We start from the raw sequence: 54,563 nt of genomic DNA, 5'->3' as shown, positions 1-54,563 counted from the left end.
GAGCGACGCGATCTTCATCGCCAAGAACGCCAAGGGCCGACTGGCGATCGGCGACAAGAAGGAGATCGACCGCGCCGCCTGGCAGAAGCCGCGGGGCCTTCGCCTGACGCCGACCTCCCGCTACATCCGCGACCGGCTGTTTCCGAGCAAGCAGCGCCGCCGGAGATAGGCGGCGGGACCATCGCTGCTTGAATGCGCCGCGCTTCCACCCCAAAGAAACGGCCCCAGCGAGGGGGCACAAGCTGGGGCCGCGAGTTTACCTTGATCGTCCAGACACTGCCGGCAGGGACAGCACCGAACGTGTGACAATCATGCTCCGCCGCGTCGGTTCCTGGACGGCGCGCCTGGACGCGATCCCGGAAGGATGGGCCGTGAGCCTCACGCAGCGACAGCTCACGGCTGAGCACATCTCGATGCTCAACATGATGCTTGGCGAAGCGCGGCGACATGAGTTGTCCTGATTCCCCGCGGCGAATGTCCTGATGGGGGCGGCACCCTCTCCGGTGCGCCATCATTGATCGTCGGATACACATCCGCAGACCAAGAGTTCCACCGCAGGAACACCGTACTGATCCGGATTTCCGGAGAGATAGGACGGTCGTAATACCAACCCTGCCGGCGTTGCCGTTCTTTGCAGAGCATTTTTTCACGACTGAGTTTTTTGCAGACCTATTATGACCGGCAGAAAAGGGCCGCCGATGCGACGGCCCTTTTCGATTCAGTGCCCCATGTCATTCGCGCGGCAATGATCCCGGTAACGTACCCAACTCGGTACCAGGCAAAGAATGAGGACGCCAACCGGCGGCCTCCATGTTGAGTGGCCCCAGCAACCTATGGGGGCCTGGGAGGGCAGGCGCTGGGGCCGTCTACCGGCCCGGTTGGCGCGGTCGGGCCAGGTGAGCTTCCATCAAATGAACAGAGCAACGGCAACCATTGCGATTGGGCAAAGTCCCAATACGACGATGCCCGCTCGAACAATCACTTCGGACATGACATGCGCCCTTCAATGGGGCGGTCAAAATACGCCGCGGCGGAAGCCGCGCAAAGTGCAGTTTGTGCCAGTTTTTCCGCGTCCCTCAATCATGCGTCACGGCGGGAAAGTACGCGCCAAGGCGGAGTCGTTGAGACAGCAAAACTCACGCGCGAACCTCCCGGAGGTCGCCGAAGAGTGAGGCCTCAGGCGGTAGATTTCGGCCCTGGAGTTTGGCGGCTGCGCCGGCACACCGTGCTGATTTCTTCAGCTTCGCATACCGCCGACGCGTGCTAGGAATGACGTGATCCGCTGCGTATCGGACCACGACATGAGCCAGAACTCGTCAGAATGACCTTCCCCTCCAACCGCCAGAGGCGGCTGTTCAGACTGGTCTCCGCGCGCTGGCAGCGCCGCGCCCTGTTCTTGCTGGGCGGCATTGCGGTCGGCGCGGCGGCCGTCGCGCTGGCACAGCTCGCCGATCTGGCGCAGATCGCGTTCGGCGCGGTGGTATCCCGTTTCCATTATGCCTCGCTGGTGCTGACGCCGGCCGGGTTCGCGCTGTCGGTGTTTCTGACCAACCGCTTCTTTCAGAACGCGCAAGGCAGCGGGATCCCGCAGGCGATCGCCGCACGCCATCTGACCGATCAGACCGCGCGCGAAAGCCTGGTTTCGCTGCGCGTTGCGGCCGGCAAGATCCTGCTCACCCTGTTCGGCCTGTTGTGTGGCGCGTCGGTCGGGCGCGAGGGACCGACGGTGCAGATCGGCGCCTCGATCATGTTTGCGCTCGGCCGCTTCTCGCCGCGGCGCCAACCCGGCCTGATCCTTGCCGGCGCGGCCGCAGGTGTCGCGGCCGCTTTCAACACCCCGCTGGCCGGGATCGTGTTCGGCATCGAGGAAATGAGCCGTGCCTTCGAGACGAGAACCAGCAGCCTGATCATCGGCGCGGTGATCGCTGCCGGCCTGACCTCGCTCGCTCTGATGGGCAACTATACGTATTTCGGCACCAGCGCGACGGCCCTGCGCAACGGCACCGACTGGCTCGCGGTCCCGCTCTGCGGCATTGCCGGAGGTCTTGCGGGCGGCCTGTTCAGTCGCATCCTGATCACAATGGCACGCGGGTTTGCCAATCCAGTCGGAAGCGCGATCAAGCGTTATCCAGTCGGTTTTGCCGCAGTCTGCGGATTAGCGGCTGCGATTTGCGGGATTGCGTCCGACGGCGCGATCTATGGCACGGGATATCAGCAGGTCAAATCCGCGCTCGAAGCCGGAGCACAATTGCCGGCGAGCTTCAGCGTCTGGAAATTCCTCGCGACCACGTTCGCCTCGATCAGCGGCATGCCGGGCGGCATCTTCGCGCCCTCGCTCGCGGTCGGTGCCGGGCTCGGCTCCAACATCGCGCCGCTGTTTCACGGCGCGCCGCTGTCGGCCATCATGCTGCTCGGCATGGTCTCCTATTTCGCCGGCGTGGTTCAGGCGCCGATCACCGCCTTCGTGATCGTCACCGAGATGACCGACAATCACGCGATGGTCGTGCCCTTGATGGCCGCGGCCCTGATTGCGCACGCGAGCTCGCGCCTGATCTGCAAGGAAGGCGTCTATCACGCCCTCGCCAAGGGCTTCGTCGAGCGCGCTGCGCCGGCGCAGAAGATCACCTCGATCTGAACTCCCGGCACCACGGGAAAACGGCCCCGGCATCTCGCGTTGCCGGGGCCGTCCTATTCCCATGCTCACGCCGAACCGCCAGTGCCGATAATCAGGCGGACCCTCTGGGCCTTTGAAAATTTCCTTAATGAAAAAGCCCGCCCAGCATCCGAAGATTCGCGCGATCCGGCGTTTCGGAAAATAACGCGTGTGAATCCAGCTTGAATAAATTTCGTCTGGAACAAACGGAATGTTTCAGTGACTCTTCATGCGTGAACGCCAGTTCCGGGTTCCTCGGGGAGCGGACTTGTCGCGGCGACGTTGGTCTATGGGCAATCCCTGAGAAAGGGGGAAGCACCATGGTCGAGAACGTCATGACCAACGCCGGCTATTGGCGGGATCGAGCCGCCAAGACACGTGCCAAGGCGGAGTTGTTCAGATACCAAAACTCACGTGCGAATCTTCTGAAGATCGCCGAAGAGTACGATCGTCTGGCCAACTATGCCGAGCAGCAATTACTGCGCGCACCGAGAGTAAACCTGTCCGGCCAATCTCCTTAACGGCAGGAGCCTTTGGACATTGGGCCGTCTCAGCCGGTGCGTGCGCCGCACGTCACGCTGCTTTGGCCAATCGAGCCTCAGCCCCGATAGGCAAACAGCTCGATCGGCTCGCTGAAACCGCGCACCGAATGCTCGCCGACATGCTCGAGCGCGAAATCGTGCGAGACCAGATCGGCGAAGGCGCGCGACAGCAGCACGTTTCGTCCCAACTGCTTGGTCAGAGCCTCGAGCCGCGAGGCCATGTTCACCGCGGGGCCGATCACCGTGAAGTCGAGCCGGCTGCGCGATCCGATATTGCCGTACATGACGTCGCCGACATGGACGCCGATGCCGTAATTCATTGGGGCGCGGCCCATCATGCTGTTCTTTTCGCTGAGCGCCGCCATCGCTTGCCGCGCCTCGGACACCGCGTGCAGCAGGTTGGCGCAGGCCCTGGGATCGCTGAGCGGGAAAATCGCAAGCAGACCATCGCCGATGAATTTCAGGATTTCCCCGCCGTGCCGCGCAATCGGCTCCGACATCGCGTCGAAATAGTCGTTGAGGAGATCGATGACGTCGTCGCGCGGCCAGGAATCCGAGATCCGGGTGAAGTCCCTGAGATCGCAGATCATGATCGCGGCGCGGACCGTGGTGCCGCTGCCCCGCCGCGTCGCGCCTGCCAGGATCATCTCACCAGCATGGGTGCCGACATAGGTCTCGAGCAGCGTCCGCGCCAGGCGGTTCTTCATCCGGATTTCGCTGACCAGCGCCAGCACCGGCAGCACCTTGCGCAGCTCGGCGATGTCAGCGTCATCGAAACCGCCGGACCGGTCGGTCGCGAAGGTCACGACATGCCGCTTGCCGAGCGTATGCAGCAGCGGCCACGCCACATAGTCGGTCAGGCCTTGCGCGCGCATCTCGTCAAAGAGCGCATGCGTGCGGCCAGGCGCCCGTTCGAGCCGCTCGCGCACTTCGCCGGCGCCCTGGTGGATTTCGTAGACCGGGCTGCCGATATATTCCGAGCGCTCCCTGACCTCGTAGTCGACCCGCGTGATCTCGGCCTCGCGCTTGCCGTCGCCCCAGATGATCCGGGCGCCGAGCCATTGCGGATGCTGTATCAGCAGATTCATCGTCGCCCGCTTGAGCGGAATACCCGTTTGCTGCAACCGGATGCACAGCTCGGCGAAGATATTGTCGATGAAGCGCTCGTCGCGGGTCTCGTTGGTCAGCCAGGCCACAACGTCGCCGCCAGACTGCGGCGTGACGGACTCGATGTTGGGGGCGTTCATGGCTTGCTCCGGAGCGGCGGGTGGGATCAGGAACCGATATGTCGTGCTTCTGCCCGGCAACGTCAACGCCACCAGCGGTAACGTGATCGGGCGTGTCGGTGGTCGGCCGCCCTGCCCGGCAACCTTCACATCCGCTTCCGCACGCTATCGCGCCCGGCACGGACTCAACTGGTTAGAGCATTTTCCACATGATGTGGATCATCTGGTGTATCCAGCATGCCTAAAGTAGTTGGCACACATCTGCGGCGCAAACGACTTGACGAGTTTGCCGATGAGTTTGAGCAGGGCTTGGACCGTGCGGGTGGCGCCTTTGCGCAGCGCAGCTTTCAACCGGGAGAAGGCCTGTTCGATTGGATTGAGGTCGGGCGAGTAGGCCGGCAGATAACGCACGCGGGCGCCGACAGCCTCGATCGCCTCGCGGACACCGGCGATCTTGTGAGTGCGCAAGTTGTCCATGAAGACGATGTCGCCCTTGCGCAAGGTCGGCGCCAGGACTTGCTTGACATAAGCCAGGAACGAGGGCCCATCCATTGCACCGTCGATGACATAGGGCGCCGTGAGGCCATCGATGCGCAGCGCGGCGACAAGCGTCAGCGTCTTCCAGTGACCATGGGGCACGCCAGAGACGAGGCGCTCACCGCGAGGAGAGCGCCCATAGTGCCGGACCATCTTCGTCGTGACCGCAGTCTCGTCGATAAAGATGAGGCGCGGTGCACGCAGCTTGGGCTGCTCGGCTTTCAGCGCGGCACGCTCGGCAGCGACGTCAGGTCGATCCTGCTCGGCGGCGTGCAGTGTTTTTTTTGAAGGTGATGCTGTGACGGTCGAAGAAACGCCAGATCGAACCGATGCCGGCCTTTTGCTTTCTCTGAGAGCGCAGACGCGCGCGGATCTCCTCGAGCGTCAGGTCCGGCTCCGCGGCGATCAGCTCGATCAGCCACTGCTTGTGCTGCTCCAACGGCGAGCGGCTGTGCCCGGTGCCGGGCTTGGCCTCAACGTTTCCGGTCTTCCTCCAACGATCCATCCATCGGATCGTAGTCGAAGCGCCGAGATTGAGAATGCGCGCAGCCTCACGTGCGCTTTCGCCGGACTCAACAAGCTCAACCGCACGCACCCTGAGGTCCTTGGAGTATCCCTTCGCCATCGCATGCCCCGCATGTTGTCGCGGGCAACACCGAATCTGATTTGCGTGCCCGTGGGAATCCCCTTTGACTGTTCCGATTCACCTCAACTGGAAACCGCTCTAGCGATCGATTAATTGCAGCGCGCGGACGTTGCATCGCGGGCACACTGCTTCCTGTTTCGCTTGGGGAACGCCAAGCTTCATTTGTTTGCTCACAGTGAGTCACATACCGTGCCGCCCATCCGCTGCCGGCGAATGTTTGCCGGAATGCAACCTGTCGGGCAGCGGCAAGAACAAGGGGCTGAGCGCCATGCGCGAATGCATCGGGGCTGCGACAATCGCACGACACGTTGGTGACACCACACTCAATCCACGCCGGACTGCATCGCAATCCCGCACCCGCGCGGACTTCCAGCGCCTGCTGCTGCTGAGCGCCTCGGTCGCCACGCTCGCGGCGCTGATGCCGGGCTCGGCGGCGGCGCAGACCTGGACCGGCGCCACCAGCAACGACTGGACGGTGGGCTCGAACTGGAACACCGGAGCGGCTCCGGCCGGCGGTGCTACGGTGGTTATTACGCCGGGCTCAAACGTCGTTCTCGGCGTGACCCCTGGGGCGATCGGCACCGCCGGCAGTTTCAATGTTCAGAGCGCGGCTGGCGGAACGACCCACCTCACAATTCAAAACGGCAGCACGCTGACAAGCGGCACGTCCGGGATTTCCAATACCACAGGCGGTACGGCGACCGTCACAGTAACGGGAGCCGGATCGCAGTGGAACGCCACTACGATCACCGTCAGCCTTTCCGGTACGGGCACCCTCAACGTCACCGACGGCGCGACCGTCAACTTTACAAGCCGAATCATACTCGGCACCGCGGTTGGGGGCGGCACTGGCACGCTCAATGTCAGCAATGCCACACTGATAAATCACGGCTTCGGCATCAGCGTCGGCAACGCGAACGGCCGGGTGAATTTTGACAACGCCACGTTCCGCGCGGCCATCAACACCCCCATTGTCTCCAGCGGAACGGCTGCCCAGAACAACCTCGCCGCGGGCGGACTGACCATCGATAGCAATGGGTTCACCGTCCTCCAGGCCAATGGCTTCAGCGGCGTCGGCGGCTTGACCAAGACCGGCGCCGGGATCTTCAACTTCACCGGCGTCGGCAACAGCTACACCGGCGACACGGTGATCCAGCAAGGCACGTTCCGGCTGTCTGGCGCCGCCGGCTCCGGTAATGCCGTCGCCACCTCGAGCCGGGTGGTCGATAACGCCGACTTCGATATTTCGGTCATCTCGGACCCCAACGCGCACATCAAGAGCCTCGCCGGCAGCAGCGCCGGCAGCGTCACGCTGGGCGCCAAGGACCTGATCATTACCAATGCGAACGATACGTTTGCCGGCGCGATCAGCGGCATCGGCGGGCTGCAAGTGAGCGGCGGCACGCAGGCTCTATCAGGCGTGCAGGCCTATAGCGGCGCGACAACGATCGCGGGCGGCACGCTGGCGCTGACCGGCGGCGGCGACATCGCCGCTTCCAGCCAGGTGATCGCGAACGGCACGTTCAGCATCGCCGGCCTTTCCGGCGCAGGCACCAGCATCCAGCGGCTGTCGGGGTCAGGCAGCGTCGACCTCGGCGCCAAGACGCTGACGCTGACCGCCGCGAACGACACGTTCGCCGGCGTGATCGGCGGCAGCGGTGCCCTGACGCTTGCTGGCGGCACCGAGACACTGTCCGGCGCCAACACCTATAGCGGCGTGACCACGATCTCCGCGGGCACGCTGGCGCTGACGGGCGCAGGATCGATCAGCAATTCCAGCCATGTGGTGGCGAATTCGGCGTTCGACATCTCCGGCCTCACAAGCGCCGGCACCAGCATCCAGAGCCTCGCCGGCAGCGGCAATGTCGCGCTCGGTACCAAGACGCTGACCATCACCAATGCCAGCGACACGTTCTCCGGAGCCATCGGCGGCACCGGCGGGCTTGCGCTGACCGGCGGCACGCAGATCCTGTCCGGCGTCAACACCTATAGCGGCGCGACCACGGTAACCGGCGGCACGCTGCAAGCCGGCGCGGTCAATGCGTTCAGCGCGGCGTCTGCCATCACCGCTGGCGCCGGCGCCACGATCGACCTCAACGGCCTCAACCAGACCATCGGCGGATTCAGCAACGCCGGCGCGTTGCGGTTCGGCGCGGCGCCCGGCACGACGCTGACGGTCGCCGGCAATTATGCCGGCAATGGCGGCACGCTGCTGTTCAACACCGTGCTCGGCGGCGACGGTTCGGCGACCGACCGCCTGGTCGCGGCAAGCACGTCGGGTACTTCGACGGTGCGGATCAACAATGCCGGCGGCGGCGGCGCGCAGACCGCCGACGGCATCAAGCTGATCGACGTCACCGGCGCCTCCAACGGCGTCTTCGCGCTGGCGGGCAATTATTCGTTGCAGGGTCAGCAGGCGATCGTCGCCGGCGCCTATGCCTATACGCTGCAGAAGAACGGCATCGCGACGCCGGCGGATGGCGACTGGTATCTGCGCTCCAGCCTGGTACCGTCGAGCGATCCAACCGCGCCGACGCCGCGGGGCGCGCCCGCGGGTCCGCTGTACCAGCCCGGCGTGCCGCTTTACGAGAACTACGCCCAGGTGCTGCTCGGCATGAACGCGCTGCCTTCGCTGCAGGAGCGCGTCGGCAACCGCTATTGGGGCGGCAATAGCGGCCCGAGCGAAGCGATGGCGCGGATGGGCGTCACGCCGGCGGCAACGGCCGACAGCTCATGGACGCAATCGGCGTTCTGGGGGCGCATCGAGGGCGGTCAAACCAGCCTGCGGCCGTCGAACACCACGGGCTCGACCTTGAGCAGCGATGACTTCAAGGCGCAGGCCGGACTCGACGGCCTCGCGCTCGAGAACAATTACGGCCGCCTGATCGTCGGCCTCACGCTGCAATACGGCCTGACGACGGCATACGTGAATTCGTTCTTCGGCAACGGCCGCATCCGCGCCGAGGGCACCGGCGTCGGCGCCACCGCGACCTGGTACGGCGACAACGGCGTCTACATCGACGGCCAGATGCAGACCATGTTCTATCGCGGCGATCTCACCTCCGATCTCGTCGGCAGCATGACTCACGGCGATGAAGGCCTCGGTTACGCGTTCAGCGTCGAGGGCGGCAAGCGGTTCACTATCGGCAACGGGTTTTCGCTGACACCGCAGGCGCAGCTCGCCTATTCGAAGGTCGATTTCGACGGCTTCACCGACCGCTTCGGCGCGCTGGTCTCGCTCGGCAATGCCGACAGCCTGCTCGGCCGCGTCGGGTTGTCGCTCAATCACCGGAAGAGCTGGAGCGACGGCGCCCGCTCCGACCTCTACGCGATCGGCAACCTGCACTACGAATTCCTCGACGGCACCAACGTCGACGTCGCGGGCACCGGCTTCGCCAGCGCCAACGACCGGCTCTGGGGCTCGATCGGCGGTGGCGGCAGCTACAGCTGGGCGGGCGGCCGCTACACCGTGTTCGGCGAAGCGACCTACCGCGCCAGCCTGCAGGACGCCGGTGACAACCACAGCTACAAGGGCACCGCCGGCCTCCGCGTGGTGTGGTGAGGCCGCTTCACCTCGCCCCGCGTGCGGGGTCGAGACGAGCGAAGCTGCATGATTTCTGTATAATGGAATAATGCCGCTGATTTGCCCGACGCGTCAAGCTGTCGTGTTCGCCGGCAGGCGCCCGCTACTTTGCATGGGGTTGTTTTCGATATTTTGGCCGTGCGCCCCTGCGGCGGCAGGCTAGCGTACCCTACCCGCCCAACCTATCCACCTCGGCCTTGCCGGCCTTCATCACCAGCGGGATTTGCTCGCCCTGGCCGAGCAGGCATGTCACGTCGCGCAGCGGGTTACCCTCGACCACCAGCAGATCGGCAAACGCCTCCGGCGCGATGCGGCCGAGCTTGCCTTCCATGCCGAGCACCTCGGCGCCGACAATGGTCGCGCTGGCGATCACCGCCTGCGGGCCGAGCAGCTCGGCCCGGATCCGGAATTCGTCGCTCTGCAGGCGCTGCGATGGTCCGAGCAGATCGGTGCCAAATCCCATCTTGACCCCGGCCTCGCGGTAGATCGCGAGCGAGCGCAGCCCGGCGTCGCGCACGTCGGCGATCTTGGCGACGCTCGCCGCAGGCAGGCCGTATTTCGCGCCTTCGTTTGCCAATGCTTCGTAGGTGACCAGGGTCGGGACCACATAAGCGCCCTGCTCCGCCATCAGGCGCGCGGTCGGAAGATCGACCAGGTTGCCATGCTCGATGGTGCGCACGCCGCAGCGTATCGCCCGCTCGATCGCCTCCGCCGTGTAGGCGTGGGCCAGCACATAGGTGTGCCGCGCCCTCGCCTCGGCGACGATGGCGCGGATCTCGTCCTCGGAATAGCCGTAGGCGCCGATCGGATCGGTCGGCGACGCAACGCCGCCGGACGCCATGATCTTGATCTGGTCGGCGCCCATCTGCAGTTCCTCGCGCACCGCCTTGCGCACCGCGTCGACGCCGTCGACGACGCGCGCGATGGCGCCGACCCGCACGCAGCAGGAGCAGGTCGGGTCGGCCAGATAGTCCGAGCGGGCGCGCCCGTCGCCGTGGCCGCCGGTCTGGCTGAGCGCGCGGCCGGAGACGAACAGCCGCGGACCGTCGGTGAGGCCGGTGTCGATCGCCTGCTTCAGCGCATAGCCGGCGCCGCCGGCATCGCGCACGGTGGTGAAGCCGCGCTTCAGCATGCTGCGCGACAGCATGGTCGAACGCAGCGTCACCAGCACGTTGGCCATCCGCGCCTGCTGCGACAAATCGAGTTCGACCGCAACCGCATGCACATGCAGGTCGATCAAGCCGGGCATCAGGGTCTTGCCCTTGAGGTCGACGACCCGATCGGCGGAAGCCTCGATCGGCCGATCCGACACTTCCTTGATCAGGCGGTCCTCGACCAGCACGTGGTGGCCCTCGAGCAGATCGGGCCGCAGCGGATCGAGCAGCGCGGCATTCTTGAAGAGGGTCGTAGCCATGATGATCTCCCAGGCGCCGCGATCACGCGGCTTCGCTTGCGATGTCTTCCAGCGACCGGCCGCGCGTCGGCACGCCCATCAGCACCACGGTCAGCGCGCCAATCAGGAGGACGGACGTGGTGACGCCGAACACGCCGGCAAAGCCGAAATTCGGGTAGAGGTAGCCGACCAGGATCGGCGCCACGATCGCGCCGATGCGGCCGATCGCGGAGGCAAGCCCGGCACCCGTGGTCCGGATCGATGTCGGAAACACTTCGGCCGTGTAGGCATAGACGCCCGCATAGGTGCCGTTCATGAAGAACGACAGCAGCAGGCCGGCCGTCATGATCTCCGCATCGCTCTTGGCAAAGGCGAGCCCGAGCGCGCTGACGCCGCCGAGCAGCATATAGGTCGCAATCGTCGCCTGCCGTCCGATCCGCTCATTGAAAAAGGCGGCGGTGAAATAGCCCGGTACCTGCGCGCAATACATCGCGAGCGAATAGCCGAAACTCTTGGTGATGCTCATGCCGTTCTGCACCAAGAGGCCGGGAATCCAGACGAAGAAGGAATAGTAGCTGAAGGTGATCGACAGCCACATGATCCAGGTCATGGTGGTGATGCGCGCCTGCCGGCCGGCGAGCAGCGCGGCAAAATTGCTCGACAGCGTTCCCGACGAGGCGACTGGCGTGGCCGGCTCGGCGACCGCAGGCGGCAGCGCACGGCCCTCTCGCGCGAAGCTCGCCTCGATCCGGTCGAGCACTGCTTCGGCTTCCTTCGCCCTGCCCCGGCTTTCCAGCCAGCGCGGCGATTCCGGCAGCGATCTCCGCCACCACAGCAGCATCACGACAGGCACGGCCGTGATGACCAGCACGATGCGCCAGCCGTTCTCGTAGGCGGGCACGATGAAATAGCCGAGCAAGGCGGCGGCGACGAAGCCGAACGAGAAGAAGCCCGCCAGCGCGCCGGTGAAGGCACCGCGGTAACGTCGCGCCACGAACTACGCGAGGTACGGTGCGATGATCGCGCTCTCCGCGCCGGTGCCCATGCCGGCGACGACGCGGGCGGCAAAGAACGCCGGCCAGCTGTCCACCGCCGCGCTGACCAGCGAGGCCGCGCTGTAGAGCGCGAGCGCCGACATCATCACCGCGCGGCGGCCGATCAGATCGCCCAGCGTGCCCGCGAGCAGCGCGCCGAACAGATAACCGACGAAGGTGCTGCTGCCGAGCACGCCGGTCTCGACATTGGTCAGCCCCCAGGCGGTGCGCAGCACCGGCAGGATGAACGCCAGCACGGCGGCATCCATCGCGTCAAAGAGATAGCCGAGGCCGCCCATCAGCAGCAGGTGCACATGGAACCGCGCGAACGGCAGGCGCTCGATGCGCGCCGAGATCATCGACATGAAAGTCCCCCTCGCCCCGCAGCGGCACGCGCCACAGGGGCAGCCGGGGAATGATAGACAAAGCAATATTATCCGAATAATTTATAATCGTTATCTAGCACATCACCCCCGTGAATATTGCTCGTGTCCTTCCGCACGCTCGACCTCAACCTGCTGAAAGTCTTCGAGGCGCTGATGACCGAGGGCAGCGTCACGCGCGCCGCCAGCGCGCTGACCATGACGCAGCCCGCGGTCAGCAACGCGCTCGCGCGGCTGCGCGACGCGCTGGGCGATCCCTTGTTCGTGCGCACCGCGAGCGGGATCCGCCCGACGCAGCGCGCCGTGGCGCTGTGGCAGCCGATTGGCGATGCTCTCGAACATGTCCGCCACGCGCTCGACGAGGACGCCTTCGATCCGCGACAGACCCAGGCCGAATTCATCCTGTCGATGTCGGACTACGTATCTTCGCTGGTGATGCCGCGGCTGCTCAACCGCTTCAGCGAAGTAGCGCCGTCCGCGCGCATCCACACCGTGCCCAACACCATCCTGGAGATCGGCGACCGGCTCGAGGACAACCGCGTCGATTGCGTGCTCAGCGTCTATGTCAACGAGGCGCAGCAGCCGCCGGCCGTGATCCGCTCACGCTCGCTGTGGACCGTCGAATATGCCTGCATGATGCGGCGGGACCATCCGCTGGCCAGGCAGAAGCGGCTCAACACCCGGAGCTTCCTTGCCGCCAAGCATGTCGATGTCAGCCTCGCCGGCAAGACGCTGCCGACCTACGACCAGTTTCTCGCCTCGCGCGGGCTGTCGCGCAATCTGGTCGCGACCGTCAACCACTACAATGCCGCCTACGAGATCGTGCGCCAGTCCGACCTGATCGCCGTGCTGCCGCGCGATCTCAGCGCCCAGTCCCGCCACGCGCCCCATCTGCACGCCATGCCGGTGCCGCTGCCGGCGCCGCCGCGCATCGTCAGCCTGTTCTGGCACCAGCGCAACGACACCGTCCCCGCGCAACGCTGGCTGCGCGAGACGCTGGTGGAGATGTTCGCAAGGATGGAGTGACGCGGTGGGATTGGGGCATGCGGACGAACCCGGCTCCCGGACACCGGTGATCCCCGTAGCGGCACGGGGATGCTGATTAACGCTCCCACAACCCGGGTTTCGTTTCCGATTGACGCCATCGGGGACCGGGGTGGTAGGCTGTCGCCATTTCACGTGGCCATTTGAATGCGCGAGTTATTGGAACAATATCAGCTTTTGCTGGCGCCCCTGATCTTCGTGCCGTTCGAGCAACTCTTTGCAGCGAGGCAGCAGAAGATCTTCAGGCGTGGTCTTTCGACCGATATGGCCTTCCTGTTTCTCAACGGCTGGCTGGTGTTCATCGGCGTGACCGCGATCATCGCACTGGCGACGCTGGTCAATCAATCGATCCTGCCCTCGGCCGTCAAGCAGGCGGTCAGCGATCTCCCGTATTGGGCTCAGGCGCCGATCGCGATCGTGATCGGGGACCTCGGCATCTACTGGACCCACCGCATCCTGCATGTCGTGCCCGCCATGTGGCGCATCCATGCCGTTCATCACGCCGTCGAAGAGCTGGACTGGCTCGCCGCGATCCACCAGCACCCGCTTGACGTGACCTTCATGAAGGTTGGTTCGCTGTTCCCGCTGTTCGCGCTCGGTTTCTCCGCGGAGGCGATCGGGACCTATCTTGCGATCTACTACTGGCAATCCTGGCTTGCGCACGCCAACGTGCGCCTGGGCTACGGCCCGCTACGCCATGTCCTGGTGTCGCCGGAGTTTCATCACTGGCACCACAGCAGCGAGCGGGAAGCCAGGGACAAGAACTACGCCGGGCTGTTCTCGTTCTACGATGTGCTGTTCGGCAGCCTCTATCTTCCGGAAGCGCAGAAGCCGACGGCATTCGGCGTCGATCATCCGATGCCCACGAGGTACCTGGCGCTTTTGGCCTATCCATTTTTCGCCTGGGCCTCGATGCTCAAGCGCGACGATCCGTCGGGCACCAGGCACCCGGTTGGCGCGGAGGCTGTGCCCGGCACGGCAACGCCGCCAGCGCAGCAGGACGGCTGATCCTAATGATCTTCGCGACTGTTCGCGATCGGAACACTAGCCTCCGACGGTCGCGGATTTTTGCAACTCCTCGCCTGTAGCTGTCTCGCCGGCCTCTTGCCGGTATCTCATCCAGATCAGCGCGATCACGGTTGCGCACATCATGGGGCCGAGAGGCGTGCGCACGAACGGGAAAGCGTATCCCAATACGAAGACGACGCTGACAGCGATCCGGAAGGCGCTTCGACCCGAACGCGACGCGAGGCGGCCCGCGCTGGCGTTCATGAGAAAGAGCAACGCGACCACCAGGATCGGCATATCGTAGATCGCGAAGTAAGGAGAAATCAGCGGCGTTGCCGCCAGGAGGCTCGCGGCCTTTACGGCGAAGCTGACATGGCCGCGCCACAGGATCAGCACTCCAATCGCAACCACGGATGCGATGGCGACGTGGACCGCCATCGCCAAACCGTAGCCGAGGCCGGCGTCTCTCAAGAGCCCATAGATACTCTGCAGTTTGTACCATGGCAGCGCGCCACTGAGGTGGAATTGCGTCGTGGCGAAGGTGGCGGCGGCGCGGAATCCATCGAAGGTATCCCAACCGAAGATCAGCCCGGCGAGCAGCAGGAGGACCGGAATCACCAGAGCGGCGGTGATGACGACGCGCCAACGTCCGGTGGCGATCAGCACGAAGGGAAGCAGCACGCCATACTGAGGTTTGAAGATGAGCAGCGCGATCAGGATTCCACTGAGAAGCGGACGCCTGTCCAATGTCAGCAGGATGCCGCCGAGCAGCGATGCGGCGAGCAGTGCGCTTTGGCCGGAAATGAAGTCGTAGAATACTGGCGGAGCAGCGAGTGCCAGCAGCAGCGCGGCGGAGCGTGGCCGGATGGCATGAGCGACAAGCAGCCAGCAAGACAGCTTTGCCGCGCTCCAGACCCAGAACGCAACCGGAAACGGCAGCAGCGCCAGCGGCGCCAGAACCAGGAAAAACACCGGCGGATAAAAGAACGGAACCGGCACCTGATCGTAAGGATACGGAGCGTGATTGAGGGATTGCACCCGGAGAACAAGTTGCTGATGCAGCTGCTCCCAATCGTAGGCCGCCGCCGCATGGCCTTCGAGCGCCATCGCGCCCGCGCCCCAGAAACATGAAAAATCGATTCCGGCCTGGCCGCCACCACCGACAAATGCCGGTATCGAAACCAGGATCGAGACCCCGAGCAAGATGACGCAGGCAACCATCAGCGCCGGGTCATCTCCTGCAGAAGCGTCCCAGTGCAAAATTTTCTTCATATCCTCTGAAACGGCTCAATCATGAAATGGCGCAATCTACCATTGCACTCGCGGGCCGAGCAACGGAACGCCGGCGGCGGCTGGAGCTGTTTGCGCGGATAGGGTGAAGAAGCGGGTGTCGAATGGATGAGCGGGCTGTGGCCTAGCTTCGCTCACGTCGCTACGATGGAGTTTTCCGGGCTTGCCGAGCCGTGGGTCGCGAAGCGCCTCATGCCTCGCCGATACAGCCCGCCGTCGCCCTTCGGGCTATGGCGTGGCAGCCTTCACTCACTTCGCTACGATGGAGTTTTCCCGGCCTGCCGAGCCGTAGCTCGCGAAGCGAGCGAAGGCTGGTGGGGGAGGCAGGACTCGAACCTGCGAAGCCATGAGGCGGCTGATTTACAGTCAGCTCCCTTTGCCACTCGGGACACTCCCCCGTCCAACAGCATCAGACCGGCCGCGCGAGTGGCGGCGGACCGGTCATCGAAATGACGCTGATAACCGGCCGACCCGAAGCGGGTGCGCGGTCGGGCGCGTTTATGGGGGAAGGCGGTCCCCAAAGTCAACCAAGCCAGCCATCTAATTGGGATACTTTTGCAGGCTCGGGCGATCTCTGTTCCAAAGTAGTGAGTCTTGCGGCTAGATTCTTGTTTTGTCGCGTTTTCTTCACGCGAACCGGACCCCACTTCGCTCGAAAACGCTGTGTAAAATTGCCAATATTCAGGAGCCGTGACACAAGCCTCACATGAGCGATCGCGACCGCAAACCCAATTTCCGAGGCAAGGGCGGTAAACCCTTCCAAAAAGGGCCGAAATTCGGCCGCCCGCCGGCCCGGCGGGAACGCGAATCCGGTTCCGACGGGCCGGTGATTCTGTACGGCTGGCACACCGTGTCGGCGGCGCTTGCCAACCCCGACCGCCATATCCGCAAGCTTTACCTCACCGAGAACGCGGCCAAGCGCCTCGCCGACGAAGACATCGCGACCCGCGTCACCCCCGAGATCGTCCGGCCCAGCGAGATCGACCGGCGCCTCACCCCCGATGCGGTGCATCAGGGCCTCCTGGCGGAGGCCGATCCCCTGGCCTCGCCCGGCATCGACACGCTGGCGCTGGAGGGCATCGTGCTGGTGCTCGACCAGATCACCGATCCGCACAATGTCGGCGCCATCCTGCGCTCGGCCGCGGCGTTCGCGGTGAAGGCGATCGTCACCACCGCCCGTCACAGCCCGGAGGCGACCGGCGTGCTGGCGAAGTCCGCCTCCGGCGCGCTCGAGTTGGTGCCTGTTGTCACCGTGCAGAACCTGGCGCGCGCGCTGAACGAGTTGAACGAGCGCGGCTTCCAGACCGTCGGCCTCGACAGCGAGGGCACCGAGGATCTCGGCAAGGCCGCGCTGCAAGCGCCGCTCGCGCTGGTGCTCGGCGCCGAAGGCAAGGGCTTGCGGCAATTGACGCGCGAGACCTGCCGCCTCGTCGCCCGCCTCGACATGCCCGGCGAGATCAAGAGCCTCAACGTGTCGAACGCCTGTGTGCTCGCGCTCTATATCGGCGCCAGCCGGCTCGGGCTGATGTGAATCGGGATAGGGGGGAGCCTCGCAGCCCCTCCCCTCCCACACCACCGTACATACGGGTCCGTATACGGCGGTTCGCTGGATTAAGCGGCAAGAGTTGTTCTGTTGCCGCCGTAGTTTGGGTGTCAGCAATCGTCGCGCCAGCTTCGACTCCTCTGATCAGCGTCAGTCAGGGTTTCACCCCTTCCCGCCGTTCCGAGGCCAGTTGCCCGGAATTCAGTCGCATGGCCGATGCGATATCGCTGCATCTACTCGTCACTTCCAGCGTTCAGGCCTTCGGCGAAACTCGTTCCGCCTACTATGCCCTCTGCTGACTTCTGCACTGCGGTCAGATCGCCTTACGACGACCTCAGTCTCGTTGCCGAGACGCAGCGCAGATCTCCCGAGGTAAGATCGACCGCCTTCGCCGCACGCCCGCCGGATTTACCACCCCGGCCCTTGATGACCGTGGACTTCGCGATCACGTGCTCGCTCGTCCGGCCGGGTAGGCCTCGTTATCCGGTTTTTGTCCATCGGGCCGCGGCTTTGCTCCACGCTTCCTTCAGACCCCACCTCGCGATGACGCCCTTGCGCTTCGCTAATCCTTCACCGTCATCAGGCTGGATAGAGGACTTCCACCTCCAAGCTGCCGGTCATGCTCGGCACACACGACAAACGCCCGCTCGCGTGACGCGAACGGGCGCTGATGTCTCGAACTGACGATCGGATCAATAGTAGCGGCGCAGCACCGGATGGCCGTAGCGGCCGTAGCGATAGCCGTAGTGCGAACGATAGCCGTAGTGATGGCGGTAGCCGTAGTGACGGTAACCATAGCGGCGATAGCCGTAATACGGGCGACCATAGCCTTCGCGGTAGTACGGACGCGGTGCCCAGTTGCCCGGACCGGTGTAGGTCGGTCCCTGGTTGACGTAATAGTATTGCTGCGCCGCGCTGGGATAAGCGGCATCCGGGTCGGGCAGACGTTCGACGGCGCCGTAACCGTAACCGTAGCCATAGCCACCGCAACCACCGCAGCCGTAATTCACGACGGGCGCGGAATAGCCGCAAGGGTTGAAACCGCACGCCATTGCGGGCGCGGCCACCATGACGGCCACCGCCGCAATCAGTCCTTTGATCATTTGACGCATTACTCTCTCCTGTAGGTCTCTCTGTTCGTCGTCGCGTAGCTCTTGATGGCTATTCAGGATCCCCGTTTCGCGGGGCTCTTGATTTCGGGCAGTCGATTTCAGAATCCTCGGGGTCGCGGTGGCCGCGGGAACGGGCGCGGCAGCGGCCGCGGCCCGTTGAACTCCGGCGCGTAGATCACCGGCGGCGGATCGACCGGCACGTTGGACTGTGCCGGCAGCGGAGCCGATTCCGCGCCCCACGATTGATGGTAGCTCTCGGCCGGCTTGGGCAGGCGGCGGTTGGCCGGCGGCTCGATCTCGAGGCGGCCGTAACCCGGCATGCGGCCGAGGCTCGGATAATAGTGGCCGACATTCGGCTGGGGATCGATCGGGCGGCCGCCATAGACGGTCGGCACCATCGACTCGTTGCGAGCGAGCCCCATCGCGCTTTCGACCACGGCGTAGGAGGCGTCGACGCCGTTAATGATGATCGGCACGCCGGGCCGCACCGGCACGACAATGTCGAAGCCGCCGCCGGCCAGCGCCGTCGAGCTCATCGCAGCCAATATCGCCAGCGCAAGACTTGCGCGCATGTTCACCCAGCGTCCCGAATTGTTCCACCACAAACTAATCCAACGGCTTGGCGGAAGGGTTAAGGACGCCGGCCAAACTGCCGGTAAGCCTAACGCGTAAGCATCGGCATCCGGTCAATGCGGCCGTGCGGAATCAGAAATCGTTAACGGGCGCCCGGGAGCATGAGCCGGAAAAGTGCGAAGCGGATTTCCCTCGCGACAAACGCGGGACGCGTTTGCGCGGAGATCATGCTCAAACAAAGAGCCGCCTACCCGTCAGGTGAAGGCGTTCTCGACGATCGCGTGGACGCCGATCGCGATCGTGACCGCGCCGACCGCCATTTGCAGGCCGCGATTGGCCCAGGTCAGCCAGCGCGCCGAAGCTGCCAGCGGCACCGCGATCACGCTGGACAGCACGCCCATGCCGATCATGGAGCCGATGCCGAACAGCGCGACATAGCCGAGCCCGATCACCGGACTTGGGGCCTGCGACACCGTCAGCACCAGGAGCGCCGCCGAGCCGGCCATGCCGTGCATCAGGCCGACCAGGAGCGTGCGCCAGCGGAAGCCGTGCGCATGGCTGTGCGCGGCGCGGACGTGCGGCACGGTGGACGCACGCGCCACGGTGGACGCAAGCGCCACGGTGGATGCGGCTTCACCGGCATGGCTGTGGGCGTGGAAGTGCGTCGTGCCGTCGCCGTGCGAATGGGTGTGGAAGTGCACGCGGTCGCGCCACAGCCGCCACCACACATGCGCGCCGAGGCCGACCAGCATGATACCGACCGCGGTCTCGATCGGCTGTGCGACCGTTTCCGGGATCGCGCGCCCGAGCAGGATCGCGGCGCCGGCAAAGATGAACAAAGTGAGCGTGTGGCCAAGTCCCCAGGTCAGCCCGTGCTTGACGATGTCACCGACATGGCTGCGGCGGGCCGCGATGCTCGATACCGCCGCGATATGATCCGGCTCCAGCGCATGCTGCATGCCGAGCAGAAAGCCAAGACTCAAAATTCCGAACATCAATCCCCCGCGTCGGCACCGACATCAGTCCGTTCACCGCTGTACACGCAATTCTCGTCAAAGGCAGCATGCTCCGGAACGCATCATGCGCACGAACCTGGTGAACTTCACACTGCTTTGAACACAGGGCAAGGCCGCGCTGGAACAGGCACGGCACCGCGAGATTAGCTCTCGACGACGAGAGGAGATTTCGCATGACACAATTCAAAATCCTCGGCGCAGCAGCCCTGCTCGCCTCGGCGCTGGCGAGCCCGGCGATGGCGCAACAGACGATCGGCACCCCCGCGCGCTGCTCGAATGCCTGGCCGGACGCCCGATGCCAGGCGATGGCACCGGGCACCACCCGCACCGCCTATCACCAGCGCATCGGTCGGCGGGACCAAGGCTGGCAGGGCAGCTACAACCGCTATGACCCCGGCCCGTTCGCGCCCGTCGACGCCGCGGCCCGCGTGGCCGGTGGCGTCGTCGGCGGCGCGGTCGGCACGGCGGCTGCGGTCGCCACCGCCCCGTTTGGCGGCCCCGACTATGCCCGCGCCCCGATCGGCGGCGCCGAATATGCGCGGCAGAACGGCTTTGTCTGCACCCCCGGCACCTGGTTCCGCGGCAGCGACGGCCGCCAGCATCCCTGCCAGTAGCTCAGCTGATTAGGCCGACGGCGCAAAAGGCGGCCCGCGGGCCGCCTTTTGCTGTCGGGCCGATACGGGGGCGCGATCGCTGCTCGCCTGCTCGGTTCAAGCCTTGGTTCTGGCTCTGGCGCGCCAAGTCTGCTATGCGAGCGCGCAAATCATTCCCAATTCGCCGGCTTAGCTCAGCGGTAGAGCAGCAGTTTTGTAATTAGGTTTGGCCGAATATGGCTCGATTTACCCCGGCCAGATTGCGGCGATTATAGCGGTGAAAATGCTGTTTATTCAGTAGTTTACTGTTCCATTGAGCATCGGTTTGTGTATGGTTCGGTATGCCACGATAAGGCCGCCGGAATTACCCGGCCGGTTACCCGGACAAACCGATGCTCCCCGCACAGCATAAGAAAGCCGCCACGTTCATTAAGAATTTGAAGGCCACCGATGCCCGTCAGGAAGTCCCTGACGACGCTGTGAGCGGCCTCTACCTCGTGGTCCAGCCGTCCGGATCGATGTCATGGGCGGTCCGAACCAAGCTGGACGGCAAGCCCGCAAAAGTCACCCTGGGCCGCTATGACGAGGAAGGTTCCGGTCTAGAACGGATCGACCGGCCATCTAGCAAGCAAGTCCTGAACATCGCGGAAGCGCGAGCATTGGCCGAACGCGTGAAAGCCGACGCCAAACGCGGGCATGATCCGCGCCAATCGAAAACCGAACGCTTTAGCCTCGAATATTGGCTTGATGAATTCATGAAAGCCGCCCGCTCAACCGGGTTCAAAGGCCGTCCGGTCAAAGCATCCACAGCGGACGAATATGACCGCATCATCAAGACGGATATCAAACCGCACTGGAAGCACGTCACGGACATTCGAACCCTCGATTATCGCGACGTTGAAAAGCTGATTGACAAACTAGACCCCGGTGCCCGGCGAAACGCATTCGCGCTCTTGTCCACTTTCTTTCGATGGAAGGCCGTCATACGCCTAATTGGCCGCAATGTGATCGAACTCGCGCACTCCCCTCCTAAACCACGAAGCCGGGACCGCGTTCTCTCTCACGACGAAATTAAAGCCGTTTGGAATGCAGCAACAGCATGCGGCAATCCGTTTGGCTCGTTGGTCAAACTGCTTTTGTTGACCGGACAACGACGCGACGAAATCGCCAACCTGAAATGGTCCGAACTATCTGAAACGCTCGATACGATCACGTTTGAAGGATCACGCACGAAGAACGGCCGCGCTCATATCGTACCGCTTCCGCAATTAGCAACCACGATCATCAAAGCGTTGCCACGAGTAGCGATCTCAACCGACAAGCTGTCGGACTACGTATTCACAACGATCGGCACCACGCCATTCAGCGGCTTTTCCAACGGAAAGATCGCGCTCGATAAGCATTGCGGCGAGCCGGCGTTGCCGGACTGGCACTTGCATGATTTGCGTCGGACTGTTTCGACCGAACTCGCGAAACTTCGCGTGACACAGGAAGTCACGGAAGCAATTCTGAACCACAAATCAGGCAAAGTCAGCGGTGTCGCGGCGATCTACAATCGCTATGAATACGCCGATGAAAAGCGCGAAGCCTTGAAACTGTGGGCGGATCGCTTGCAGGAAATCGTCATCGATCGGCCGCGCCCAAGGCTTGTTGCATCTCAATGAGGCATTAAGCTTTCAATTACCATTATCGTTTCCTCTGACCGGTGAAGATTACCGAAACAGAGGCACATGAAATGGAATGCCCAATTTGCAACGATCTTGACGCGCAAGAGATGGAACGCGATTTTTCAGACGAGCGCGCGCTGAAGTGCCCTACTCATGGCGAATTTCAGTTCACGGATACCGTACGCGCTACGCGGATGAACGAACCGCGTGAAGCTTGGGAGCGCGCACATACGAGAGCAATTGTGCGCGCGGTCAAAGAATCTGGAACACTTGGCGGAAAGCGACCACAGATTACAGATTACGATTTCTAATCGCCCCGGGCCGAACTCTTAATCGCGTCGATGAACAGCGCGACGCGCGGTCCTGTGAGGCTTAATCGTTCGTCGGCGAGCGCGGTTTGAACCGCTGCTTTCAATTCGCGCATGCCGTGGTTAGTTGAAATCATCGCGTGAACGTGCGCCAGTCCAAGACGTTCAATGAATTGCTTCGCCAGTCCGGTGTAATCTGGCAGGCGTCGATGGGCGTATTTTTCGACAACTGGCGCGATGGTTACGGGTGTTAGACCGGTTTCTTTGCAGAGCTTTATAATCTCTGCGTCGTGTTGCGATGGCGGCAACGTTGCGATGAACATGCATCGCTCTTCAACACGTTCGTAGAATTGCAGTGTGGATAGATTGTCGCGTCCGCGCGTCATCTTTTCATCAATCTGCGCCGTATCGTGTTCGCCAGTCGATTGCGTCATTCAAGATGCTCATAAAGGCGCGTGCACGGTCGCGTGGAGTAATCGTTTCGAGCCAGTCGAGAGCATCGTTTTTCTGGTTGGTGTACTGTTCGAAAAACAGCCCAGTCTCACGAGCTTTAAATGTGCCGCCCGGATTGCTGTTGCGCATTGAATGAAACGTAATGATCTTGAGCAACGTCTCACCGTTAACGAGTAAATTGTCATACCCAAGAGCATCTTTAGCGATGCGAAACGGATCGGGCATCCCATCAATGAGCATCAGCGCCATTACGCGTTGAATTATCGGTCGCTTGTTCGTCTCATACATGCCGTGCTTACGGTCGAATTGCTTTGCAGTTACAAAGAATCTAAACGTTGATGGCATCGGTTGCCATGTGTACGGATCGATTTCAGCACCAAACGTGTAGACGGTTGGCGTTGGGTACTCCACGTGGATCATGTGCCAACCTTCGGGAAGTATGTCGTCAGCGTTGTTCATCTAGAAGTATCCTGTAGATTATTGCAGCATCATCGTCGCTCGCCGTGCTCAGAATTCGCGGCATTTCGCCGAATAGTGCAGTTTCCACGTCGCGGCGCATCGTTGGCGGTCCATACCCTTCAAGCATTCGGGCATATGGCCGCGCTTCAACTTCGATTTCGTCATCACGCCGCGCTTTGCACCGCTCAAACCATTCATCGTGACGTGTCTTCCAGCGTTCATAGTGTGCACGGTCGTCGGGTGATAAAGCGTCTAATCTTGCCGCCAAACTATGGGCTGGCTTTACAACCGCCAGTAATGCCGCAATCTGTTTCTTGATGGACGCGAGTTTCACTTGCTCTGCTTTTGAGTTGCTACAAGCGCGGTTAGTTCTTCCAATTGACGCTGAATATCGCCGATATCCGCAACACTCTTAAGTTTCTCCATTGCGATCGCGATTGCCTTGGTCTCATCCGCACTCAACGTTCCGTCGATGAAAGCTTGCTTGATCGTTTCGGGTTCGGCATCGTCCAATTCAACGGTGCGCGCCGGTGGCAGGCAGTAGCGCAGGATCAATTCCAGCGCCTTCCAGTGCGAAGGACTGTCCTTATCGTTGAGCGCATCGCGAAGCTTAACAATTGCATCTTTCCCCATATCTTTGATGCTCGCGAGCATCTCTGACGACAACCGATTGCGAGAGCCGCGCGGCCGTCCCGGTGTTGTTAACCACCGTCCTTGCGCGTCACGGTCGCTTGATTTAGGGGCGTCTAGCGTCGGCACGTTGTTCATGGCTCAGACCCAGAAAATCTTCACATTGGGGAAATTGTAAAGCCACGCGGCAACGCTAGAAGTCTCAACCAAGGCGCTCCGACCTTTCTTCACAGAAAACTGCGGAGCGCCAAACGTTTTTCTCCAATGGGCGAGCGAAGCACGGCTACATCGCAGTGCTTCGCGCACTTCATGCGCTTCCATAAATTGACCCGCGCGCAACGTGACAACGGGCGGCAACGTTGGTCCGCGCCGTCGCATCAGTGCAGCGCTTCCACCATGTCAGGATGGTCTTCTGTGAACAGCCGCAAATCTACGCCACGATAAAGCCCGTCCGGTAGCTGGAAGATGGCAACCGTCATTTCGTCGCAGCTGTTCGTTGGCTGCAAATCGATGTCCAACGTAGCGCTTTCAGTATGCCGTCATCATCAAGGCGAAAGAAACGCTCGCGCAAATTGACGGCTTCGCATTCGAGATGGCAATTCGGGCGCATCGTCGGTTCATTGCCGTCTGCATCACTCATCAAGCGTAGATCGATGCCTTTGTATCGCCCATCGTCCAGCATATAAATCGCGATGACTGCCGAGTTCATGTCGTCAGTGATGTTGCAATCGGCATCGAGCATCGCGCTAAATTCTATTGCAGTCCCGTCAGCAAGATGAAAACACCTGCGACGCTTGTCCAAGATTGCGGTGTGAATGTCGTTCGCCATGATTACCCTATGGGGTTGTCGTGATGGAGGCTGGACGATGGCAGCAAACATCGTCCAGCCGTCGAGTGTGGATCAGTTTCCGGTCAGAAGCGCGAATGCGTCGTCGGTATTCACGCTGCAAGCCAAGCTTACGGCGGCGATCATGTCGCGCAAAACTTGCGTGCCATTGGCGAAATGACGCGAGCGTGCCTTGAGGTTATTGAGGCCGGTCTGCGCATCAGCAAGCACGGCTGCCTCATCGACCCCGAACTGTGCAGGATTTTCGGCCGATGGCCTTAAAGGGTGATCGGCGGCGATTCCGGTCTTGGCGGCGTGGTTGAGAAGCATGTACCGGTCTTTTCCGATACCAACGATGTCATCGGGCAAGGGGTTCGCTGCGCCTGGGATGTTATCGAGGCACCCGGCCTCAACGATCCCTGCCAACGCCTGATACGAAAATCCGCTAAGCATTCTCGCCTTGTCCGGCAGCCCGGCGTTGTCGAAAGCGAGCACGGCGCGATTTCGGATCGGCTGATTTGAGGCATTCGAGGGCGGGACGCTCATAGCCTCAATCTGTGCCTTGGCTGTCACCTGCCCATAGGCAATCAAAGCCGCCTGCGCCGCTCCAAACGGTGCGCGGAGGGTGTTTACCACCGCTACCCGATTGTGCTGATCGACAACGGTCGGGAGAAGCGTCGCGGCGTTGTTGTTCACGATGCCATTGAAGCCCTCCTGTGCCGCGAGCAACGTTGCGAAGGGCTTAGCAAGTTCCGGGGGAAGGTCATCCCGAAAGAGCACATTCACGGAAGCTCCGGTCTCGGTCTTTACGAGCGAGGACATGCGGCCTCGCGAGGTGTTCTGCATGCTGGCTTGGAGAGGCATCGGCTGATCCTTTGACGTGTTGCTCCGGTCCGGTCATCGGATCGGTGACCTTTTGACGCATAGCTGTGTCGCGAGGGCCGTTCAACACGATAATCATCTCTATACTGTCGTATTTACTTGTTTTTATATCGGCATGAATATCAATACTTGTGCACGACAAGTAATCAGAACATCTGATCGCAATAATCATCGCAACGACCATCGCAAATTACGCTGAGCAGCAAATCAGCAAACAGCAAGGCGACAGTGCAAACGCACGCAACATCAACGCGATAACCAGCCGCTTTTTTACAGGGGTTCATTGTGGGGTAATTCGGTCTGCTCTAAAGGGGCGAAGCGGACACGCCACCCGAACACTAGAGCTTGCGATTTTGATAAAGTTTTAGAGCCGAACGGCCATCCTCTTTTAGTAAGTTTGCGACATAAGGGAGTGGCGCTGAGAACGACTGGATCAAACGTGAGCTTCATCAGATCGACAATCCCTGTCACACTATTGTTCGCATCCATCGGCTTCGTGTGTTTCGGTCTGCTGGACACGGTTGGTGGAAAGCTCTTCAGGCAATTCGTCGCCGACCCCCGGATCGCCATCTTTCTCTCTGCACTGTTTGGCGCGGCAATAGGCTATGGAATTGGCTGGTCTGTGATCAGAAAGTACGGTCTCCCGCACAGCGCGACACCCTACGACGTGGACGCCGCCGCGAAGCAGAGCTAACAACTAAGAACTGTTCGGCGTATTGCTTCCGTTATTGGCCAAAGCCGACATGCCATGGACGCCAGGCGATGTCTGATTTCAGGGCGTAAAGCCGACATGGCGATTTATGAGCACGCGCCCCTAACAGCGCGGCGACAGCGGCGACAGCCCTCTACAGCCCTACAGAGTGATGTATCGGGGGAAACATTTTTTCCTAAAGGATATAGGCCCTGTCGCTGCTGTCGCCGTTCCAAATTATGAAGCGAAGGCAACTGTGAACGGGAGAAGCCCATTTGTCCGCAACCTGTTTGCTTCGATGTTCGCGAACTGCACATAGAGCGCTGGGTCGGTGTAAATTTGCTGCTCGTTCAAATCGCGGATGATCACCAAGCGAACATTGTCTTTGGTGACGCGCTTTTCGCAGAGAAGCATTTCTTGCTTCGATAGATTTCTTCGGATGGCAGTTTCGTTCACGTTCGGAATTCTATGCTTCACAAACTGTTTGATCGTCTCGAAACGCGCCGCTTGCGCCTGCCAATGGTCTTTAAACTCCGCCAAGGCTTGTTCAACCTCATTTGCGAGGTTCGAAAGCATTCTTTTACGCGCGTCGTTTTCGATGCTGCGAGCGCCGATGTTGAAGCCGTCTAGCGACAGCGTGGAAAGATGCGCCCACACCGCGGCTATGAATTCATTCTGTCTCGCTCTCTCGTATATGAAATTGTAGTAACCCGTCGATTGCGGTCGCGTCGGGTTTTCAACAATGTTCCAACGACGGTCGTTCTGTTCGATCGGGAGCGCGTCCCAATTGTTGCTGAATACGAGCCAGCGCAGCGCGTTATGCTCAACCCATTGCAATCCGTGTTTTTCGTTGATCTCGCGGTAGTCGGCATTGACCATTGTTTTCAGTTTTTCCGACAATCCCCAACTGTTCGCACCGCGCATTCCCGCTCGCGCTTCGTCCACGACCATCAACAATTTGCGCGACATTCGACCGTTGTATTTCCCTTCGAGGATCGTGTCTAAAATCGCATTGTTGAGCACATAGCCGCGCAGTACGCGGGACAAGACACCACTTAGCCAGTTGCGGCCAATTCCGGTTTGCGTTGCCACGAAACACCATCCGGTTTCCACCTTCTCGCCGGGGTGTCGCAGAATGTGAGCAAGCCACTGTTCAAATCGCTTTCGTTCCGTTTCGATCGGTATGAGATAGGCGAGGTGTTCGCGCCATACAGACAGCCAACTGTTCCGCAACTGATCATCGGTGATGAAGTGCTCGGCAAACGTTGGTTTGATCAGCCCGCGCCAAACGTTGAATGCGCTTTCGCCTGGTCTTTCTGGCGGTTCGCAGACAGGACCACCATTCGGAAGCCATGTGATAGCATCCACGTTCATTCGCTTGGTGCTTTTCAACCACAGTTCTAAGCCGGGAACTACTTTTTCTTTTTCCTGCCCGCTACGACCGTCTTTGTATTTTACGGTTTCCAACGATGCCGCATATGAATTGCGCGCGACGCTCATCGACAACACTTCGCGATTGATTGCGCTGGCAACAGCGCCGCTGTTTCCGGTCTTAACGAAGAATAGGCTCGCTTCCATTTCGACCAATGTCATCAACTTCGTCGTTGTGTCGAATTCAAGCTGTTCGCCGATGCGCTCGTTTTCTTTGCGTTGCTTGTCGCGCCGCTCTTGATTGGTGCCGCGATAAACGTCGCGGCATGCCACGTAGCTGCTATTGGCCGTCCTGTTGCGGTAGTACGCGCGCTTAAGCCATTTATCGCGTTTGCCCAACGCGGACATGCTAAAAAGCCGGATCATTCGCACATGATCTTTGCCGGTCCAGAACGTCAGCTTATTCATCAGCGCCAAATCCGCCGCACTGTGGTCGAATTGGTGTCCTGTCGATGACGGGTAGAACTGGTTCAGCACTTTGGTATCGGCATTCCATAGCGCGGCGAACGGAACGCGTTTGCTCAACCTGTCGAATTCGATCTTGGCAAACCAATCACTCGGATTGCGCATGATCGTGTCATTTAGCTCTGCAAGCCGATCGTCTGAAATCTTGTCATCGGATGCGAATATGCGAACCAATAGTTCTTGATCGTCTTCCGGCCCCGCCCATCGTGGATCGCGGATCGTCTCAATTTCTTGATTGTCGCGGTCATATTCGCGAACTGGCAGGAATGTTTGCAGCGATGCCGTTTGCTCTAGGTCAGAGTTCCCAACCCATTCGTTGCCTGCAATCGCGACGAATCGATTGTGCTGGTAAAATTCAAATCGGCCGCCCCATTTGTTGCGACGATTGCCGAACTGACTTTTGTCGCCTCGCATGATCAGGTGTAAGCCTGTTCCCGATTGGCTAATCTCTGCTGCTACGCCCGGAAACAACCGCGTGAAGATATTGGTTGCTTCGTCGTTATATATGCCGGTGTCCGGATCGCGGCACCCATCAAGATCAACGAAAATGTACGGATCGTTCAGGGTGAAAACGAAACCGATCCTGAATTCTGGATTAGCCTCTGCGATATTCGTTGCGATTTCGAAGCTCGCCCATGTGGTCGGATTGGTTGTGTCGGCGCGTTGAAGTGTCTTTGGATCGTAAGGAACCTTGCGCGGTTTCGGTTCACCGTCGTATTGCTCAAGTCGCCACAATACCCATTGCGGAAGGGTTTTCAGCCCCGCGAGAGGATCGGCGAGGCTAGCAGGCGGCTTTCCGCTATCGAATGCGCGCAGTGTCAGAAGCGCGCGATTGAGGTGCGAGGCGCGAGCGTGTATAGTCATGGTGCTTTCCTAAAAGACGTTGATTAGAGGCCCTGCCGGGTTCCGACTGGCGGGGCCTTTTCCTTTGGGCGCTAGGCGGCGCTGGCGCGGTCGCTGATGAACTTTTCGAGGTCCGAGCGACGCCAGTAGCGCCGTCCGCCGATCATGATCGGCGCAGGAAAGCCCGCCAGCGGAGGAATGATCTTGTTGCGCGTGCGACGGTTTAAGCCGTGCTGCCAGCAATGCAGCGTCATGTGAGAAATGTCGCCAAGCATCGTCCTGGCGGTCTTGGAATTAACGAGGATGTCGCTGGGTTGGAGTGCGGCGTGCGTGCTCGCGTCAACGAGCAGGATCGTTGATGTCATGGCGGATGACCTGATGATGATGTTGAGGGGTTTGCAGGCATCCGCCCGCCGCGCGCCGCGTCTCTACCGCGACTTGGGCCATCCGACCCTTACACCCGACGCATGCGCGTCGTGGCCGATCGAGAATGATTCAATGAGTATGGTTCGTCAAGCGCGAGGCGCGACAAATCAACAGCGCGTAACGGCTGAAATTACCCCAGCGTTTCCCCGCCAATTCGATGCCGGAATCATCGTGTTGAAATCATTGCTGTCCGGCGTGTCCGTCATCTAATTCTATAACCGATGCTCAATTCGTTTGGCGTCGCGATCGATGGTGACAGTTATTCAAACGGCGACCATACGATCTTTTCCCCGAGGCGATTTTCTACGAAACGTAGATGCCTGTCATTGGTCCCGTAGACGAACTTCCGCGCCTGACGTGCCATGCGGTCGTTCCAAGTTGCGATAATCTCCGCAGGTGGCATTGATATGACCTGTTGCGCTACCTTGTCGGTGGCGGCAATGCAGAGCATGTGTTGTGGCGAGAGAGCCATCACGATGTGAGAATCGTCGCCCTTCAAGCCGTCTGTCATCACAATGGGGCGATCGGACGTGAGGATTGTGTGCTTGAGATTTTCAAACCTGCCGAGGTGCCAATGCATGCTGAGCAGTCGATTTCCAACCTTCTCACTTTGCATGACGTTCGCCAAAACTTCCAACTTGCTGATCTCCGTGACGCGCTCTCTGTTCTTCTCCAGCCATTCTTCGGCAGTCGGAGGATCGTTCTTTTGCTTCAAGCTTTCGTAGTCTTTCAATAGCTCTATCGGGCGTGCGCCATCGTAGTAGGCTTTCAGCTTCTCGAAATTGCGCGCGACGCCTTCGGGCGTGCGGTGAATAAGTGTGAGTATGAAGCGAACCCACGCCATTTTCTCGCGCATGGGCGGGATCTTGCGCTCGTCCAACATGACACGAAGCGCAACTGCTGCAGTTCCATCGGCAATACTCAAGAACTGATTTTCAAAGGCGTCAGCAAGCTCAGGTGGAACGCCTTTGAGCGTGTAGAGCCCGCGCACGTATCCTGTCCCACCGGGATGCTTCATCTGCGCCTTGACTTTGTCATACGGGCGCGCGTACTCGCATAGGCGACCGTCAGAACCCGTCCACTGCTTCAAGAAAAACTCGGGAATATAGTGATGCTTCTGACCCGGCAATGAGTGCCCTCACCACCCGTTTGCCAACTGCGAATAGGTACGGAAACAGGGTCGACGTCCTAGATCAAAAACATGGTCGATGATGCCGCGCACCGTCGGCCCCTTAGCGCAGGCGTGATGGGCGATCATATCCCGAGCGACCCCACCGGAGTTAGCTTCGCTCCCAATTTTTTAAGAATCGCACCACGCATTTCTGGCCCCTTTGCCACCGATTCTGTCCCGCCAAGACCAACATATGTATTCGTGACGAGATCAGTGAGGTTCTTCAGCAAGCGCGCGTCGATTGGCTTGAGCGACGTCGCAAGCAAGGAAGCAAGCTCTTTGTCTGAAGGTGGCGCGGTCTTATTCAGAAGGGTGCAAGAAACGGCCATCGATACAAAATATCGAATGATCGACCGCACGTCCTTAAGGTCATCGCCGCGATCGCCTATGTATTTGTCAACCTGACGGTGGATCAACATGCACGTGACGAACATGTCCCGGTTGTGACTTTCACTGAATATTCTGTCGTAGTCACTTTTCAGAACGCGCGACGGAGTTGCGTAGGCGTTATTTGGCTGTTGCAGAAGTATGGCGATTACTGCGCGCGCCAATGTTTGAATGCTGATAATCTGATCGACGGGTTTCTTTAGCTCCCGATATTCCCCCTTTCGACGTTCATAGAAGAGACCGTACAGGCGAAACTTCTCCTCAATATCGAAATGGATGGGATCGGTTGCTCGGAGAGACACCTCGTTGATTGGTGTTTGCGAGTTAGTCGCCCGAATAATCTTGCTTCTAATCTGCTCGTCAGGCGGCACAATGACGCGCACTAGGACATTGCGGCTATCGGCCTTGTCGGGCTGATCTTTGAAAAACTGAAAGATTTCGTATGAGGTTTGAAGTCCATTCACGACTTCCGGCTTTTCAATTACGATCTTGTTGCCGACAACGGAGCATTTCGACGCAAGGATGGTGACCCCATTATTCAACCACCAGAACTCGGGCGCTGTCGTTTCCGCAAGCGACTGTCGGATCGCTGTGTTGACGATATTCTTTGAACCCTGATAGTCGCGCACATTTGGTTCAAGCATGTTCCTGCGAACATCGCCGTGTTCATCGCGGAGGAGCTTTGCAAGACTGCCAAGTTTCACCAAGCAAACAGCGGAACCATCGTCAGCTGTAAACTGCTTCGATATGTCCAACATCTCCGTTGTGTTGGGAGCGCGTCTGGCAGCAGCCAGTAATCTTTGCGCGCCCCAGAATTCGAACGCAAATTTCGCGTTTGAAAGTTGGCTCTTAATGTAACCTTCGAGTGATTTAACCCGCGCAGCGACCTTAGTGTTTGGTTGCTGATCGCTTTTGGTCGCATAAGCGAAAGAGACGTTCATGGTATGAGGGCTAGCTAGGATTTTGGTATAAAAATCTCGGAATCGCCGGATTGCCTCGCGTGCAGCGGCATTGAGATGCACCATGGCGTCAACGTCGCGATTGTGGTCAAGCAAGTCCTTGCTGAAGGCTTCCAGTTTCGTAACGGCTGTTTCCGAGAATCCCGTTTCAAGCTTGGCTTGGATGATGACGAGTTCCGCCGACAAAGCGTCGTCGGGAAGGTCTGTCTCATCCTGAATGAGGGCCCGGTTTACAAAGAAATACAGACCATCGACACCGCCGTCATCTTGGCCTGCAAAGATACCGGATTCTATTTCATCATCCGATAGGTCCGCGTCCTTCAGTACCTGCCGGATAGCGAACCGTTCAAAAGCTTCGGATACCGGCAGGGACGGATACCGGTCTGTGCGGAAACCCTCAAAGTTCGTCTCAAGCCCCTTTATGTCCCATTGGCTCATGAAGCCCCCCAGAATGAATTCCATCTCGCGTGGAAGAAGATGGCGCACGAATCGGCGCGGCGAAGTTGTATCTCCAACGAATGGAGATCGCGAGCCGCATTTAGTGGGGGATCAGGCCGTCGCTGTGCTCGGGGTCAGATGGTGCCGGCGGAGAGGATCGAACTCCCGACCTTTGGTTTACAAAACCACTGCACTACCGCTGTGCTACGCCGGCCTCGCCCGCTCATATCAGAACAACGACGATTGCAGCAATGATCGCGTCTCAATTTACCCCGTCGATTACCCCCAAAATGATATCTGCGATCATCTGACTGAAAAATCATGCATATTTTTGATGAAGCCACGGTTTTGTAAACTGAAGGTCGGGGGTTCAATCCCCTCAGCCGGCACCAATTGGCTTGGATTTCCGGTGCAGTCTTGGCCATGGCGAGATAGCTTCAGTCTGCCGAGATCGACCGTCGACCGCAGCAGCCGCGCCAGCTCGCAGGCGAATACGGCAGTTCCGAGCATGGGGAAGCGTGCTTCGACGCTGCAGAGCCGTCCTGAGCATGCTTCTTCGATGCCGACGCCGAAGCAGTCCGCTGCTGCAAATCCCTTGATGACCCCGTGAACGCCGACCGTCCTGCGGCCGATGCTGCCTTCAAACCGAAGTGCCTGGGCATCGCGTCCTCCATCAGATATGCGCGGCCTACGCCGCGTCGTTCCCGGCTGCGATTCGAACACGTCGTCGCGATTCAATCAAAGCGCTTCGCCTGATTGCCCACAATGTACAAAGCGAGCCGTAGTATTCCGGTTGTCGGGAGTGCCACATCGTCGATCGCACTCACCGCTAGCCAATACAACGACCCTGCGCTTCGCAATGTTTTGCAGGAAGCGCTAGCGATAACGTTGAGCACTCTCGCGACGACTACTTGTGATTTTGTTCCCGCTGGCTATTGTTCCGGCACTTTCACCTTTGGGAATTTCAAAATGAAGATTGTTTTCTGCACCGCGATTGTCCTGTCCACACTCGCCGTCGCTCCGGCGAACGCCAGGGAGCGCAATGACAGCCCTCACTCCCAGGCCTGCATGGCCAAGAACGGCTTCAATCTCGACATGTGGCGCGCTCACTCCGCGGGCACCGACGCGCAGGTCCTGAGGTACATCCAGTGTCGGGATCGGGTGTCCGCAGCACAGGCCAAGGCGATCGGCATTCGCGACCATAACTTCAGCGCGGGCTATCGATGAGCCTCGAGGGTGAGATGAAAATCGGACTCGCCCTTGCCTTCCTTGCCATCGGCTGCATCCCGGCAAGCGCCGCAGGCTGGACCTGCTCCGCCCCGGGTCTGATCTCCGGGTCGTATGATGGCGGCGATAGCGCCTACATCCATCTCACCGGCTTCCCGAACGGCAACAACTATCCTGTCGCGAAGAAGGGCAGCCGGGCCACCGGCACGACGAAGATCGGCACCCGCTTTGTCTGCACCCAACGCTAAGGCACACCGCCAATCCTGATCGGCCTGAAATTATCGCCGACCAGACTTCACCATTTTGAGGAATCACCATGAGATTGCTGATCTTGCTCGCAACCTTCGCCGCCACCATTTCGGCGGCCACCGCCGAAACCGCTGTCGAGCGCCAATGCGCGTCGGGCAAATGCACCTGCACCTACATCGCGTCGACCTGCAAGACCTGGAATCGCACCCATGGCGGCGACCTCGCCATCTGCGACAGCTACCGCGAGAGCTGCCTGCAGAGCGGCCGATGGGACGACAGAAACCGCCACATCGACGTGGTGGTGAAGCGCTGAGGCAGTTCGCCCTTTCCGAACCGGCGCTGCGCCGCAGGGCCGGTTCGGAAAGGCGCTGCGACACTCCCCTGGCAGGAATCGTGGGATCCTTCCCGTAAGATCACCCATCCCTCGCCTTGCTTCTGTTCTTGCGGCCCCAAACGGGGTATGCAGAATGCGGGGTGGGACTCTGCCAATGACCTATTTGATCCTTGCCCGAGATGGCACCAGCCGAATCGTGCTGAAGCGCGACAGCGAAGACGCGGCCGAGAAGAAGGCTCGCGAGCTGAAGGAGATGGGCTGGTTCGAAGTCGAGGTCCGCGAGGACAAGACGGCGCCGGTCACGTCGGCTCCCCCGGCGGATCGTCCACCGACGCTGCAATGACGCTTTGATGAACCTTTGCCGGGTGGCCCTTACAGATATGTGAGGAGCCGCCACGATGTCCGACACAGCACATTACCGCTTCCAATCCGATCAGGCGCGACGGCTGGCCCGGCAGGTGACCGACGCCGCGGTGCGCGACAAGTTGCTCGAAATGGCCGAGGAATATGGCCGCTACGCCGACCTGATCGAGGCCCGCAGCATCGAGCAGGTGCCCGCCGCGATAGCGGCTCATTAGGCTGGCCCCCGCCCCGTTCCGGACGGCTCACCGGTTCGTCCTCTCCTGATGCTCGTCCTCAAGGTGAGGCCAAATCCGCTCGACAACGCCCTGAGGATTTGTTCGGAACATTATGCCCTTTCACGCGATTTTCCTCGCATGAGGGTCCGCGAATCCGACCGCAATCTGCTGCTTCTGGGCACGTTCACGCTGCTCAGCGTGGCCGCGGCCGGCCTCGTCGCCCTGCTCGATCCGGCACCCGCGCCGGCGAACCCCACGCCCCGGCCGCCCGCGAATCACGCGTCGGCATCGGATCAGGGATTGGCCCAGACCCCGGTCCGGATCGTCGGTACCCCGTTCGTCCCGAACACCAATCCCCGTCAACGCTGACCGTCCACGCCCGCGCGGCGTGTCACAATTATGTCACCGCGCCTACCAAACAGGCGTCTTCGTCAACCATCATGATGGCGAGCGCTTGATTCCGCGCGGTTGCTTTGCTGGAATCCGCGCGCTCAGGGTGCGCCATGAAGTGGATGAAAGAACGCGATCTCCTGATCGCGCAGACAATGGCTTTCGTACAGTCGGTGAAGGGCAAGCTGCCCGACGCCGAGCTGCCGGCGCCTGCCCCACGGACGGCGACGGCGACGGCGCCTGCAGTCCAGCCGGCCGCCACGCCGCCCTCCGCTACACCTGCCCCCGCCGCCGCGTTGCCGATCGCCGCTGAACAGGCCTTGGCCGAGGCGGTCGCCACGCTCAGCGTCAAGGCTGAGGTGCGGGCTGCGGTCGTGCCGCCTCCGCTTCCGGCGCCGACCGTGATCGAGGGCCTGCCCCCCGCTCCGTCGCCTTTGGCGGTGACGGTCGTCGAAATCCCGCCTCAACCGGCGCAGCTGCCGCACTTTGCCAGGCTCGACATCAGCGGCGACTTCGGATCCGAGGTGCGGGAGCGGGTTGCCAATTTCCGCGCACAGCAGCAGCGCTTCCTGAAGGAGCGCGAGGAATATTGCACCACGACCATGGCCAAGGTCCGCGCCGCGATCAACGAGCTGCCGCGCTCGGGCAAGTAACGCAGCCCCATTAGACCCCGGACTGTGCGTTGGGCATCAGCCGCGCGCGCCCGATTTCACCGGCTCGGTCAGGAAGCGTCCGCTCGATCGCGTCAATGCCGGCTCCTCCACTGCATCGAGGGCGGGCTGCTCCCCTTCCAGCATGGATCGCAATCCGGCGATCGCCTTGGTCATGCGTTCGGCATATTTCACCGCGGCGCCGTCGACGAACTCTCGATCCTTTGGTTTCGGTTTGGCGACCCGCAGCTCCAGATGCGTCATTCCGTTTGGACCGTCCAGAACGGCGCGAGTCATCACGATCCGCGGCGCGCCGGGAATCGGAAGCGTGATGCCCACCGTGAAATAATCGGTCGGACGCCAATCGAGCATCTCCTCAACGACGGTATGGTTGCCGTGCATACAGTGGTTCCTGGTGCCGGGACCGCGTCGTCCCTTGCCGGAATCCTCGACGATGGTGTCGGCGTCCCACCATTTCTGCCATTGCCCGGGCACGGTGAAAAACTCCCAAACAGTCTGCCGCGGCGCGGCGATGTCGAATTCCAGCATGACGTAGGCATCGTCGCGCGTCACCTGCATCCGGGTTTGCGCGTCTTCCTGCCGCCACGCCGCTTCCAGATCGCGCGCCCACAGCGTGACGTCGCCGATGACGTCGATGGTTTCGCGATGGGCGATGAGACCCTGGGCGACCGGATCGACACCCATCGCGCGGATGGCCGCGTCGCTGTAGAGCGCGTAGGCGCGTCCGCCGACCTTCTCACCAACCGTGTTCTTGAGCAGCCGGTGGACCAGAATGACGTCGCGCCCGGCGAGCTCCTCCCTGCCGCCCATCTTCTGCTTCACCATCTCGCCATGATGGACCACGAACTTGAAATCGAGATCGCCCATCGCGACGCAGGCCTGACACTCGCAAGTCGAGGCCTGGCGCACGTTGCGCAGGCGCCGGCGGAATTTGAAATAGGCGCCCTCGATCGCGTCCTGCAGCAGCGAGCCGTCGATCTTTTCGGCGGTGGTGTAGACGAACGCGGCGTCGCCTTCGAACTTGGCGAGGCGGAATGGCGGGCGCAGCGCTTTCACCACCGTATCCATGAAATCGGCGATGATGTCCTGCGCATGGTCGAGCTCGACCGCCGCAAGGAAATTGGTATAGCCGGAGATATCGGCAATCGCGAAATAGGCCGCTTCAGCCTTCGGAAGCATGGGGACCTCCTGCGCAACCGGTTCACGCCCAATCGTGCGGATGCGCAGTCTGTCATACCGCGCCGCCCGAGGTCGAGGACCAAAGCAACCCTGGGCGTGCGCTAGCGGCCGCCGATCTTCTCCAGCACCGGCAGCAGGTGCTTGAGAAACTCGCCCGGATTCTCGCTCATCGGGAAATGGCCGAGGCCCTTCATGATGGTGGCCTCAGCCCCGGCAATGCTGTTCGCCACCGCCAGCGTCTCTTCCGGCGTGCAGGAATAGTCGTACTCGCCCGACAACAGAAACAGCGGGCAACGTCTGGTGTCGATCTCGGCGATGCGGGCGCGGATGTCGCCGTCGACCTTGTAGAAATAGAGGTCGCCCTTGAACACGCCGGGCCCGCTCTGCATGTAATGCCACAGCGTCTCCCACCGCTCCTTGTCGGGCGCGTCGGGGCCGACGAGGCCCGAGACGATGGCGGCGGCGACCTCGCCGCCATGCACGTCCGGCCGGTGCAGGAAATTCAGGTCGTAATAGGGATCGACATGCGCGCCGGCCTGCAGGCCGATGATGGCGCGGAAGCGTTCGGGATGCTCGAGCGCGAGATGCAGCGCGATCCGGCCGCCGATCGAGCAGCCGATCACGATCGGCCTGTCGAGGTCGAGCGCGTCCATCACCGCCAGGATCATGGTCGTATATTGCGCGGAGGTGAGCTGGTACTCCTCGTCGTGCCAGCCCTGCGGCGGCGACGACTTGCCGTGCCAGGGCATGTCGAAGGCGATGACGCGATGGTTGCGCGTGACGCGCGCATCGTTCATCAGGCCGCGATATTGCCGCCCGTCCGCGCCCGCGGTGTGCAGGCAGAGCAGCGGCGTGCCCTCGCCCGCCTCCTCGACATAGACGCGGTGGGCCCGGCCGAACAGCTCCAGATGCATGTAGCGGCCGACGATCGGTTCGAACCTGGCGCTCATGCGGCGACTCCCTCGCGGCGCAGCTTGCCGAGCGCCTCCTTGAAGTAGCGCAGGTTCGCCATGAAGATCTGCAGCTCGCCCTCGGCCTTCAGCACACGGCGCTTGATCAGCGCCATCAGGTCGTTCGAGCCCGGCGGCGGCCGCCGTTCGCAGAACCGGTCCCACTCCTCGTCCGAGGTGCGCAGCGCGAACGACGACGAGGGCATCACGAACGGCCCCTTCGTCACCGCGACGATCCGGCCCTCATGGATCGCGATCAGCCAGGCGGCCGCGCCGATCTCGAGCAGGAATGTCGTGGTGAGATAGCGGCCGCGCCGCACCAGGCCGGCGTCGCCGTTGACCCGTTCCTTCAGCGTGTCGATCATGTCAGCTCCCCGATCGCGGCCCGTCCGCGCAGGGCGCAGCGGGCGCTTGTTCTGCCGACAATGATGGGAGCAATGCCGGTGCCGTCAATCGCCAGCGGCGCCGCGCGGCCCTCGCGTTTTCGGGTGGCCACCACATACGAATTTTGGCGGGAGCCGGGAGATCTAAAGCCAGGACCAGACCAGCGCCACGTTGGCGGCGCAGGCCGCAAGCAGCGCAACCGCAAGCGTGAGCTGCACGCGTTCGTAAGGGGGCTGGTGGATCGCTCTCATGGCCGGAGCATCCGGCGATTCTACCCGGAGAGTCCCGGGGATTCTTTTTTCGGGGGTTTACCACCCGTTAAGGACTCAGGGCCATTCCGTGAAAGGGCCGAAATGACTCATATTTTCAGATACTTGCCGCAAATGCTCGCTCACGGTTCCGTGATCGGAACGGCGATATTGCCTGAAACCCAAAACGGAGGCTGGCGTTGTCGGTTGTTTGGGGAACGACGAATGCCGTACGCGCTGTTTTATCAGGACGCCAAGCTGAGCAAGGCCTACCCGACCGAGGCGGATGTCTGGACGCTGGCAAGGAAATCCGGCCTGGTGGTGGATGCCATCTCCGAGGAGAAGTCCGCGCCCCGCCCGGTGCTGGATAACGACTACGAGATCCGGCCCTGTCAGCTCGAGCCGAACGAGGATCCGGCCAAGAACAAGGCCGATGCCGATCGCGAAGCGCGCCTGGAGCCGCGGTTGAACTGATCAGACGTTAGGCTGGCCGGCGGCGCGCAGCGGCGGGCCGGGAATGCGATGGGTGCGGTCGCCCCGCGCCTATGGCGTTGCCGTCGCCAGCGAGGCCTGTTCGGCGGCGAGCGAAACGCAAATCTTCCGCCGATGCAGACCCCGGATCGCGCCGGTCACCTTGAGCACCTTGCCAGCCGAGCAGGACGCATCCTGCACGAACACGACCTCATAGGGCGCGAGCGCCAGGGGTTCGGATTTGAGGATGGTCTGGGCAAGGCACGGCACGGAGACCGCAGAGAGGATCAGCCCTAACGCAAAACTACGCATGTTCGTTTGTCCACCAGCCCGGCGATCGCATAATAGCGCAGCACGATGAAAGTTCCGTGCAATGCAGGAATTATTTTTTGCATTGCACGATCAGGCCTGAACATCAGGTGAATGTGGGGTCGTAGCTTCGGTGGAGCGGAGCGAAATCCGGGGACTTCGCTCGTCGGATCGGCTGCCCCGGATTACGCTGCGCTCGATCCGGGCTACGGCTATACCGCATCCGCCGTCATTCCGGGGCGAGCGGCTGGCCAATCGGGATAGGGGGGAGCCTCGCAGCCCCTCCCCTCCCACACCACCGTACATACGGGTCCGTATACGGCGGTTCGCTGGATTAAGCGGCAAGAGTTGTTCTGTTGCCGCCGTAGTTTGGGTGTCAGCAATCGTCGCGCCAGCTTCGACTCCTCTGATCAGCGTCAGTCAGGGTTTCACCCCTTCCCGCCGTTCCGAGGCCAGTTGCCCGGAATTCAGTCGCATGGCCGATGCGATATCGCTGCATCTACTCGTCACTTCCAGCGTTCAGGCCTTCGGCGAAACTCGTTCCGCCTACTATGCCCTCTGCTGACTTCTGCACTGCGGTCAGATCGCCTTACGACGACCTCAGTCTCGTTGCCGAGACGCAGCGCAGATCTCCCGAGGTAAGATCGACCGCCTTCGCCGCACGCCCGCCGGATTTACCACCCCGGCCCTTGATGACCGTGGACTTCGCGATCACGTGCTCGCTCGTCCGGCCGGGTAGGCCTCGTTATCCGGTTTTTGTCCATCGGGCCGCGGCTTTGCTCCACGCTTCCTTCAGACCCCACCTCGCGATGACGCCCTTGCGCTTCGCTAATCCTTCACCGTCATCAGGCTGGATAGAGGACTTCCACCTCCAAGCTGCCGGTCATGCTCGGCACACACAAAAAAGGCCGACCCGAAGGCCGGCCTTTTCATTGATGCGATGAAGCCGCGATCAGTAGCGGGAGCCGACCGGGCCACCCCAGCCGAAGCGGTAGTTGACCCCGAGCTTGACGGTGTGCTCGTCGTTCCGGAAGCTCGTGCCGACGAGGTCGGCCGGGCCGCTGGTGAAGTTGGTCTTGCCGAAATTGTAGTACTGGTATTCGGCCTTCGCCGACCAGTTCGGGGCGAACATGTATTCGAGGCCCGCGCCGACCGTATAGCCGTCCTTGTGGCCGCCATCGGTGGTGAAGGACGCCGGCACGCCGCCGACCGACGCAGTGATGTTGTTGTTGTCGCGCCAAGCATAACCGCCCTTGGCGTAGAGCAGCGCCGGACCCCAGGTGTAGCCGAGGCGGCCGGTCACCGAACCGATCTGGTCGGTATTGCCGGTCACCAGCGTTCCGCCCGGGAGCAGCACGCCATTGTTCGAGGAGCTGGGCAGCCAGGAATACTGCGCCTCGGCGCCCATCACCCAGTTCGGGGCGAACTGATAGTCGAAGCCGCCCTGCACGCCACCCATGAAGCGCGCGTCGCTGCCCATCAGGTTGTTGCCGTCGGTGAACGCGCCGCCGACATGGCCGCCGATATAGAAACCGGTCCAGTTGTAGACGACGGCGGGGGCGGTATAGGGCGGCGGTGCCTTGGTATAGGTGCGGGCCGGCATGTCAGCCGCAAACGCAGGGCCCGCAAGGGCGGCCAGCGCGACTGTGCCGAGCAAAAACTTCTTCATTTCTGATCCCCGTTACTAACGCTGCGCTGTTAAGCCAAACAACGTGACCTCAATTAGGTTGCTTTGGGGCAATGCCGCACCCGTGATGTTTCCGAGTTGTGACAGGGTCGCAACAACGCCCGTTTGTTCCCTGGCACAGCAAGATTTTTCACCGGTTAAGCAACCGCATCTCGGCTGGATGTAGGTCGCGGACGGCTAAGTTGAAGTTCAACGCTCCCCGAAAAGTGATCGGAGTTTGCTAACGTTTCGATCAGGCTTGCGACAAGCCGCCGCGCAGAAGCGCGATCAGATCGCGCTTCTGCGTCTTGTTCGGGCATGATCTTTTCGGAAAAACCGCTTCACTTTTCCGGATCATGTCTTAGCGCGACATCTTTTCCAGTTCCGGAAATGCCGCGTAGGTCGCGCCGGCGCAGGGCTCGGCGGGGTTGTCGAGGATGCGGTCGAGCCGGCCGTCGACAAACAGGACACCGCGCTCCCGGGCGGCGCGGTAACTGCCGTCGGTATCCTTCGCGCTGTAGCGCAGGCACACGACGTAACGCAGCCGGCCGCCGACCGTGCGCTGCGCCGGCTCGGCGATAGCAGCCTCGCGGACCCCGACCGGATTGTTCAGGTAGGTCCGCATGAAGGCTACGATCTGGTCGCGGTAGCGGTCCGGGAACGGCTGGTTGGCGACGCCGCGATCGTCGGTGAAGGTGGTCGGCCCGCCGCCGTCATCGCTGGTGAGGCAGCCGGCGAGCGGAAGCGAGAGCAGCAGGATGGCTGCCAGTTGTGATGAAATCCGCAAACGACGCTGTTCCCTGAGTCCCCGGAGGCGTCTCATAAACTGCCGGGCGGCCGAAGGGAATTCGCAACTCGGTTATTCCTCGCCCGGGTTCACAACCGGAGCCAGACGCACTCCGGCCCGTCGCCATTGGGGAAGCAATGGACGGACGGGCCGGTTCTGCATCCAAAAGGCGCAGCGGGGCAATGTGGATCGAAACTACGCCCCTCGGATCAGATTCAACCGCGCTTGGGTCAGCCGCGTTTGGCCGGCGCGACGTGCTTGGTCGCGACCTTCGCGTGGACGTGCTTGGTCGCATGCTTCGGCGACTTCACCTTCAGCATGCCCATGTGCTTGTGGTGGCGGTGATGGCGATAGTGCTTGTGGTGCATCTTGGCGTTGGCGTTGCGCACCTTCGACGGCAGCTGCTCGCTCTTGATCACGGGAGCGGCCTTCGTCGCCGGGGCAGTCGTGGTCGCCGGCGCGGGCGTTGCGGCCTTGCCGGTCTCGACGGCGAGCGCGGGCGCTGCGATCACGGACATGGCGAGCAGCGCGGCGGAAATCGTCTTCAGCATGATGGTCCTCCTCGTCGGGATCGAGAGGTCTCCGGCCGGATGGTCGGCCTCACCGATCAATGCACGTGACCTTATGGGCCGCGCACTGAACCCGTTCTGAAGGACCCTGACGGACTTCATTCATGTGCATGACATCTCTGTCATGTTTTCTCCTCTACGGCCGGAAAAGCAGGATCACGCAATCGTGGGATCGGCCGGGAATGTTCTGCACCCCTGGGTGTTCAAGTCATCAGGCTTCGGTGTAGGATTACCGAGCACGATCAGGAACGATCAGGAGCAACCAGGAATGAGCAGGAAGACGAAGTTTTTGGGCCTCGCAGTGCTCTCGATGACGCTCGCCTCCGGGCCGGTCATCTCGGCCTACGCCGCGGGCAGCGACAATCCCTCGCCGCCGGCTTCCGACAGCGGCAGCAGCAAGGGCAAGAAGGCGAAGAAGGACAAGAGCTCCGCGATCGACGATCAGAAGTTCCTGGCCGGCTATCGCGCCGCCTACACCACGATCTACGACAAGCACGACTATACCGCCGCGATCGAGCAGCTGAAGGCGCTCGGCCAGGATGATCGCGCCGACGTCGCCAACCTGATCGGCTACTCCTATCGCAAGCTCGGCGACTACAAGGTCTCGCAGATCTGGTACGAGCGCGCGCTCAAGGCCGACCCGGCCCATGTCCGCACCTGGCAGTATTACGGCCTCTGGCAGGTCGAACAGGGCAACCGCGATCAGGCGCAATACCATCTGAACCGCATCGCCCAGCTCGCCGGCACCAGCAGCGACGAATATCGCTCGCTCGCCGCAGCGCTGGAGAAGCCCCCGGGCACCGGCCTGGTTTACTGAGTTAAGGCAACCGCTTCCTACATCGAGCCGGCGTGGCCACGACGACCGCGCCGGCTTTTTGCTGCGTAGCTGCGTAGCGCACAGCGAAACCCATCATGCTTCCGCGCGGATCGGAGGTGATGGGTATCGCTTCGCTCCACCCATCCCACGGATCAGCATAAACGTTACGGATGAAGATTACGGATAATGCTCGAGGCGACGATCGGGCTTTTGCGGGCGGCTCGCCCCCACCGTGTTGCCCGCAGCGCCGGCATCCGGCTTGGCCGGACGCGCGGCCTTCTCCACCGGCGGCCCGCTGTCGCCGGTCTTCTTGGCGCTGTTCAGCGCCTCGCCGGTGGTGGTCACGTTGGCGGCCTGCCCGGCCCCCGCCGAGCCGGCCGAAGGGCCGGAGCTTTGCGCCAACACGGTTCCCGATAGCACCAATGCCGCCATCAGTATTGCCGCGTTGATTGTCATGGAGGGGGCCTTCTGCACTCGAATGATGCACAGCAACGCGCCGCTGCCGCAGACGTTCCCCCGGTGCCATGATTTAAGGTAAATGCAAGGCGAATGTCCGCGCCCACCTCCGGCGGGAGTGCGCAGGCGCTTCCAGCTCAGTCAGCCATGCGCCGCCGCCGGGTCGCGCTGCGCAGCCTCGCGATATTCGGCCCATGCCTGCCGCAGGATTTGCACCGACGAGGTGAGGAATATCGTCGCCATCACGGTGGCGACGGCAAGGTCAGGCCAGGCCGAGACCGATCCCCACACGCCGAGGGCGGCCGCCATCACGATGAGGTTTCCGATCGCGTCGTTGCGCGAGCAGAGCCAGACCGAGCGGACATTGGCGTCGCCGTCCTTGTACGGCAGCAGAAGCAGAACCGATCCTAGATTGGCCGCGAGTGCCAACGCGCCGATGGCGCCCATCACCTCGGCTTTCGGCACGCCGAGCACGAACGTCTGGTAGACGGTCGAGCCGAACACCCACAGCGCCATCAAGCTCAGCGACGCGCCCTTCAACAGCGCTGCGGAGGCGCGCACACGCAGGCTGGCGCCGATCACCGCAAGGCTCAGTCCATAGGTGACCGTATCGGCAAGGAAGTCGAGCGCATCGGCCTTGAGCGCCTGCGATCCGGCAAGCTGACCCGCGATCATCTCGGTCAGGAACATCGCACCATTGATGCCGATGACCGTCCAGAGCACGCGCTTGTAGCGCGGATCGAGACCGTCAAAGACCGGAACGCCGCCTGAGCAGCCGCACGAAGCGGCCGCGCCATCGCGGTCCCCTGCCCGCACACGAGCCTTGATCGGCAGCGTCAGCGGCGGTGGCGCGCAGCATTCGGTCGTCTTCTGCCCGCAGCAATCGTTCATCGCTCGTCCTTCCAGACGACAGGATAAGGCCAGCCACGTAACGCATTCAAGCCGATCCATCTGGAACAGCTCCGGCGATCATGCGTCGCGGGTTCAAGGGCTGCCGGCTGCGTTTGGCCGACAGCCCAACCTGCTGATGCGGGCCGTCGCCTCATTTCGCCTTCTGAATCGCGGTGACGGTGTAGCCGCTGTCGCCCTCCTGGGCCTCGAACCGGACCTTGTCGCCGACCTTGACCTGCTTCAGCAGCGCCGGATCCTTGACCCGGTAAACCATCGTCATCGGCTCGTCCATGCCAAGGGTCTTGGCCGGGCCGTGCTTGAGCGTGATCTTGCCCGCACCCTCGTCGATCTTCTTGACCTCGCCATTGATCGCGGCGGCCTGCGCGAGCGCCGCGCCCAGGGTCAGAGCCAGCGCGAACGCGCCGGCGCCGGCAAGTTGGATCATCCTGTTCATCATTGTTGTGCTTTCTTTCATTGCTGGTTTCATTTCACGATGACGCGGCCGGTCATCCCGTAGTCGCGGTGATCCGGGATCAGGCAGGAATATTCAAACGTTCCGGCCTTGGTGAATTTCCAGACGATCTCCGCACTCTTCTTCGGTGCGAGGCGAACGCCGTTCGGATCGTCATGCTCCATGTGCGGATGCTTCTTCATCACTTCGGCATGCTTCAGATTCTCTTCGGTGGTCGCGAGCAGGAATTCATGATCCTCGGTGCCGGCATTGCGGATCACGAAGCGGATCTGCTCGCCGCGCTTGACCTCGATGCGGAACGGCGTGAACTCCATTTCCTTCATCTCGACCTCAACCGTGCGCGAGGGCTTGCTCGGATCGCCGGGCTCGCCGGCCGAATAGGATTCATGGCCGTGCTTCTCGTGGCCGCGCGATGGCGCGGCGGTGACGGACAGCGCAATCAGCACGATGCCGATGCTGGTGAGTTGCTTCACTGGATTCTCCATTCTGTGTTTGATGCTTGCTGGTCGTCGGATGGCGCTTTGATCCGCTACATCTTCATCCCCTTCATCGATGGCTTGGCTTTTCGCCCGGGCGCCGCCGGCGGCTGGCGCGCGGGCTCGGCGGCGGGCGCCTCGACCTCATAGGCAACCGTGCCCGGCGGATATTTGTACGGTCCGGGATCGGCGTAATCGTCGCGGCCGAGCCCTTCGCGGATCTTCATCACCGTGAACATGCCGCCCATCTCGATCGGCCCGAATTGTCCGGTGCCGGTCATCATCGGCAGCGTGTTGTCGGGCGCGGGCATCTCCATGTTGCCCATCGCCATCCCGGTCGATCCCATCGCCATCGCGTCGGGCGCGAGCTTGCCGACCGCCTTGGCCAGATCCTGGCGCGACACGCCGATGAAATTTCTGACGTCGTGGCCCATCGCGTTCATGGTGTGGTGCGACTTGTGGCAGTGGAACGCCCAGTCGCCCGGATTGTCGGCGAGCATGTCGAACGCCCTGACCGCGCCGACCGGCACGTCGGTCGTGGTCTCCGGATACTGCGCGCTGTCGGGCACCCAGCCGCCGTCGGTGCAGGTCACCGCGAAATTGTGCCCGTGCACATGGATCGGATGGTTGGTCATGGTCAGGTTGCCGATCCGCACGCGGATCCTGTCGCCGAGCCGGATCGGCATCGGATCGATGCCGGGATAGACGCGGCTGTTCCAGGTCCACATGTTGAAGTCGGTCATCTCATTGACCTTCGGCAGATAGGTGCCGGGGTCGATGAGGTAGCTGCTCATGATGAAGACGAAGTCGCGGTCGACGGGCCGGAACGCCGGATCGCGCGGGTGCACGATGAACATGCCCATCATGCCCATCGCCATCTGCACCATCTCGTCGGAATGCGGGTGGTACATGAAGGTCCCGCTGTGCTTCATCTCGAACTCGTAGACGAAGGTCTTGCCCGGCTTGATGTGCGGCTGGTTGAGCCCGCCGACGCCGTCCATGCCTGACGGCACGATCATGCCGTGCCAGTGCACCGTGGTGTGCTCCGGCAGTTTGTTGGTGACGAAGATGCGGACCTTGTCGCCCTCGACCGCCTCGATGGTCGGTCCCGGAGCCTGGCCGTTGTAGCCCCAGAGATTGGCCTTCATGCCGTCGGCGAATTCGCGCACCACGGGCTCGGCGACGAGATGGAATTCCTTCCAGTCGCCGTTCATCCGCCACGGCAGCGACCAGCCATTGAGCGTGACGACCGGCCGGTAGTCCGGCCCGCTGGCGGGATGTAGCGGCGGCTGCATCACCGCCTTGTCCATGGTCGGCGCTTCGGGAATGGCGGCGGCCTGGACGCGGCCGCTGACCGCGCTTGCCGTCACCAGCGCCGCGCTGCCCAGAAATCCTCGTCGTGAAAACATGTGCTGCTCCATTCAATGACCGCCACCGGCCGCGGGCTGCGCGGCCGAGGCGATGGAAGACGGTGTCGATGCTGCGCCGGCCGAGCCGCCGCCGTTGATCGCGGTCTGCAGCTCGGATTGCGCCAGAAGGAAGTCGCGCTTGGCGTCGATCGCCGCGCGCAGCGAGGCGAGCCGCTGCCGCGCTTCGGTGAGCAGCGCGAACACGTCGACCTGCATGCTGGAGAAGCGCAGCTGCATCTCCTCGGTGATGATCTGGCGCAACGGCAGCACCTCGCGCTGGTAATGACGCGCGATGTCGTAGGTCGAGCGGTAGACGCGGTAGGCGTCGCGCGCCTCGGAGCGGATGTTGATCGCCTTCTCGGTCAGGCGGTTCATCGCCTGGCGGTAGGTCTCCGCCGCCTGGCGCACCCTCACCTCGCCGCCGTCGAAGATCGGAATCTGGAACTGGACGTCGAAGCCGCGCTCCCTGAACGGCGGAGCTTCGGGATCGTGGGTGCGCTTGTCGATGCCGGCGACGTCGAGCAGTGTGACGAAGCGCGTCGCCTCGGTGAGATCGAGCGCCTTGGCGAGCGCCACGATTTCCATCCGCGCGATCTGCAGGTCGACGCGATGGCCAACCGCCGCGACCTCGATCGACGGCTGTTCCAATGGCCGCTTCGGCAGCAATGGCAACTTGCCGGGAATCCGGAAGCCGAGATCGCCGTCCCACAATCCGAGCAGGCGCGCCAGCCGCTCGCGCGAACTCGTCGCATTCTGCCGCGCGCTGGCGAGGTCAGCGGTGATCTCGGCGTAGAACACCTGCTCGCGGGCCTGGTCGAGCTTGTTCATGCCGCCGGTCTCGCCGAGCTTTTTCGCGAGCTGCGCGGTGGACTCCGCGGTCGCCTTCGCATCCGTCAGCAGCCCGACCATCTCATTTGCCGCGACGGCCGCGACATGGCTGCGCCGCACCTCGGCGGCAAGCCGCAAGGTGGCGAGCGCGGCCTTGAGCTGCGCCTGGCGGAAGCGCTCGCGCGCGATCTCGGAGCGGGCCGGAAGGGTCGCCAGCGCCAGGATGTCGCCGACGACCTGCCGCTCGACCTCGCTGGCGCCATTGCCGGTGATGCGCGAGACCGAGAAGGTCGGGCTCGGCGGCAGGCTGTCGGCGACGTAATCGGTCTCCGCCAGCGCCAGCTCGTTATAGGCGGCCTGCAGGCCCTTGTTGTTCAAGAGCGCGACCTGCACGGCGGCATCCGCCGTCAAATTGCGCGCGAGCAACTGCTTCACCGCCGCGTCGACGGTCGCGGCCCCATCTCCGCCGCGAACAAAGGCGACGTCCTTGCCGATCGCCTGCCCGGTGACCTCGGAGACCACGCCCATGCCGCTGTCGGACGAGAACGACGCGCATCCGGCGAGCGCTGACGTCAGCAGCAAAAGCGGCGCGATGGCCAGATGTCGCATGGCGCCCTCCTAGTGTTCTGACTTGGCCGGCGGCGTCACGCCGTCGTTGCGCTCGCGCCAGGGCAGCGGCGTCGCCGGACGCAGGCTACTGTAGGGCGCGATCGTCGAGCGGTAGCCGACAGCGGCCGTCCCCGCCGCCGGGTTTGCCGGATCGCCTGCGACGGCGACCGGCCGGCCGTCGGTCATGCAGCCGGCGAGCGGCGCAGATGCGAGGATGGCGGCGGCCATCCGCGATAAAACTATCGATGGCACGCGCTGGCCAAGCCTGGTGGCCACGGCGGCGAGCCTCGCCCCGAGATGCGAAAACATGGATCTGTCCCGATCATCAGATGAGCAACAGGCATGCGCACGCGAGCGCGCGGCGCAGCCACGATGTCAGCGAGAGATCAGGCGATGGGGGGACGATAGAGCCGCGCCGGAGCCTCGCTCCACAGGCCCCGGGTGGGCTCGGCGAGACGGGTCGCGATCGGGTGCAAGGGACTGGCGACGAAAGGAAGATCGGCCGGCAGCGCCGACACGCACATCAAGGCGCAGCACGGCCCCGGCGCGTTCTTGCCGTCGTGGCTGTGCTTGGCCGGCGGTTCGGCGGCATCGGCGGCGTGGTGCAAATGCGTGCCGCCATGATCGCGCGCGGCAGCATCGGCGTGTGTCACCGGCATCGCGCCATCATGCACATGCGTCATCACAGCCGGCTGGACCTCATCGGTGAGGCACGGAAACGGCGCCCCGAACGCGAGCGCAAAGGACGGCGCGAGCACGCAGAACAGATAGGCCAGGATGATGGAACATCCCGCCCGCACCCGCCCCGACCTCGTCAACCGCACCAACACCCGCCTCGCGTCTCCAACCACCTGCAAGCTGACCGCAAATCAGCCTGCCGCAAACCGCCATCAGCTATATACCCCCTTGGGGTATCATTCAATCCGATTTGAAACCACCAACAGGCGTCATGTTTCCATCACATCCTTGCCTGCTGGCGCGCGGCACAGGAAGCAACTTCGCGCGCCGACACTCTCGCTTTGATCTCGATGCCCTTCACGACGGCGAAGATCGCGGGAATCACGATCAGCGTCAGCAATGTCGACGAGATCATGCCGCCGATCATGGGCACCGCGATGCGCTGCATGATCTCGGAGCCGGTGCCGGTGCTCCACATGATCGGCAACAGCCCGGCCATGATGGCGACCACCGTCATCATCTTTGGACGGACGCGCTCGACCGCGCCCGTGATGATCGCGCGATTGAGGTCGTCACGATCGATCGCGCGTCCCTCGGCGGCGCGGCGCGCCGCGACCTCGCCCAGCGCCTGGTTGAGATATATCAGCATCACGACGCCGGTCTCGGCGGCAACGCCGGCGAGCGCGATGAAGCCGACGGCGACCGCAACCGACAGGTTGAAGCCGAGCGCCCACATCAGCCAGAAGCCGCCGACCAGCGCGAACGGCAGCGACAGCATCACGATCATCGTCTCCGCCACCGATCGGAAATTGAGGTAGAGCAGCAGGAAGATGATCGACAGCGTCACCGGCACCACGATCCTGAGCCGCGCGGCGGCGCGCTCGAGATATTCGTACTGCCCGCTCCAGACCACGTAGGTTCCGGGCGGAAACTGCACGCCGGCCTGCACCGCGCGTTGCGCGTCCGCGACATAGCCGCCGAGATCGCGATCGCGGATGTCGACATAGATGTAGGTCGCGAGTTGGCCGTTCTCGGTCCGGATCGTGGTCGGCCCGCGCGCCGGCGCGATGTCGGCGACCTCGCCGAGCGGCACCGCGCCGCCCGCCGGCATCGGCACCAGGATGTCGCTGGCAATCGCGCCCGGATTGTCGCGCAAATCGCGCGGATAGCGCATGTTGACGGTGAAGCGCTGGCGTCCCTCGACCGTCGTGGTCACGCTCTGCCCGCCGAGCGCGGTCGCGATGGTGTCCTGCACGTCCTGCACCGCGATCCCGTAGCGCGACAGGGCCTCACGCTTCGGCGTGATCTCGAGATAATAGCCGCCGAGGCTGCGCTCGGCATAGGCCGACGAGGTGCCGGGCACGCCCCTCACCACCTGCTCGACATGGCGGGCGAGCTTGTCGATCACGGCAAGATCGGGACCGATTACCTTGACGCCGACCGGCGTCCGGATCCCGGTCGAGAGCATGTCGATGCGCGCCTTGATCGGCATGGTCCAGGCGTTGGAGACACCGGGGAATTGCAGCGCCTTGTCCATCTCGGCGATCAGGCGGTCGAGCGTGAGGCCGGCGCGCCATTGCGCTTTCGGCTTCAGATTGATGACGGTCTCGAACATCTCCGACGGCGCCGGATCGGTTGCGGTCGCGGCGCGGCCGGCCTTGCCGTAGACCGAAGCGGCCTCCGGAAAGCTGCGGATGATGCGGTCCTGCATCTGCAGCAGCTCGGCCGCCTTGGTCACCGAAATCCCCGGCAGCGTGGTCGGCATATAGAGCAGCGTGCCCTCGTTGAGGTCGGGCATGAACTCGGTGCCGAGCTGCCGCGCCGGCCAGATTGAGACGGCGACGGCGCCGAGCGCCAGCAGGATCACCAGCGTCTTCGCCCGTAACACGCCGTTGATGACCGGACGGTAGATCCAGATCAGGAAACGGTTGATCGGATTTCTGTGCTCGGGGACGATCCTGCCGCGGACGAAGATCACCATCAGCGCCGGCACCAGCGTCACCGACAACAGCGCCGCCGCCGCCATCGCGAACGTCTTGGTGAACGCAAGCGGCGAGAACAGCCGCCCCTCCTGCGATTCCAGCGTGAAGATCGGCATGAAGGACACGGTGATGATCAGCAAGCTGAAGAACAGCGCCGGTCCCACCTCCGCCGCGGCCTCGATCAGGATCGCGACCCGCGACCTGCCGGGCTCGGCGCGCTCCAGGTGCTTGTGCGCGTTCTCGATCATTACGATCGCCGCATCGATCATGGCGCCGATCGCGATCGCGATGCCGCCGAGGCTCATGATGTTGGAGCCGATGCCGAGCAGCTTCATTGCGCCGAACGCCATCAAGACGCCGACCGGCAGCATCAGGATCGCGACCAGCGCGCTGCGGACATGCAGCAGGAACAGGATGCAGACCAGCGCGACCACCGCGCTCTCCTCCAGCAATGTGCGCTTCAACGTGTCGATCGCCGCATAGATCAAATTGGAGCGGTCATAGACCGGCACAATCTCGACCGACTTCGGCAGGCTGGTCGCGATCTCCGTGAAACGCTTCTTGACGTTCTCGATCACATCGAGCGCGTTGACACCGAAGCGCTGCAGCACGATGCCGCTCGCGACCTCGCCCTCGCCGTTCAGTTCGGCGATGCCGCGCCGCTCGTCGGGGCCGAGCTCGATGCGGGCGACGTCGCGCAGCAGCACCGGCGTGCCGCTGTCGGTCTTCAGCACGATGTTGCCGAGATCGTTGATGTCCTTCAGATAGCCCTTGCCGCGGATGACATATTCGAACTCGGAGAGTTCGACGGTGCGGCCGCCGACATCGGCGTTGCTGGCACGAATCGCGTCGCGCATTCGCTGCATGGTGATGCCGCGGTCGCGCATCCGCTGCGGATCGAGGATCACGTTGTACTGCTTGACGAAGCCGCCGACGCTTGCGACCTCGGCCACGCCTTCCGCCCTGGCAAGCGCGAATTTCAGGTTCCAATCCTGGATCGTGCGGGTGTCCGCAAGGTTCAGCTCTTTCGACATCACGGCATACTGGTAGACCCAGCCGACCCCGGTCGCGTCGGGCCCGATGGTCGGTGAGACGCCGGCCGGCAGCCGCGACGCCGCGCCGTTGAGGAATTCGAGCACGCGCGAGCGCGCCCAGTAGATGTCCGTGCCGTCCTCGAAGATGACATAAACAAAGGACACGCCGAAGAACGAGAAGCCGCGCACGACCTTCGACTTCGGCACCGTCAGCATCGCCGTGGTCAGGGGATAGGTGACCTGGTCCTCGATCACCTGCGGCGCCTGGCCGGGATATTCGGTGTAGACGATGACCTGGGTGTCGGAGAGATCGGGGATCGCATCGAGCGGCAGATGCAGCAGCGCGTAAAGGCCCGCGGCTGCCGCAAAGCCGGTGCCGAACAGCACCAGCAGCAGGTTGCGCGCCGACCAGGCGATGACACGGGCAATCATCGCCGGTCCCCCGTCCTGTCGCCCTCGCCCGCCTGCGCAGCACCGGCCTCGGCGAAGCCCTTGATCGCCGCCTTCAGGTTGCTTTCGGCATCGATCAGAAACGTCGCTGATGTCACGACCGCATCGCCCTCGGCGATGCCGTCGCGGATTTCGACATAGCCGTCGCCGCGCCGCCCGAGCTTGACCTCGCGCGGCTCGAACCGCCCGTTGCCGCGGTCGATCAGCACGGTCTGGCGGCTCCCGGTATCGAGGATGGAGTTCTCCGCCACCGCGAGCACCGGCGCCGGGCTGCCGGTGTCGATCTCCGCGTCGACATACATGTCCGGCAGCAGTGCGAGGTCGGCATTCTGCAATTCGATCCGCACCCGCGCGGTGCGCGTCTCCTTGTTGACCTGCGGATAGATCACGCTGATCCGGCCGACGAAACTGCGGCCCGGATAGCTGCGCGCCCGCACGGACACGTTCTGCCCGACCACGATATTGCCGAGATCGCGCTCGGCAACGTCGACCAATGCCCACACGACAGAGACGTCGGCAATCCGAAACAGCACGTCGCCGGGCTGCGCGCGCATGCCCTCGATGGCGGCGCGCTGCAGCACGATGCCGTCACGCGGCGACAGCCACTGGATCGCGATCGGAACCGTCCGGCTCTTCTCCATCTCGGCGATGACGGGTTCGGGAACGTCGAGATTGGTCAGCCGCTGCTTGGAGCCGCGCCCGTAGGGCTCGATGTTCGCAGTCGCCTTCGACGTGATGGTCGCGACATATTCGGCCGCAGCGGACGATATTGCCGGGCTGTAGATCTCCATCAACGGCTGGCCCTTCGTCACGCGGCTGCCGGTCGTGACGTCGGCGACTTTCTGCACATAGCTCTCGGCGCGCATCGCGATGACGGAGACGCGACGTTCGTCGAGCTGGATCGTGCCGGGTGCGCGGACCAGCGTACGGATGCGGCGCATCTGCGCGGGCTCGGACTTGACGCCGCTGCGCTGGATCCTGCCGGGCGACAGCGTGATCGAACCGTCGTCGCTGTCATCGCCGTCATAGACGGCGATGTAATCCATTCCCATGGAATCCTTCTTCGGCACCGGCGAGGTGTCGGGAAGTCCCATGGGATTGCGATAATATTTGACCTTGCGCTCGCCTTTCGCGGCGGGCGCGCTCGCGTCTGCCGATTGCCCGGCCCCGCCCTCGTCATCGGCAAACACCGGCAGATAGTCGCGCCCGTCAGGCGTCTTCTTCGGTGTCGCCGAATAGAGCGACTTGCCGTCGGGATCGCGGTAGTAGATCGGCGCAGCAGTCTCCGCCGCCCGCGCGACGGAGACGACCGCAGCGGTTGCCGGCCGCGGCGGCAGGTCGCGGCCGATCCATGCGGCGCCTGCCGCTGCCGTGATCGCAGCGGCAGCGCCGGCCCATGTTAAGGCGCCCATTGCTCGGCGGCTCATTGCTCGGCCGTGACGACGAGCTTGTTCTCGACCGCGCCGGTCTCGCCCTGCACCTTGGCGCCGAGCGACAATTGCCAGCGGCCGGCCATGCCGAAGGTCGCCTTGAACCGGTAGGTGCCGGGTTCGGTGCCCGGCATCGGCGTCACCTTGGTGGCCATCTCCTGCATGCCGTCGGGCGCCATGTCGAGCCGGGTCGAGAAGATGACCGCGTCGGGCACGGCTTTCCCGCTCGTCTTGTCGACCAGCCGCACTGTGACGATGCGATCGGCACCCGCCTTGACGGTCGGCTGCACGAGCTGGAATTCGTAGTTCTTGATCTCGGCGTGGGCAGACATGCCCGTCACGGCAACGCCGATCAGCGCGGCGGCGGTGGCGCGCGCCAGGTGGAAAGACTTCATCGTGATAATCCTCGATACGTCTGATGAGCCGCGTGAGCGGCATGCAAAGGCACGCGCGCCATTGGCGCACGCGTCAGCGATCAGGCGCTGGCGCGCCCGTCAGACGGTGGTTCGAGGCGGATGGTCGGGAGGTTTGGCGCCAAGGCCGTCGAGCAGACGGTCGTCATGGGCGGCGATCCGGCTGCGCAACGGATCGCGCTCGATCAGCGACATGGCGCCGGCGGGCACCGGCAGCGAAACGCTCAACATGCAGAGCGCGAGGAACGGACAGTCGTCGCAGCCCTTGCTCTTGCCCTGGTCCGGACAGCACGGCATGTCGTCGGCCAGCGCCTGCTCGGACATCGCCTGTCCAGACATGGCGTGATCGTCCGGCATCGCCTGCATCGCAGCGGCCGAGGCATCCGGCATCATC

57 protein-coding genes, 2 tRNA genes and 1 pseudogene (2 of these 60 cut by a window edge) are annotated in these 54,563 nt (G+C 62.4%); 20 read left to right on the top strand and 40 right to left on the bottom strand.

All coding sequences use genetic code 11. The features are described from left to right. From J2R78_RS32220 to J2R78_RS32210, 3 genes are all read left to right on the top strand, one after another. On the top strand, positions 1-169 hold the 3' portion of the coding sequence (locus tag J2R78_RS32220; protein ID WP_076831509.1) for an NUDIX hydrolase. It extends 227 nt beyond the left edge of the window; the window shows 169 of its 396 coding nt (coding positions 228-396); the start codon falls outside the window, past its left edge; its stop codon occupies positions 167-169. 1,152 nt (positions 170-1,321) lie between these two features. After that, positions 1,322-2,635, top strand: coding sequence for a chloride channel protein (locus J2R78_RS32215; protein ID WP_253608105.1), 1,314 nt, complete (start codon positions 1,322-1,324; stop codon positions 2,633-2,635). A 338-nt stretch (positions 2,636-2,973) separates the two neighbouring features. Continuing rightward, complete coding sequence (locus tag J2R78_RS32210) at positions 2,974-3,174, top strand: hypothetical protein (protein ID WP_253608104.1); 201 nt, start codon at positions 2,974-2,976, stop codon at positions 3,172-3,174. Between the two features lie 77 nt (positions 3,175-3,251). Here J2R78_RS32210 and J2R78_RS32205 read toward each other — a convergent pair whose 3' ends face one another. Together J2R78_RS32205 and J2R78_RS32200 are read right to left on the bottom strand one after the other, a co-directional pair. Continuing rightward, complete coding sequence (locus J2R78_RS32205) at positions 3,252-4,442, bottom strand: adenylate/guanylate cyclase domain-containing protein (protein WP_253608103.1); 1,191 nt, start codon at positions 4,440-4,442, stop codon at positions 3,252-3,254. 198 nt (positions 4,443-4,640) lie between these two features. Then, positions 4,641-5,583, bottom strand: a protein-coding gene (locus tag J2R78_RS32200) for an IS630 family transposase (protein ID WP_253608102.1) whose coding sequence is annotated in 2 segments (ribosomal slippage) — positions 4,641-5,243 and positions 5,245-5,583 — 942 coding nt in all. Because the reading frame shifts where the segments join, the coding sequence is not laid out codon by codon here. 238 nt (positions 5,584-5,821) lie between these two features. Between J2R78_RS32200 and J2R78_RS32195 the strand changes: the two genes are divergently transcribed. Next, on the top strand, positions 5,822-9,166 hold the full coding sequence (locus J2R78_RS32195) for an autotransporter outer membrane beta-barrel domain-containing protein (protein WP_253608101.1): 3,345 nt from the start codon (positions 5,822-5,824) through the stop codon (positions 9,164-9,166). 190 nt (positions 9,167-9,356) lie between these two features. Here the strand turns inward: J2R78_RS32195 and J2R78_RS32190 are convergent, their stop codons facing one another. Further along, on the bottom strand, positions 9,357-10,601 hold the full coding sequence (locus tag J2R78_RS32190; protein WP_253608100.1) for an amidohydrolase family protein: 1,245 nt from the start codon (positions 10,599-10,601) through the stop codon (positions 9,357-9,359). A 22-nt stretch (positions 10,602-10,623) separates the two neighbouring features. Continuing rightward, positions 10,624-11,913 (bottom strand): annotated as a pseudogene (locus tag J2R78_RS32185) (MFS transporter). Between the two features lie 183 nt (positions 11,914-12,096). On the opposite strand from J2R78_RS32185, the gene J2R78_RS32180 reads away from it, so the two are divergent. After that, complete coding sequence (locus J2R78_RS32180; RefSeq protein ID WP_018272230.1) at positions 12,097-13,023, top strand: LysR family transcriptional regulator; 927 nt, start codon at positions 12,097-12,099, stop codon at positions 13,021-13,023. 165 nt (positions 13,024-13,188) lie between these two features. Further along, positions 13,189-14,049 (top strand): sterol desaturase family protein, encoded by an 861-nt coding sequence (locus tag J2R78_RS32175; RefSeq protein WP_253608099.1) that lies wholly within the window; start codon positions 13,189-13,191, stop codon positions 14,047-14,049. Positions 14,050-14,085: 36 nt separating this feature from the next. On the opposite strand, the gene J2R78_RS32170 is transcribed toward J2R78_RS32175, so the two are convergent. Both J2R78_RS32170 and J2R78_RS32165 read right to left on the bottom strand, forming a co-directional pair. Continuing rightward, positions 14,086-15,270 carry a glycosyltransferase family 87 protein gene (locus tag J2R78_RS32170; RefSeq protein WP_253608098.1) on the bottom strand — a complete coding sequence of 395 codons (1,185 nt, stop codon included), beginning with the start codon at positions 15,268-15,270 and terminating at the stop codon, positions 14,086-14,088. 381 nt (positions 15,271-15,651) lie between these two features. Then, a tRNA-Tyr gene (locus tag J2R78_RS32165) sits at positions 15,652-15,737 on the bottom strand. Between the two features lie 308 nt (positions 15,738-16,045). On the opposite strand from J2R78_RS32165, the gene rlmB reads away from it, so the two are divergent. Then, entirely contained in the window at positions 16,046-16,870 is an 825-nt protein-coding gene (gene rlmB / locus J2R78_RS32160) for a 23S rRNA (guanosine(2251)-2'-O)-methyltransferase RlmB (protein WP_253608097.1), read from the top strand. Between the two features lie 704 nt (positions 16,871-17,574). Here the strand turns inward: rlmB and J2R78_RS32155 are convergent. The 3 genes from J2R78_RS32155 to J2R78_RS32145 all read right to left on the bottom strand — a co-directional run bounded on the left by J2R78_RS32155 (position 17,575) and on the right by J2R78_RS32145 (position 19,562). Further along, the gene (locus J2R78_RS32155) at positions 17,575-17,994 is read right to left on the bottom strand and encodes a hypothetical protein (RefSeq protein ID WP_253608096.1); all 420 of its coding nucleotides are present in this window, start codon (positions 17,992-17,994) and stop codon (positions 17,575-17,577) included. Between the two features lie 98 nt (positions 17,995-18,092). Then, positions 18,093-18,566, bottom strand: a complete 474-nt coding sequence (locus J2R78_RS32150; RefSeq protein ID WP_057019618.1) for a hypothetical protein — start codon at positions 18,564-18,566, stop codon at positions 18,093-18,095. Between the two features lie 255 nt (positions 18,567-18,821). Next, the gene (locus J2R78_RS32145) at positions 18,822-19,562 is read right to left on the bottom strand and encodes an urease accessory protein (protein ID WP_057019619.1); all 741 of its coding nucleotides are present in this window, start codon (positions 19,560-19,562) and stop codon (positions 18,822-18,824) included. 194 nt (positions 19,563-19,756) lie between these two features. Here J2R78_RS32145 and J2R78_RS32140 point away from each other — a divergent pair, with 194 nt between their 5' ends. Together J2R78_RS32140 and J2R78_RS32135 are read left to right on the top strand one after the other, a co-directional pair. Beyond that, positions 19,757-20,197 (top strand): hypothetical protein, encoded by a 441-nt coding sequence (locus tag J2R78_RS32140; RefSeq protein WP_253608095.1) that lies wholly within the window; start codon positions 19,757-19,759, stop codon positions 20,195-20,197. 371 nt (positions 20,198-20,568) lie between these two features. Next, entirely contained in the window at positions 20,569-21,840 is a 1,272-nt protein-coding gene (locus J2R78_RS32135) for a site-specific integrase (protein ID WP_253608094.1), read from the top strand. Between the two features lie 310 nt (positions 21,841-22,150). Here the strand turns inward: J2R78_RS32135 and J2R78_RS32130 are convergent, their stop codons facing one another. The 6 genes from J2R78_RS32130 to J2R78_RS32105 form a co-directional block, all read right to left on the bottom strand. Beyond that, entirely contained in the window at positions 22,151-22,585 is a 435-nt protein-coding gene (locus J2R78_RS32130; RefSeq protein ID WP_253608093.1) for a hypothetical protein, read from the bottom strand. Then, the gene (locus tag J2R78_RS32125) at positions 22,545-23,063 is read right to left on the bottom strand and encodes a hypothetical protein (protein WP_253608092.1); all 519 of its coding nucleotides are present in this window, start codon (positions 23,061-23,063) and stop codon (positions 22,545-22,547) included. The genes J2R78_RS32130 and J2R78_RS32125 overlap by 41 nt, the downstream gene beginning before the upstream one ends. Then, positions 23,050-23,397, bottom strand: a complete 348-nt coding sequence (locus J2R78_RS32120; RefSeq protein ID WP_253608091.1) for a hypothetical protein — start codon at positions 23,395-23,397, stop codon at positions 23,050-23,052. Before J2R78_RS32120 ends, J2R78_RS32125 begins: the two co-directional genes overlap by 14 nt. Continuing rightward, positions 23,394-23,831 (bottom strand): hypothetical protein, encoded by a 438-nt coding sequence (locus J2R78_RS32115; RefSeq protein WP_253608090.1) that lies wholly within the window; start codon positions 23,829-23,831, stop codon positions 23,394-23,396. The genes J2R78_RS32120 and J2R78_RS32115 overlap by 4 nt, the downstream gene beginning before the upstream one ends. Positions 23,832-24,168: 337 nt before the next feature. Then, positions 24,169-24,522: a hypothetical protein gene (locus tag J2R78_RS32110; protein WP_253608089.1), complete on the bottom strand. Its 354-nt coding sequence runs from the start codon at positions 24,520-24,522 to the stop codon at positions 24,169-24,171. 72 nt (positions 24,523-24,594) lie between these two features. Next, positions 24,595-25,341, bottom strand: coding sequence for a hypothetical protein (locus J2R78_RS32105; RefSeq protein WP_253608088.1), 747 nt, complete (start codon positions 25,339-25,341; stop codon positions 24,595-24,597). Between the two features lie 499 nt (positions 25,342-25,840). On the opposite strand from J2R78_RS32105, the gene J2R78_RS32100 reads away from it, so the two are divergent. Beyond that, positions 25,841-26,095 carry a hypothetical protein gene (locus tag J2R78_RS32100; protein ID WP_253608086.1) on the top strand — a complete coding sequence of 85 codons (255 nt, stop codon included), beginning with the start codon at positions 25,841-25,843 and terminating at the stop codon, positions 26,093-26,095. Between the two features lie 234 nt (positions 26,096-26,329). Here the strand turns inward: J2R78_RS32100 and J2R78_RS32095 are convergent, their stop codons facing one another. Continuing rightward, positions 26,330-28,852, bottom strand: coding sequence for a DUF5906 domain-containing protein (locus J2R78_RS32095; protein WP_253608085.1), 2,523 nt, complete (start codon positions 28,850-28,852; stop codon positions 26,330-26,332). Between the two features lie 71 nt (positions 28,853-28,923). Then, a complete protein-coding gene (locus J2R78_RS32090; protein WP_253608084.1) occupies positions 28,924-29,196 on the bottom strand; it encodes an AlpA family transcriptional regulator in 273 nt (90 codons plus the stop codon). Here J2R78_RS32090 and J2R78_RS32085 point away from each other — a divergent pair. Beyond that, positions 29,195-29,467 (top strand): hypothetical protein, encoded by a 273-nt coding sequence (locus J2R78_RS32085; protein WP_253608083.1) that lies wholly within the window; start codon positions 29,195-29,197, stop codon positions 29,465-29,467. The genes J2R78_RS32090 and J2R78_RS32085 overlap by 2 nt on opposite strands. Positions 29,468-29,516: 49 nt before the next feature. Here J2R78_RS32085 and J2R78_RS32080 read toward each other — a convergent pair whose 3' ends face one another. The 4 genes from J2R78_RS32080 to J2R78_RS32065 all read right to left on the bottom strand — a co-directional run bounded on the left by J2R78_RS32080 (position 29,517) and on the right by J2R78_RS32065 (position 32,950). Then, complete coding sequence (locus tag J2R78_RS32080; protein WP_253608082.1) at positions 29,517-30,386, bottom strand: DUF4238 domain-containing protein; 870 nt, start codon at positions 30,384-30,386, stop codon at positions 29,517-29,519. Positions 30,387-30,511: 125 nt separating this feature from the next. Further along, complete coding sequence (locus J2R78_RS32075) at positions 30,512-32,212, bottom strand: AIPR family protein (RefSeq protein WP_253608081.1); 1,701 nt, start codon at positions 32,210-32,212, stop codon at positions 30,512-30,514. A 139-nt stretch (positions 32,213-32,351) separates the two neighbouring features. Further along, positions 32,352-32,426, bottom strand: a tRNA-Thr gene (locus J2R78_RS32070). 89 nt (positions 32,427-32,515) lie between these two features. Next, complete coding sequence (locus J2R78_RS32065; RefSeq protein WP_253608080.1) at positions 32,516-32,950, bottom strand: hypothetical protein; 435 nt, start codon at positions 32,948-32,950, stop codon at positions 32,516-32,518. Positions 32,951-33,181: 231 nt separating this feature from the next. On the opposite strand from J2R78_RS32065, the gene J2R78_RS32060 reads away from it, so the two are divergent. The 7 genes from J2R78_RS32060 (at position 33,182) to J2R78_RS32030 (ending at position 35,643) form a co-directional block, all read left to right on the top strand. Next, positions 33,182-33,439, top strand: coding sequence for a hypothetical protein (locus tag J2R78_RS32060; protein ID WP_253608079.1), 258 nt, complete (start codon positions 33,182-33,184; stop codon positions 33,437-33,439). A 14-nt stretch (positions 33,440-33,453) separates the two neighbouring features. Then, complete coding sequence (locus J2R78_RS32055; protein ID WP_168856709.1) at positions 33,454-33,687, top strand: hypothetical protein; 234 nt, start codon at positions 33,454-33,456, stop codon at positions 33,685-33,687. A gap of 68 nt (positions 33,688-33,755) precedes the next feature. After that, positions 33,756-34,001: a hypothetical protein gene (locus J2R78_RS32050; RefSeq protein ID WP_076831538.1), complete on the top strand. Its 246-nt coding sequence runs from the start codon at positions 33,756-33,758 to the stop codon at positions 33,999-34,001. Positions 34,002-34,176: 175 nt separating this feature from the next. After that, positions 34,177-34,365 carry a hypothetical protein gene (locus tag J2R78_RS32045; protein WP_057019624.1) on the top strand — a complete coding sequence of 63 codons (189 nt, stop codon included), beginning with the start codon at positions 34,177-34,179 and terminating at the stop codon, positions 34,363-34,365. Between the two features lie 55 nt (positions 34,366-34,420). After that, complete coding sequence (locus J2R78_RS32040; protein WP_253608078.1) at positions 34,421-34,600, top strand: hypothetical protein; 180 nt, start codon at positions 34,421-34,423, stop codon at positions 34,598-34,600. Positions 34,601-34,738: 138 nt separating this feature from the next. Beyond that, positions 34,739-34,969, top strand: a complete 231-nt coding sequence (locus tag J2R78_RS32035) for a hypothetical protein (protein ID WP_253608077.1) — start codon at positions 34,739-34,741, stop codon at positions 34,967-34,969. Between the two features lie 134 nt (positions 34,970-35,103). Further along, on the top strand, positions 35,104-35,643 hold the full coding sequence (locus J2R78_RS32030; protein WP_253608076.1) for a hypothetical protein: 540 nt from the start codon (positions 35,104-35,106) through the stop codon (positions 35,641-35,643). A 36-nt stretch (positions 35,644-35,679) separates the two neighbouring features. On the opposite strand, the gene J2R78_RS32025 is transcribed toward J2R78_RS32030, so the two are convergent. From J2R78_RS32025 to J2R78_RS32015, 3 genes are all read right to left on the bottom strand, one after another. Beyond that, positions 35,680-36,840 carry a DUF2652 domain-containing protein gene (locus tag J2R78_RS32025; protein WP_253608075.1) on the bottom strand — a complete coding sequence of 387 codons (1,161 nt, stop codon included), beginning with the start codon at positions 36,838-36,840 and terminating at the stop codon, positions 35,680-35,682. Positions 36,841-36,941: 101 nt separating this feature from the next. After that, positions 36,942-37,790: an alpha/beta fold hydrolase gene (locus J2R78_RS32020; RefSeq protein WP_253608074.1), complete on the bottom strand. Its 849-nt coding sequence runs from the start codon at positions 37,788-37,790 to the stop codon at positions 36,942-36,944. Continuing rightward, positions 37,787-38,155 (bottom strand): hypothetical protein, encoded by a 369-nt coding sequence (locus J2R78_RS32015; RefSeq protein WP_229162601.1) that lies wholly within the window; start codon positions 38,153-38,155, stop codon positions 37,787-37,789. The genes J2R78_RS32020 and J2R78_RS32015 overlap by 4 nt, the downstream gene beginning before the upstream one ends. 492 nt (positions 38,156-38,647) lie before the next feature. On the opposite strand from J2R78_RS32015, the gene J2R78_RS32010 reads away from it, so the two are divergent. Beyond that, a complete protein-coding gene (locus J2R78_RS32010; RefSeq protein WP_016843366.1) occupies positions 38,648-38,896 on the top strand; it encodes a hypothetical protein in 249 nt (82 codons plus the stop codon). A 69-nt stretch (positions 38,897-38,965) separates the two neighbouring features. Here the strand turns inward: J2R78_RS32010 and J2R78_RS32005 are convergent, their stop codons facing one another. The 4 genes from J2R78_RS32005 to J2R78_RS31990 form a co-directional block, all read right to left on the bottom strand. Next, positions 38,966-39,205 (bottom strand): DUF6719 family protein, encoded by a 240-nt coding sequence (locus J2R78_RS32005; protein ID WP_026192929.1) that lies wholly within the window; start codon positions 39,203-39,205, stop codon positions 38,966-38,968. A gap of 949 nt (positions 39,206-40,154) precedes the next feature. Further along, positions 40,155-40,871: an outer membrane protein gene (locus J2R78_RS32000; RefSeq protein ID WP_057019633.1), complete on the bottom strand. Its 717-nt coding sequence runs from the start codon at positions 40,869-40,871 to the stop codon at positions 40,155-40,157. Between the two features lie 358 nt (positions 40,872-41,229). After that, entirely contained in the window at positions 41,230-41,655 is a 426-nt protein-coding gene (locus J2R78_RS31995; RefSeq protein WP_253608073.1) for a hypothetical protein, read from the bottom strand. A 230-nt stretch (positions 41,656-41,885) separates the two neighbouring features. Beyond that, the gene (locus J2R78_RS31990) at positions 41,886-42,206 is read right to left on the bottom strand and encodes a His-rich protein BRANT (protein WP_063790156.1); all 321 of its coding nucleotides are present in this window, start codon (positions 42,204-42,206) and stop codon (positions 41,886-41,888) included. Positions 42,207-42,492: 286 nt separating this feature from the next. Between J2R78_RS31990 and J2R78_RS31985 the strand changes: the two genes are divergently transcribed. Further along, positions 42,493-43,041 (top strand): lipopolysaccharide assembly protein LapB, encoded by a 549-nt coding sequence (locus J2R78_RS31985; RefSeq protein WP_253608072.1) that lies wholly within the window; start codon positions 42,493-42,495, stop codon positions 43,039-43,041. A 177-nt stretch (positions 43,042-43,218) separates the two neighbouring features. On the opposite strand, the gene J2R78_RS31980 is transcribed toward J2R78_RS31985, so the two are convergent. From J2R78_RS31980 to J2R78_RS31925, 12 genes are all read right to left on the bottom strand, one after another. Next, the gene (locus J2R78_RS31980; protein WP_038381721.1) at positions 43,219-43,497 is read right to left on the bottom strand and encodes a hypothetical protein; all 279 of its coding nucleotides are present in this window, start codon (positions 43,495-43,497) and stop codon (positions 43,219-43,221) included. Positions 43,498-43,638: 141 nt separating this feature from the next. Beyond that, the gene (locus J2R78_RS31975) at positions 43,639-44,388 is read right to left on the bottom strand and encodes a cation transporter (protein ID WP_253608071.1); all 750 of its coding nucleotides are present in this window, start codon (positions 44,386-44,388) and stop codon (positions 43,639-43,641) included. Positions 44,389-44,539: 151 nt separating this feature from the next. Next, on the bottom strand, positions 44,540-44,842 hold the full coding sequence (locus J2R78_RS31970) for a copper-binding protein (protein WP_253609987.1): 303 nt from the start codon (positions 44,840-44,842) through the stop codon (positions 44,540-44,542). A 29-nt stretch (positions 44,843-44,871) separates the two neighbouring features. After that, on the bottom strand, positions 44,872-45,345 hold the full coding sequence (locus tag J2R78_RS31965) for a cupredoxin domain-containing protein (protein WP_253608070.1): 474 nt from the start codon (positions 45,343-45,345) through the stop codon (positions 44,872-44,874). Positions 45,346-45,389: 44 nt separating this feature from the next. Further along, positions 45,390-46,745, bottom strand: coding sequence for a multicopper oxidase family protein (locus J2R78_RS31960; protein WP_253608069.1), 1,356 nt, complete (start codon positions 46,743-46,745; stop codon positions 45,390-45,392). Between the two features lie 12 nt (positions 46,746-46,757). Then, positions 46,758-48,182, bottom strand: a complete 1,425-nt coding sequence (locus J2R78_RS31955) for a TolC family protein (protein WP_253608068.1) — start codon at positions 48,180-48,182, stop codon at positions 46,758-46,760. A 9-nt stretch (positions 48,183-48,191) separates the two neighbouring features. Continuing rightward, positions 48,192-48,491, bottom strand: a complete 300-nt coding sequence (locus J2R78_RS31950) for a hypothetical protein (protein ID WP_253608067.1) — start codon at positions 48,489-48,491, stop codon at positions 48,192-48,194. Between the two features lie 77 nt (positions 48,492-48,568). Next, positions 48,569-49,006 carry a hypothetical protein gene (locus J2R78_RS31945; protein ID WP_309145025.1) on the bottom strand — a complete coding sequence of 146 codons (438 nt, stop codon included), beginning with the start codon at positions 49,004-49,006 and terminating at the stop codon, positions 48,569-48,571. A 134-nt stretch (positions 49,007-49,140) separates the two neighbouring features. Next, entirely contained in the window at positions 49,141-52,308 is a 3,168-nt protein-coding gene (locus tag J2R78_RS31940; protein ID WP_253608065.1) for an efflux RND transporter permease subunit, read from the bottom strand. Next, a complete protein-coding gene (locus tag J2R78_RS31935; RefSeq protein WP_253608064.1) occupies positions 52,305-53,738 on the bottom strand; it encodes an efflux RND transporter periplasmic adaptor subunit in 1,434 nt (477 codons plus the stop codon). Before J2R78_RS31935 ends, J2R78_RS31940 begins: the two co-directional genes overlap by 4 nt. Before the next feature lie 11 nt (positions 53,739-53,749). Next, positions 53,750-54,151, bottom strand: coding sequence for a FixH family protein (locus J2R78_RS31930; RefSeq protein ID WP_168856722.1), 402 nt, complete (start codon positions 54,149-54,151; stop codon positions 53,750-53,752). A gap of 99 nt (positions 54,152-54,250) precedes the next feature. Next, positions 54,251-54,563, bottom strand: partial view of a hypothetical protein gene (locus J2R78_RS31925; RefSeq protein WP_168856723.1) — the 3' portion only. Its footprint extends 89 nt past the window's final position; the window shows 313 of its 402 coding nt (coding positions 90-402); its start codon lies off the right edge, out of view; the stop codon is at positions 54,251-54,253.

Origin of the sequence: Bradyrhizobium sp. USDA 4538, assembly GCF_024171045.1 — a bacterium.
Lineage (GTDB): Bacteria > Pseudomonadota > Alphaproteobacteria > Rhizobiales > Xanthobacteraceae > Bradyrhizobium > Bradyrhizobium australafricanum.
The sequence above is the reverse complement of the archived record's forward strand: the minus strand, read 5'-3'. Positions and strand labels throughout refer to the sequence as shown.

What these genes read in the sequence shown, in the direction of transcription:
- J2R78_RS31990 (WP_063790156.1), bottom strand. Translation starts at nt 42,206, where the DNA reads ATGCTGAAGACGATTTCCGCCGCGCTGCTCGCCATGTCCGTGATCGCA.
- J2R78_RS32095 (WP_253608085.1), bottom strand. Translation starts at nt 28,852, where the DNA reads ATGACTATACACGCTCGCGCCTCGCACCTCAATCGCGCGCTTCTGACA.
- J2R78_RS32015 (WP_229162601.1), bottom strand. Translation starts at nt 38,155, where the DNA reads ATGATCGACACGCTGAAGGAACGGGTCAACGGCGACGCCGGCCTGGTG.
- J2R78_RS32155 (WP_253608096.1), bottom strand. Translation starts at nt 17,994, where the DNA reads ATGCGTCAAATGATCAAAGGACTGATTGCGGCGGTGGCCGTCATGGTG.
- J2R78_RS31980 (WP_038381721.1), bottom strand. Translation starts at nt 43,497, where the DNA reads ATGACAATCAACGCGGCAATACTGATGGCGGCATTGGTGCTATCGGGA.
- J2R78_RS31950 (WP_253608067.1), bottom strand. Translation starts at nt 48,491, where the DNA reads ATGTTTTCGCATCTCGGGGCGAGGCTCGCCGCCGTGGCCACCAGGCTT.
- J2R78_RS32205 (WP_253608103.1), bottom strand. Translation starts at nt 4,442, where the DNA reads ATGAACGCCCCCAACATCGAGTCCGTCACGCCGCAGTCTGGCGGCGAC.
- J2R78_RS31930 (WP_168856722.1), bottom strand. Translation starts at nt 54,151, where the DNA reads ATGAAGTCTTTCCACCTGGCGCGCGCCACCGCCGCCGCGCTGATCGGC.
- J2R78_RS32060 (WP_253608079.1), top strand. Translation starts at nt 33,182, where the DNA reads ATGAAGATTGTTTTCTGCACCGCGATTGTCCTGTCCACACTCGCCGTC.
- J2R78_RS32005 (WP_026192929.1), bottom strand. Translation starts at nt 39,205, where the DNA reads ATGCGTAGTTTTGCGTTAGGGCTGATCCTCTCTGCGGTCTCCGTGCCG.
- J2R78_RS32025 (WP_253608075.1), bottom strand. Translation starts at nt 36,840, where the DNA reads ATGCTTCCGAAGGCTGAAGCGGCCTATTTCGCGATTGCCGATATCTCC.
- J2R78_RS31955 (WP_253608068.1), bottom strand. Translation starts at nt 48,182, where the DNA reads ATGCGACATCTGGCCATCGCGCCGCTTTTGCTGCTGACGTCAGCGCTC.
- J2R78_RS32085 (WP_253608083.1), top strand. Translation starts at nt 29,195, where the DNA reads ATGGCGGATGACCTGATGATGATGTTGAGGGGTTTGCAGGCATCCGCC.
- rlmB (WP_253608097.1), top strand. Translation starts at nt 16,046, where the DNA reads ATGAGCGATCGCGACCGCAAACCCAATTTCCGAGGCAAGGGCGGTAAA.
- J2R78_RS32145 (WP_057019619.1), bottom strand. Translation starts at nt 19,562, where the DNA reads ATGTTCGGAATTTTGAGTCTTGGCTTTCTGCTCGGCATGCAGCATGCG.
- J2R78_RS31935 (WP_253608064.1), bottom strand. Translation starts at nt 53,738, where the DNA reads ATGGGCGCCTTAACATGGGCCGGCGCTGCCGCTGCGATCACGGCAGCG.
- J2R78_RS32045 (WP_057019624.1), top strand. Translation starts at nt 34,177, where the DNA reads ATGACCTATTTGATCCTTGCCCGAGATGGCACCAGCCGAATCGTGCTG.
- J2R78_RS32050 (WP_076831538.1), top strand. Translation starts at nt 33,756, where the DNA reads ATGAGATTGCTGATCTTGCTCGCAACCTTCGCCGCCACCATTTCGGCG.
- J2R78_RS32125 (WP_253608092.1), bottom strand. Translation starts at nt 23,063, where the DNA reads ATGAACAACGCTGACGACATACTTCCCGAAGGTTGGCACATGATCCAC.
- J2R78_RS32170 (WP_253608098.1), bottom strand. Translation starts at nt 15,270, where the DNA reads ATGGTTGCCTGCGTCATCTTGCTCGGGGTCTCGATCCTGGTTTCGATA.
- J2R78_RS32075 (WP_253608081.1), bottom strand. Translation starts at nt 32,212, where the DNA reads ATGAGCCAATGGGACATAAAGGGGCTTGAGACGAACTTTGAGGGTTTC.
- J2R78_RS32010 (WP_016843366.1), top strand. Translation starts at nt 38,648, where the DNA reads ATGCCGTACGCGCTGTTTTATCAGGACGCCAAGCTGAGCAAGGCCTAC.
- J2R78_RS32135 (WP_253608094.1), top strand. Translation starts at nt 20,569, where the DNA reads ATGCTCCCCGCACAGCATAAGAAAGCCGCCACGTTCATTAAGAATTTG.
- J2R78_RS32055 (WP_168856709.1), top strand. Translation starts at nt 33,454, where the DNA reads ATGAAAATCGGACTCGCCCTTGCCTTCCTTGCCATCGGCTGCATCCCG.
- J2R78_RS32210 (WP_253608104.1), top strand. Translation starts at nt 2,974, where the DNA reads ATGGTCGAGAACGTCATGACCAACGCCGGCTATTGGCGGGATCGAGCC.
- J2R78_RS32000 (WP_057019633.1), bottom strand. Translation starts at nt 40,871, where the DNA reads ATGAAGAAGTTTTTGCTCGGCACAGTCGCGCTGGCCGCCCTTGCGGGC.
- J2R78_RS31965 (WP_253608070.1), bottom strand. Translation starts at nt 45,345, where the DNA reads ATGGAGAATCCAGTGAAGCAACTCACCAGCATCGGCATCGTGCTGATT.
- J2R78_RS32130 (WP_253608093.1), bottom strand. Translation starts at nt 22,585, where the DNA reads ATGACGCAATCGACTGGCGAACACGATACGGCGCAGATTGATGAAAAG.
- J2R78_RS31940 (WP_253608065.1), bottom strand. Translation starts at nt 52,308, where the DNA reads ATGATTGCCCGTGTCATCGCCTGGTCGGCGCGCAACCTGCTGCTGGTG.
- J2R78_RS32030 (WP_253608076.1), top strand. Translation starts at nt 35,104, where the DNA reads ATGAAGTGGATGAAAGAACGCGATCTCCTGATCGCGCAGACAATGGCT.
- J2R78_RS32175 (WP_253608099.1), top strand. Translation starts at nt 13,189, where the DNA reads ATGCGCGAGTTATTGGAACAATATCAGCTTTTGCTGGCGCCCCTGATC.
- J2R78_RS32105 (WP_253608088.1), bottom strand. Translation starts at nt 25,341, where the DNA reads ATGTCCTCGCTCGTAAAGACCGAGACCGGAGCTTCCGTGAATGTGCTC.
- J2R78_RS32140 (WP_253608095.1), top strand. Translation starts at nt 19,757, where the DNA reads ATGACACAATTCAAAATCCTCGGCGCAGCAGCCCTGCTCGCCTCGGCG.
- J2R78_RS31975 (WP_253608071.1), bottom strand. Translation starts at nt 44,388, where the DNA reads ATGAACGATTGCTGCGGGCAGAAGACGACCGAATGCTGCGCGCCACCG.
- J2R78_RS32110 (WP_253608089.1), bottom strand. Translation starts at nt 24,522, where the DNA reads ATGGCGAACGACATTCACACCGCAATCTTGGACAAGCGTCGCAGGTGT.
- J2R78_RS32190 (WP_253608100.1), bottom strand. Translation starts at nt 10,601, where the DNA reads ATGGCTACGACCCTCTTCAAGAATGCCGCGCTGCTCGATCCGCTGCGG.
- J2R78_RS32090 (WP_253608084.1), bottom strand. Translation starts at nt 29,196, where the DNA reads ATGACATCAACGATCCTGCTCGTTGACGCGAGCACGCACGCCGCACTC.
- J2R78_RS32035 (WP_253608077.1), top strand. Translation starts at nt 34,739, where the DNA reads ATGAGGGTCCGCGAATCCGACCGCAATCTGCTGCTTCTGGGCACGTTC.
- J2R78_RS31985 (WP_253608072.1), top strand. Translation starts at nt 42,493, where the DNA reads ATGAGCAGGAAGACGAAGTTTTTGGGCCTCGCAGTGCTCTCGATGACG.
- J2R78_RS31970 (WP_253609987.1), bottom strand. Translation starts at nt 44,842, where the DNA reads ATGAACAGGATGATCCAACTTGCCGGCGCCGGCGCGTTCGCGCTGGCT.
- J2R78_RS31960 (WP_253608069.1), bottom strand. Translation starts at nt 46,745, where the DNA reads ATGTTTTCACGACGAGGATTTCTGGGCAGCGCGGCGCTGGTGACGGCA.
- J2R78_RS32215 (WP_253608105.1), top strand. Translation starts at nt 1,322, where the DNA reads ATGACCTTCCCCTCCAACCGCCAGAGGCGGCTGTTCAGACTGGTCTCC.
- J2R78_RS32020 (WP_253608074.1), bottom strand. Translation starts at nt 37,790, where the DNA reads ATGAGCGCCAGGTTCGAACCGATCGTCGGCCGCTACATGCATCTGGAG.
- J2R78_RS32115 (WP_253608090.1), bottom strand. Translation starts at nt 23,831, where the DNA reads ATGAACAACGTGCCGACGCTAGACGCCCCTAAATCAAGCGACCGTGAC.
- J2R78_RS32040 (WP_253608078.1), top strand. Translation starts at nt 34,421, where the DNA reads ATGTCCGACACAGCACATTACCGCTTCCAATCCGATCAGGCGCGACGG.
- J2R78_RS32150 (WP_057019618.1), bottom strand. Translation starts at nt 18,566, where the DNA reads ATGCGCGCAAGTCTTGCGCTGGCGATATTGGCTGCGATGAGCTCGACG.